Below are 55,992 nucleotides of genomic sequence, written 5' to 3' on the forward strand. Positions count from 1 at the left end.
CGATGATCAAGGCGTGGATCGTCTCCGACTACCTGCGACAGCTCGGCGACAAGGAGCCCCCCGCAGCGATGAAGGAGATGGCGCGACTCGCCATCGTCGACAGCAACGACGGAGCGGCCAACAAGATCCACGCCGCTGCGGGTGGCTCCTACAAGCCCTCGTCGAGCAGCGTCCCCGACGCGGTGATCCAGCGCGCGATCAAGATCTGCGGGCTGACCGACACCAAGCGCGGCAACGTCAAGCCGTACACCGGCTTTTGGAGCTTCACCCGGATGTCCCCCCGAGACGCGGCCCGGGTCGGCGACTGTATCGCCGACGGTAAGGCCGCCGGCCCGAAGTGGACCAAGTGGGTGCTGGACCAGATGAGCAAGGTCAAGGGCACCACCGCGGCCAAGGACCAGCGGGTCTCGTCCGGTGGTGGCCGTTGGGGGATCATCGACGGTCTGCCGAAATCGATCACCGCTCAGGGGCCGGTCAGCATCAAGAACGGCTGGACCCCCATCTACGGCGACGGCAACTGGCACGTCAACTGCCTCGCCGTCACCAGCAAGTGGAGCCTCGCAGTGATGCTGCGCTACCCGATCAGGAGCGGTCTGGACTACGGCGCGAAGGTCTGCGCCAGTGTGGCCACCCAACTGGTCACCCCGCAGCCGGGCGCCGCCCTCAAGGTGCCGCAGCAGCCGGTCGGAAAGCTCTGATGGCCGGCAACCGTCGAGTCGACCGCCGCAACGGCGGCGAGGCCTCCCCGATTCGCCTGATCGCCGTCGCGGTCATCCTGATCGGGCTGGTCCTGGTGTCACTGCGGCTGCTGCCCGGGTCGCCGTTCGAGTCGTCCGCCGCGGCCAAGTGGGGCGACGCGGGCTCCGGCACCAGCGACCGCCCCACCGGCGCCGGCACCGACCGCAGCGCCCGCCAGCCCTCCTCGCCGTCACCGAGCCCCAGCCCGTCGCTGGAGCCGCTGCCCTTCGTGGCGAAGAACCTCGATCTGGACATCGAGGGCTGGTACTCCTGGAGCGTCCTCGACCGCCGAACCGGAAAGATCATCGGTTCGAAGAACATGGGCGAGACCAGCACGACCGCCTCGATGATCAAGGCCTGGATCGTCGCCGACTACCTGCGTCGCGCGGCTGACGCCGGCCAGACCCCGAGCGACGCGAAGCTCGCCGACGCGACGAGGATCATCCGGGACAGCGACAACACCCGGGCCGAACAGTTCTACAACCAGGTCGACCGGGACGCCTCGATCAAGCGGCTCATCTCCATGTGCAAGCTGACCGACAGCAGCGTCGCCCCCGACCGCGGCTGGAGCCGGACGGCGCTCTCCCCCCGGGACACCGCCCGGATGGGCAACTGCATCGTCACCGGCACCGCCGCCGGACCGAAGTGGACCAAGTGGCTGCTCAACGAGATGAAGCTGGTTCGCGGTGCCGGCGACTTCGGTATCCGCAAGGCCTTCCCGGCGGCCGAGCAGAAGAAGATCGCCATCAAGAACGGGTGGATCGACCGGACCAAGGAGCAGGAGATGCACATCAACTGCCTGGCCATCGGTGACACCTGGACGATGGGCGTGATGGTGAAGTACCCGATCAACATGGGTTATGACTACGGCATGAAGAACTGCGAGAAGATCACCGAGGCACTGCTCCGCCCCGGCACCTGAGCCCCTCAGGCTGACGCCGGCCGCTCTGGCCCGAGGTTCTGGCGGGCCTGGATTGTGCCGGCCCGGCGGGCTGACGGGCCCGGCACGCTGACGGGCCCGGCGTCGGCGGTCAGCCGGCGAAGAACTCCGGGCCGTCGTCCGGCAGCGCCGGGGCCTCGCCGATGGCCGCGGCCCGTCGAGCCCACTCGCGCAGCCCGGCGACCTGCCGGTCGCCAAGGGAGAAGTCGAGAGTCCGGAAGTACGTGGCCAGCGTCTCCGCGTCGAAGGTCTCCCAGCGGGCAGCCGCCTCGGCGACCTGGTCCAACTCCGCCAGGCAGAGATCCCGCGAGCGCAGGAAGGCCTCGTGCACCTCCTTCACCAGGCCCGGGTGGGCGGCGGCGAAGTCACGGCGGACCGCCCAGACGGCGAAGACCATCGGCAGGCCGGTCCACTCGCGCCACGCCTGCCCGAGGTCGGTGACCGTCAGACCCTTCTGCGGTGCCTCGTAGTACGCCCGCAGCGCCACGTCCCCGATCAGCACGGCGGCGTCGGCCTCCAGCAGCATCTGGGTCAGGTCCGGCGGGCAGCGGAAGTACTCGGGCCGCACGTTGTACTGCTCGGCGAGCAGCAGCTGAGCCAGCATGACCCCGGTCCGCGAGGTCGAGCCGAGCGCCACCCGGGCGCCGTCCAACTCGCCGAGGGGTCGGGTGGAGACCATGTTGACCGAGAGCACCGGTCCGTCGCTGCCCACCGCCAGGTCCGGCAGGAGCAGCAGCTCGTCGGCGTGCTTCAGATACTCCAACAGCGTGATCGGGCCGATGTCGAGGTCGCCGGCGACCAGCGCCGCGCTCAACCGGTCCGGCGAGTCCTTGTGCAGGTCGACGTCGAGCAGGGCACCGGAGCGCATCAGACCCCAGTAGATCGGCAGGCAGTTCAGGAACTGGATGTGCCCGACCCGCGGGCGTGCGATGCGCTCAGCCATGGCCCGACCGTATCCCCGGCGGCTGGCTCCGGCTCGGCGGGCCGGCCCGGAGTGGTCAAGCCCGCACTTGACGACCGTCGTGCCGCCCCGGCCACGAACGGTACGAAGACCAGCACCACCAGCAGCCCGACCACACCGGCACCGGCGATCAGCGGCCGAGGCGGAACGACCGCGAGCAACGCCCCGCCGATCAGGAAGCCCGCCATCGAGCCACCCTGCACCGCCGCGCCGTAGCTGGCGTACGCCCGGGCGCGCACCGCCTCCGGTACCCGCCGAGCGGTGAGCAGGTTGGCGAAGACGTTCTCGCCACCGTTGGCCGCACCACCCACCAGCCAGAGCGGCACCAACACACCTGCCGCTGGCACCGTCGCCGCGAGCAACACCATCAGGCTGCACACGGCCAGAGTGGCCAGCACCCCGCGTACCAACCCGGCGTCGTCGTCGAGCCGCCTGGCAAGTCGTACGGCGAGCCAGGTCCCCGGCAGCATGCCGGCCATCCATGCGGCACTGACCAGGCCGTACGTGGTCGCCGAGCCCTCCAACGTCTCCCGAATGAAGAAAACCTCGATCACGTTGATGCCGCCGATCGCCGCGATCACCACGGCGGTGCTCACCACCATGACGAGCATCAACGGATCGCGGCGCAGCCGCCAGCCGATCTCCGTACCCCCGGGGGTTGCCACGCCGCCCGAGACGGCCCGGCCGGCGGTGGCCTCGCTGCTCACGGCGGCCGGGCTGGCGGTGGCCTCGCTGCTCACGGCGGCCGGGCTGGCGGTGGCCTCGCTGCTCACGGCGGCCTCGCTGCTCACGGCGGCCTCGCTGCTCGCGGTGGCCTTGCTGGCGGTGGCCTCGCTGCTCACGGCGACCTGGCTGACGGTGGTCCCGCTGGAGGTGGCCGGGCTGGCGGTGGCCTTGCTGGCGGTGGCCGGGCTGGCGGTGGCGGGCCGCCGGCCGCCGCGTCGGGTCCGCAGCAACAGGCCCGCGACCACGAGCGCCAGGTAGGTCACGGCATCGAGAAGCAGCGGTACGCGGGTGCCGAACTGCCCCACCAGCAGGCCGGCCAGCACCGGGCCGCCGAGCGCACCGAGCGAGACGGCCGTCTGACTGATCGCGCTGGCTCGTGGTAGGTCGGCCGGGCGGACCATGGCCGGCAGCAGCGCGGCCAGGCAGGGTTGGGTCACCGCGAGCCCGCACGCCAGCAGGGCGACGAGCCCCACCACCAGGACCGGTTGCTCGACGACGGCGAGGAGCGCGCAGATTGCGGCCTGCCCGAACCCGATGGTCACCAGCAGGGTACGGCTGTCCGTCCGGTCGGCGAGTCGGCCCGCGAGTGGGGCGAGTACCACCAGGGGCAGGGTGGCGGCCAGCAGCAACCCCGACACGGCCAGCCCGCCGGCACCGGCACCCTGCAGCGCCAGCGCCAGCGCGGTCGCGGCGAGGAAGTCGCCGCAGATCGTGGTGCCTCGAGCGGCGGCGGCGATCCAGACGTCCGACCAGCGCGACTCGTCAGTTGTGAAGGACATGCTTCGAAAATAATCCTTCACAACTGATTCATGCAAGCCTGGCTATGCCAGCGGCACCGTCCGGTACTGCACCGCGACCGTGCGCGCCCCCGGCGGTGGGTCACCCTGCCGCCGCCGCGGGTGATATGGCCGGAGCAGCGCCAGCACCGCCTCGTTCAACTCGGCCAACTCGTCGGCGGTGAGCAGCAACAGCGTGTCGGTGAACAGGGTCGTGTCGTACCACTCGGCCGGCTCGTCCCCGGCGCGCCGCAACCAGTCCCGGGTGCGCTCCATGGCCCGGACCGCATGCGCCTCCACCAGCGCCTGCTCGGCCGCACGCGCCTCGGGCCCGGCATCACGCCCCGCCTCGACCAGCACACTCACACTCGGCACACGCCACAGCCGCTCGCGCGCGTCCCCCCGGCTCGGCGCCTGCTCGACCAGGCCGAACTTCGCCAACGCCCGCAGGTGGTAACTAGTTGCGCTCGGCGACAGCCCAACGATCTCGGCACACTCGGTGGCAGTCCCACCACCCTCGCGACTGTTCAGGTACTCCATGATCGCGATCCGGGCAGGATGGGCCATCGCCCGCATCACCTGGGGGTCGCTGATCGTCATCCGGCGCGAATCGGAGCGGGCCTCGGTCATAAGCCCATGATCCCGGCAGGCCCCCCAACCTGCCATCACCCCCGCGTCCCGCTCAGACCACCGCGCGTCGGCCACTGTCTTACTTCGGCAGCGAACAAGCGGATTTGACGGCGGGCACGGCTTGGCGAGGGTGGACTAAATAGCGAGCGTGGCTTGGCGTCTCAGCGGCGGCTTCGTGGCGACGTGGCGGCTTCGTGGCGACGTGGCGACGTGGCGGCTTCGTGGCGACGCGGCGACATGGCGGCTTCGCGCCGACGCGGCGACATGGCGGCTTCGCGGCGACCTGGCGACCCGGCGGCTTCGCGGCGACCTGGCGACCCGGCGGCTTCGCGGCGACGTGGCGACGTGGCGACGTGGCGACGTGGCGCGGCTTCATAGGGCGGCGGCAGGGCTTGGCGGACGGCTTTTGACGGACGCGCGAGCCGGCGTGGCAAGCGAGGCGCGGCAAGCGGGCAGCTCACGATGATCCACGAAATGTAGTTCCACTCATTGATCAGGACGACTCCAAAGTGTCGTACACCAGTTCTATTCTGGTTTCATGTTGGAGGCGTTGGCGCAGGTGGATGGGGCAGTTGACGACTGCGCCGAGACCGCGCTCTGGGCGCTCTCAGATGACGAGTTGCTTGCTTCTCTCGACGCGACTCAGGTGTTGGCGCAACGGTTGGCCGCCGTTCAGCTCGGTCTGGTCCGCGAGTTGGACGGTCGCGGGGTAGCGATCGCCCAGGGCGCCTCGTCCACCGCCGTCTGGCTTCGGGAGCGGCTGCGGCTCTCGGGCCGCAGCGCCCGCCAACTGGTCCAGCTCGCCACCACCATCGACGATGCCCCGCCAGCGGTGCGTGACGCGCTGCTCAGCGGTGCCATCACCGTCGAGCAGGGGCGGGTGGTGGCCGACACGGTCGCCGCCCTCCCGGTCGAAGCCGGTCCCGAAGTGGCGGACAAGGCCGCTCAACTACTGATCGACTGGGCCGACCGTTTCGATCCGACAAGCCTGAGCCGGCTCGGCGAGCGCGTCCTCGCGCACGTCGCCCCGGAGTTGGCCGACCAGGCTGAGTTGAAGGCTCTGGAGCGGGCCACCGAGCGGGCCGAGGCCCGCCGGCACGTCACGCTCTCCGAGCAACAAAACGGCCAGGTACGCCTCAGCGGCAACCTCGACACCGAAACCGCGAGCCTGCTGCGCGAGGCGATCGATCCGCTCTGCGCCCCAGCCGGTGAGCACGATGACCGCAGTCCTGGTCAGCGCCGCGCCGATGCGTTGGGTGAGATCTGCCGACTGGCGCTACGCACCGGTCAGCTGCCCGACAACGGCGGCGACCGACCTCAGCTGGTGGTGACCGTTTCGCTGGAGGAACTAGTCAAGGGCGTACGCGCCGGAACACTGGAAACCGGCACGCGCCTCACCCCCGGTGCGGTCCGCCGCCTGGCCTGCGATGCGGGCGTGCTGCCGGTCGTGCTGGACGGCAACAGTCAGGTCCTGGACGTCGGCCGGCAGCGCCGGCTCTTCACCGGCCCGTTGCGGCGCGCGCTGGTGCTGCGGGACGTCGGTTGCGCCTTCCCCGGTTGTGACCGACCGCCGAGATGGTGCGACGGTCACCACATCCGACACTGGGCCGACGGTGGGGTGACGGCGCTGGACAATGCGGTGCTGCTCTGCGGCTACCACCACCGGTTCATCCATCGCGGCGACTGGACGGTCCGTCTCGCGGCGGACGGTCGACCTGAATTCCTCCCGCCCAGCTGGCTCGACCCGCTGCGCACCCCGCGTCGCAACCTCTACCACCTGCGCTGTTGATGCCGCCAACCATGCCCACGCCGCCCGCGACCGCGCCGTACGACCGGCACCGCCTTGCCACCGCGACCGCCACCGCGAGCGCCCCCGCCGCCGGCACCGCCACCGCCACGCGCCACCGGCACCGCCACCGCCGCCGCGAGCGCCCCCGCCCCGCCACCGCGACCGCCATCGGCACCGCGACCGCCACTGCCACCGTGACCGTGACCGTGACAAGCCTGCTGTCTCTGCAGGAGCAAGCCGCGACTCCCCGTGATCGACTCGGCTTCCTGGAAACCGGGGCGTCGCACCGGCCCAGACACCGCGACTCCCTGAAAGCCGAGTCGATCACCGGCGTCGCGGCGGTCACGGCATGAGAAGCACGGCGCGAGGCAGGGTGTGATCGCCCAGCGACGCCCGGGCAGGCAACCTGAAAGCCGAGTCGATCACCGCGGCCCGGCTGGTCACAGAATGAGAAAGCACGGCGAGGCGGGGTGTGATCGCCCAGCGACACCCGGGCGGGCAACACGCCGTCTCGGATGGGTGGTCACGTCGGTAATTCGCTGGATGCGTCGGGTTGGGGAGCGTAGGGTTGCAGGCCGCTTGACGGCCAAGGTGAGCTGCACCGGAACGGACGTCTTCGCGCCGGGCGGCCGGCCATCCGCCCCCGGACACGCGAGCGCGCAGCAGATGTGAACGATGGGACGTCAGCATGCCCGCACTTGACCTCGACACCCAGCTCGACACCGCCACCGATACCGCCACCGACCTCGACGCGGACCTGGCCGCCGAACGTGCACACCTCACCACCTCGCGGGCGGCGCTGGGTCGGATGCGCGAGCGGGCCGAGTCTCTCTTCGCCACCGGTGACCAGGTGGCCGGCGACGCGTACGCGGCCGAGACGCTCGGCCGCACCCTGGCCCGGCGGGTCGCCGAGCTGGCCGACGACCCGACCACCCCGCTCTTCTTCGGCCGCCTCGACTTCGCCGGCGCCCCGAACAACAGCACCGCCGACAGCAGCGCCACGGACAACAGGACCACGAACAACAGGACCGTCGAGGGCAACACCACCAACAGCGGCACCCCGAACAACAGCACCCCGAGCGACAGGCCCACAGCCAGCAGGCCCACCAACGACCCGACCGCACCCGACGCCAGCGGCGATCATCACGGTCGGCGGTATCACGTGGGGCGGCGGCATGTCACCGATGAGCGTGGCGAGCCGTTGGTGCTGGACTGGCGGGCACCGGTCTCCCGCTCGTTCTACCGGGCCAGCGTGCGGGATCCGCAGGGGGTGGCGGTTCGGCGGCGGTTCGGGTTCAGCAATGGTGTGCTGACCAGCTTCGAGGATGAGCGGCTGGATCGGGGCGAAGAGCTCGGTACGACCAGTCGGATCCTCACCGCCGAGATCGAGCGTCCGCGCGTCGGGCCGATGCGGGACATCGTGGCCACGATCCAGCCGGAGCAGGACGAGCTGGTCCGGGCTGACCTCGCGGACTCGATCTGTGTGCAGGGCACGCCGGGTACGGGGAAGACGGCGGTGGGTCTGCACCGGGCCGCGTACCTGCTCTACCTGCATCGGGAGCGGTTGCGGCGGGCGGGTGTGCTGATCGTCGGGCCGAACCGGGCGTTCCTGTCGTACATCGCGGCGGTGCTGCCGGCGCTCGGTGAGGTCGAGGTCGAGCAGGCCACGGTGGAGGAGTTGATCTCCCGCGTGGCGGTTCGGGCGGTCGAGGCGCCGGCGGTGGCCGCGCTCAAACACGACGTACGGATGGCGAGCGTGCTGCGGCGCGCGGTGCAGGGACAGATCGGCACCCCGACCGAGTCGATCACCGTGTCGGACGGCTCGTTCCGCTGGCGCATCGGGGTGGAGCCGTTGCACCGGATCGTCGAGGAGACCCGCCGGGAAGGGCTGCCGTACGGCACGGGTCGGGAACGTGTCCAGGCGCGGGTGGTGAGTCTGCTGCAACGGCAGGCCGAGGCGCGGCGTGCGGAGTCGCCCAGCGATTCCTGGCTGCGCCGGATGAGCCGCTGCCGGCCGGTGCTCGACTTCCTGGACGCGGTCTGGCCGGCGCTCACCCCGGAAGGGCTGGTGCACGGCCTGTTCTCCGACCCGGCCCGGCTCGCCGCCGCGTCGGACGGGCTGCTCAGCGACGCCGAGCAGGCGCAGTTGGTGTGGGCGAAGCCGGCCCGCACGCCGAAGGCGACCCGTTGGACCGCTGCCGACGCGGTGCTGATCGACGAGGCGACCGGGCTGCTGGAACGGCTCTCCGGGTTCGGGCACGTGGTGGTGGACGAGGCGCAGGACCTGTCCCCGATGCAGTGTCGGGCCATCGCCCGGCGCAGCGAGCACGGCTCGGTCACGCTCCTCGGTGACCTCGCTCAGGGCACCGCGCCGTGGGCGGCGACGGACTGGAGGGAATCCCTCGCCCACCTGGGCAAGCCGGACGCGGTCGTGGTGCCCTTGACCGTCGGTTTCCGGGTGCCCGCCGCAGTCGTCGCATTCGCGAACCTGCTGCTCCCGGCGCTCGCGGTGGACGTACCGCCGGCCGAGTCGCTGCGCCACGACGGCGGCCTGGACGTGCGTACGGTGACCGACCTGACCTCGGCGACGGTGGCCGAGGTTCGCGCGGCGCTCGCGCACGACGGCTCGGTCGGTGTGATCGCCGCGGACGACGCGGTCGACGGCCTGCGCGCGGCGCTGGCCGAGGCCGGTGTGGAGACCGCGACCGCCGACGACGTGGCGGCCGCGGAGCGGGTCACCGTGGTGCCGGCGACGCTGGTCAAGGGCCTTGAGTACGACCACGTGGTGGTGGTCGAGCCGGCCGCGATCGTCGCGGCCGAGCCGCGCGGGCTGCACCGGTTGTACGTGGTGCTCACCCGGGCGGTGTCCCGGCTGGCGGTGCTGCACGTTGCGCCGCTGCCCGCACCGCTCGTCGACGGGTCAGCCGGCTGACAGGGCGGCCGCGACCTCCCGCAGCGGGCGGCCGGAGTCGGCCAGCGGCACGTGGAACGACAGCCACGACCCGTCGGCGAAGTCGATCCGCAGCCGCTTCCAGTTCAACCGGTACATGCCGAACCCGGCGGTGACAGCCGTGCGCGGGACGGACCCGAGCAGTTCGATGTCGGCCTGGGCCCGTTCGTCCGCCGCCGAGTTGGAGAGCAGCCCGACGGGTGCTGTCGCGCCGAGCAGCAGTCGCTGGTCGGTGACCGCCAGCACGAGGGTTCGGAGGCCGGAGCCCTTCGTCGCCACGGTCACTGCATGGTGCAGCACGGACGCTTGGGAACCTGGCTCGCCTCGACCTCCGACACCGAAGAAGAGCCAGTCGACGGCGTTGTCCGCCCGACCGAAGGTGATGTTGGGTGACAGCACGTTGAGCAGGACACCCAGGAAGCCCGGCCCACCCGTGGCGGGTGGCGTCGACGGCTGCGGGGGCGGCGCCGGGGTCAGCCCGCCGCCCGCTCGAACCTGGGCCACCGCGCGAACCTGCTCCCCGGCCGGCAACAGCCGGGTGATCCCCTCGACGTACCGTGCCTGACTCTCGTCGGCCGTCATCAGCGCCCCTCGTGCTCGGCGGACCGGCGCGGACCGGCGCCTGGGTCGCCGATGACCTCGCCAACCAACTCCCGGACCAGGGCCGCTGCGGCCTCCTGCGCCCGGTTGGCGGCTGCGGTGAACTCCTCGGCCAGGCTGTAGGAGTCCAGTCGCATCGCGCGGGCGTTCAGCTCCGTAGAAACGATCTTGCCGTCGGCCGCGGCGGTGACCCGCACCAGGCCGGAGTCGCTCACGCCCTCGGCGCTGGTCTGCTCCAGCTCCGCCATCCGGTCGGCGAGTTGCCGCTGCCATCCGTCCAGGTTGCGAGCCAGCGCCTCGATGCGGTCCAGGGCGGGGAAGGTCATGGCTGCCTCTCAGTTCACGATGGAGTCGAAGACATTCTGCACACCCACTGTGTACGGGCCCAGGTCCTCGCTGTACGTGCCGTCCACCAGGTAGTTGCGGTCCTTCTGCCCGTCGGAGATGTCGTGCAGGCCCACGCCGGTGTCCAGCAGAGCGCCGCCGAAACCGGGGATGTTGACCGGCGAGACCTGGTTGATGACGAACTTGCCCGGAAAGAGAGTCTTGAACTTCTCGACCTGGAAGGCACGCCCCTCGGGCGTCCAGCCGCCCTTACTGAGCAGCTTGTACTGCTTCTTCCGCTGCTTGAGCTCCATGACGGTGTCCGCGTACTTGCGGAGCTGCCCGGCGACCTTGCCCAGCCGGGCGGCGAGGCGGGTGAGCACCTCGGCGAACCGGGCGACGATCTTCACCATCCGACCCACTGTGGTGGCCAACCGGGCCAGCACCCGGACCACAGTGGCGGCCAACGAGACGCCGGCGCTCAGCGCCGCGGCCACCGCCGCGATGATCACCTCGGTGAGGAACCAGAGCAGGAACTCGAGGATCAGCTCGACCAGCAGATTGAACGCGTCCACCGCCGCGTTCGCCGCCTCGACCAGCACGTCCTTGGTGCCGTCGAGCCCCTGGGCCAGCTCCTCGATCGCCGCCTCCACCGACTCCATCGAGGCATGGAAGCCCTCGGCGGCGTCGCCCGACCAGGCGCCGCGCAACCGGGCCCGGTCGGCGATCTGGTCACCGGCGATCTCCCGGACCGCCGCGCCGGTGTCCAGGCAGAGCTGCGCGGCCCGCATCAGGTCGTCCGGTTCGCCGGCGACCAGCTCCAGCAGCTGCTCGAACGGCCAGAGCACCGCGTTGGAGAGCGGCTTGAAGGGTTCGGGCGTGCCCGAGACGATCTGCTCGAAGTAGGTCTTGTTGCGCTGCAACGCCTCGGTGCTCACGCCGGCACCGAACCATTCGAAGCGCCGGTGCCACCCGACCAGGGGCCGGGCGCGATGACGTCGGGAGCGGGCGGACGGCCGGGCACGAAGAGATCGGTGTTGGCCACGTCGGTGCCGGTGTAGGCGGCGGCGGTGTCGGTGAGCCCTTCGGCGATGTCCGCCATCATCTCGGCGCCGTCGGCGAGCCCCTGAAGGCACGCCTCGAACTGCTCGGCGTACGTCGCTGCGAGGTTGAAGGACGCCGGCATCACCCCGAAGGCGTGCCGTGGCACGTGCCCGTCGCCGAAGGCGCGGTGCAGCTCGCGGAAGCGGGCCGCCCGATCCCTGGACCCGGCGGCGAACGCCGTCAGAGCCTCCGGCTGGACCTCCAACTCATTGCTCGGGCTTGACACGGACCCTCCCCTGTGGCCTGTGCGACGGATCAGTCGCCACGACTGACCACCATAGGCACTGCTGACCGCGATCGGGGGTCCCGCCGGTGATGACGGGGTCACCCCGCTCGACTTTGTGTCTTAAAGTAGTTTGCGTGGACCCAGACGATGATTCACCACCCACCGACGCCGCAGCGGCGCTCCGGCTGATCCAGGACCAGCGGTCGGCGACGGCACGCCGGCTCGATCCCGACGCCCGGCTGCTCTACTGGCCGTGGGGTGTCGCCTGGCTGGTTGGTTTCGGCCTGTTCTTCCTGCGGTTCCCCCCGGGTGACCGGGCGCTGGTCGCACTGCCGAGTTGGCTGCCGCTGACCGTCCTCTTCGTACTGCTCGTGGCCGCCGGAGCGACCCAGGCGGTGGTCAGCGTGCGGGCCTACGGCCAGGTGACCGGCGACTCCGCCCGGCGCGGGCAGTGGTACGGGTACGCCTGGGCCCTCGGTTCGGTGAGCGTCTACGCGGGGCTCGGCCGGATCTCCGAGCACCTGCCGCACGACCTGGCGGCGCTGCTCTGGTCGGCGACCGCCGTCGGGCTGACCGGTGCGCTGCACATGGCCGGCGGAGCGGTCTGGCTGGACCAGGACCTGTTCCGCCTCGGCGTTTGGATCAGCGTGATCAACCTGGTCGGGGCGTTCGCCGGGCCGGGCTGGCACCCGCTCGTCGTGGCGGTGGCCGGCGGTGGCGGAATGCTGGTGGCCGGCGCGCTCGCCCGGCGCCGACAGCGACAGCGACAGCAGCCGTGACCGAGCTGGATCCGGTCATCCACGCGCAGGCCAGGCTGCGGGTGGTCGCCAGCCTCTCCGCCCTCAACGTCGGCGACAAGATCGCGTTCCCCCGCCTACAGGAACTGCTCGCGATGACCGCCGGCAACCTCTCGGTGCACCTGCGCAAACTCGAGGACGCCGGCTACGTGGAGATCAGCAAGACCCATCGCGGACGCACCCCGGCCACCCTGGTCGGGCTCAGCCGGCGAGGTCGGCTGGCGTTCGAGGAGTACACCGAAGCTATCCGCGCCCTACTCGACCCCGCCCCGTCGAAGGAGCAGCCATGACCCTCGCCCGCGCCGAACAGGCCAGCCGCCGGTACGGCGACGTCCTCGCCCTCGACCGTGTCGACCTGGAGGTCCGGGCCGGTGAGCTGGTCGGCCTGCTCGGGCCGAACGGCGCCGGCAAGAGCACCCTGATGAACCTGCTGGTGGGCCTGCGCCGCCCCAGCTCCGGGCGGGTGGAACTGTTCGGTGGCGACCCCCGCGACCCGGCGAGCCGTCGGCAGATCGGGGTCACCCCGCAGGAGACCGGTCTGCCCGGCACGCTGCGCGTCGGCGAGGTGGTCGACTTCGTCTCCGCGCACTACCCCGACCCGGTGCCCCGGGCCGAGCTGCTCGACCGCTTCGGTCTCGCCGACCTGGCCCGACGGCAGACCGGTGGGCTCTCCGGCGGGCAGCGCCGCCGGTTGGCGGTGGCGTTGGCGTTCGTCGGCCGGCCCCGGCTGGTGCTGCTCGACGAACCCACCACGGGCCTGGACGTGGCCGCTCGGCACACCCTGTGGGAGGCGATCCGGGCATTCCACGACGACGGCGGCACCGTGCTGTTGAGCAGCCACTACCTGGAGGAGGTCGAGGCGCTCGCCCACCGGGTGGTGGTCATCGGGCAGGGCCGGGTGCTCGCCGACGACACAGTGGAGGCGGTGCGCGGCATCGTGGGCGTACGCCGGGTCAGCCTGATCGCCGATGATCTACCCGACCTGCCCGGGGTGGTTCGCACCGAACGGGTCGACGGTCGGCTGCACCTGCTCACCACCGACGCCGACGAGCTGGTCCGAGCGCTGGTCACGGCCCAGACCCCGTTCACCGATCTGGAGGTACGACCGACCTCGCTGGAGGAGGCGTTCCTCGCCATCACCAGCGGAGAAGCGACCAGCGGAGACGTGCCAGCCGGCACCGGCCGACCCACCACCGCCGCTGCCGGCGGCCGACCCACCACAGTCTGAGGAGGCGACAGTGCAGCTCGCCCTGGTCCACGCCCGCTACCAACTCCTGGAGATCATCCGGATTCCGGTGGCCGTCTTCGGCAGCGCCTTCTTTCCGGCCGCCGCCATGATCTTCTTCGTGGTGCCGTTCGCCGGTGACGACGCGGTCGGTGCCACCTACGCCACCGCGTCGATGGTCACCTTCTCGGTGATGAGCGCCAACATCTTCCAGTACGGCGTCGGTGTCGCCGAGGACCGCGACCAGCCCTGGAACCCGTACACCCGGACCCTGCCGGCCGGACCCGCGCCGCGGTTCGCCGGACGGGTGCTGGCCGGCCTGGCGCTGACCTACCTCTCGCTGATCCCGGTCGTGGTGATCGGCGCGACGCTGACCGCGGCCCAGCTCACCCCGGGGGCGTTCCTGCTGGCTCTCGGCACGGTGGCCGTCATCTCGGTGCCGTTCACGCTGATGGGGCTCGCCATCGGCTACTCGCTGCCGAGCAAGGCGGCGATCGTTGTGGCGCAGGTGCTCTTCCTGCCGCTCGCGTTCGGCGGCGGCCTGCTCTCCGCGCCGGGCGACGCGCCCGGGTTCATCGAGACGATCGCGCCGTACCTGCCCACCCGGGGCGCGGCCGAACTGATGTGGGCGTCGGCGGCCGACTACGACGTGGAGCCGCTGGCACTGATCATGCTCGGTGTCTGGGTGGTGCTGCTCGCCGCGCTCGCCGGCTGGGCGTACCGGCGGGACGAGGGTCGCCGGTTCAGCTGACGATTCGTCCGTTTCCGCCCCGGGCCGCGGCGGGACGGTGCCAGGATTCCGGCAGGGGGGCCGCCGTGGCCGCCCGGGCCGAGAGGGGTCTTGACGTGAGCACCGTCCCGCCGGGTACGCCCTGCTGGGCCGACCTGGCCACCCCGGACCTGACCGACGCGCGGCGCTTCTACCCGGAGCTGTTCGGGTGGACCGGCCAGGTCACCCCGGAGCCCGAGGCGGGCGGCTACACGGTCTTCCTGCTCGACGGTAAGCCGGTGGCCGGCGCCGGCCCGCCCGCGATCCCGGACCAGATTCCGATCTGGTCGACGTACCTCGCCACCGACGACGCCGAACTGGTCGCCGGCCGGGTCGAACGGGCCGGCGGGCAGGTCGTCGTACCCCCGTTCGAGGTCTTCGACCGGGGGTGGATGGCGGTCTTCGCCGACCCGGCCGGCGCCACGTTCAGCGTCTGGCAGCCGCTGGCCATGGCCGGTGCCGAGGTGTTCAACGTGCCGGGCGCGATGAGCTGGAACGAGCTGGTCACCCCCGACCCCGAGGGCGCGAAGGTCTTCTACGAGCTGGTGTTCGGCTGGCAGCCCGACGACCAGGCGGTGGGCGCCATGACGTACACCGGGTGGCGGCTCGGGACGCAGATCGTCGCCGGGATGATGCCGCCGCTGGCCGACGACTTCCCGGCCGACCTGCCCGCGTACTGGACGGTGTACTTCGCGGTGGCCGACGCGGACGCCGCCGCAGCCCGCGCCGCCGAGTTGGGCGGAACCATCCTGGTCCCGCCCCGCGACATCCCGGCGGGCCGCTTCGCCGCCCTACGGGACCCCCAGGGCGCCCTCTTCTCCGTCATCGACCTGGGCCCCTGACCCAGCGCCCTGCCTGCTCAGGGGCGGGTGGGGCGGACGGGGACCACCAACGGGCCGTGGGCGCCGGGGACCACCCGGACGCTGGCCCGGTAGTGGGTGGCGAGCAGCTCCTCGGTCAGCACCTCGGGCGGAGTCCCGGCGGCCACCACCCGACCGGCGGCGAGCATCACCATCCGGTCGGCGTACTCACCGGCCAGGGAGAGATCGTGCATCGTGGCCAGGACGGTCAGGCCGTGCTCGCGGCGTAGCTGGTCGACGAGTTCGAGCACGTCCTGCTGGTGGCCGATGTCGAGCGCGCTGGTCGGCTCGTCGAGCAGCAGCAGCGTCGCGCCCTGGGCGAGCGCGCGGGCGAGGAACACCCGCTGGCGTTCGCCGCCGGAGAGGGTGGCCAGTTCGCGACGGTGGAAGCCGGCGAGGTCCAACCGCCCCAGCACCTCGTGCACGGCGTCGACGTCGGCGGTCGACTCCCGGCCCAGGGTCGGGATGTACGGGGTGCGGCCGAGCAGCACGTAGTCCAGCACCGACATGCCGGGCGGCACCACCGGGGACTGTGCCACAGTGGCCACTATCCGGGCGCGGTCCCGACGGCGCAGCGCGGCACTCGGCGTACCGAAGAGAGTGATCGCCTTCGGCGCGGGCAGCAGGCCGCCGACGGCCCGCAACAGGGTGGATTTGCCGGCACCGTTCGGGCCGATCACGGTGACCCACTCGCCGACGGCGACGGTGAGGTCGACGCCGGTCAGGATCGGCGTGCCACCGAGGGCGACGTGCAGCCCGCGCACCTCGACGGCCGGTGTGCCGGCGGCGGGTTCGCGACTGGCGGGTTCGCGGCCGGCGGGTTCGCGGCTCACGTGAGCACTCGCCGGGCGGTCCGCAGCACGAGGACGAAGAACGGGCCGCCCAGCAGGGCGGTCACCACTCCGATCGGCAGCTCGGACGGAGCGGCGACAGTACGGGCCACCACGTCGGTCAGCGCCAGGAACGCGCCGCCGAAGAGCAGTGACATCGGCAGGATCACCCGGTAGCTGGACCCGGCGAGCAGCCGGACGGTGTGCGGCACGATGATGCCGACGAAACCGATCAGGCCGGTCGCGGAGACCGCCGCCGCCGTGCCCAGCGAGGCGGCGGCGATCAACAGGTATCGGGTGCGCTGCGGGTGCAGGCCCAGGCTTCTCGCCTCGTCGTCGCCGACCGCGAGGACGTCCAGCTCACGGCGGTGCAGCAGCACCACCACAGTGGTCAGCGCGGCGTACGGCAGCACCAGCAGCACGTCGTGCCAACCGGCGGTGGCCAGCCGGCCGAGCAACCAGGAGTAGACCGGCTGGATGCTGTCGGCGTGCCGTTGCAGGAGGTACGTCTGCCCGGCGGAGAGGAACGCGGAGACCGCCACCCCGGCCAGGATCAGCATGGCCGGTGACCCGCGTCGCCCGCCGGCCGCGCCGAGCACGTAGGTCATGGTGACGGCGAGCAGCGAACCGGCGAACGCGGCCAGCGGAATGGTCATCGGCAACCCGGAGAGCGTGCCCTGCCGGCCGGCGCCGCCGAGGGCGATCGCCGCGGTGACCGCGAGGCCGGCGCCGGCGGCCACACCGAGCAGGTACGGGTCGGCCAGCGGGTTGCGGAACACGCCCTGGTAGCAACCACCGGCGAGGGCGAGCAGACCGCCGACCAGCAGGCCCAGCACCACCCGGGGCAGGCGCAGCTCGGTGACGATAGCGATCTCACGCTCGGTCAGCCCGCTGTCGAGGTGCACCCCGGGAAACAGGTTGAGCAGCTCGGCGGCGACGCTGCCCGGGGGCAGGCTCACCGGGCCGAGCGACACCCCGACGACGAGCGCGACGAGCACCGCGACCAACCCCGCGACCAACCACCGCATGCGCAGCCCGGCGGGCCGGCCCCCGGACGCCAGCCCGGCGGGCCGGGCCGTGGACGACAATCCGGTAGACCGAGTCACGGCAGGTTGCCCGGCGGGCCGGGCCCCGGAGGACGGCAGCCCGGCGGGCCGGGCCTCGGCAGGAGGCTCGGCCCGCTCAGGCGGCGGCGGCTCGGCCGGCCGACCGGTTGGTGCCGGATCGGACACCTTTCGCGGCCCGGTCACCGACGGACGACGGTCACGCGGGCACCTTGGCGACCGCGTCGATGATGACCCGGAGCAGGTCCACGACCCGCGGGCCCCAGCGGGAGGCGACGTCGTCGTCCAGGGCGACGACCTGGTTGTTCTTCACAGCGGTGAGGCCGGCCCAACCACTGCGCGCCTTGACCGTGTCGGCGTTCTGCTGGCAGCACTTGGCATCGGCCAGGAAGACGAAGTCCGGGTCGGCCTTGACGATGAACTCCTGGGACAGCTGCGGGTAGCCGAAGTTCTTACCGTCCGCGTCGGCCGGGTCGGCGATGTTGGTCAGGCCGGCCTGGCTGTAGAGCGAGCCGATGAACGTCTTGCTGGTGGCGCTGTACAGCTCCGGGCCCAGCTCGTGGAAGTAGGTGAGCTTCTCGGTGCGCTGCGGCAGGTCCTTGACCAGCTTGGCGATGTCGTCCTTCATCCGGGTGGCGACGTCGGTGGCCTGGTCGGCGTGCCCGGTCAGCGTGCCCAGCTCGGTGATCTGCCGGTACGAGTCGTCGAGCGTGGTCGCCGCCGGGGTCTGGTACACCGGGATCTTCAGCTTGCCGAGCTGCTCGACGATCTTGTTGCGGTCGTCGGAGAGCACCACGAGGTCCGGGTTCTTACCGGCGATCGCCTCGGCGTTCGGCTGGAAGGCGGAGAGGTCGGTCTTGGGCACGTCGGCCGGGTAGTTGGACTGGTCGTCGACGGCGGTCACCTGCGGGCCGGCACCGATCGCGAAGAGCATCTCGGTGGCGGTGGGCGACAGCACGACGATCTTCTCGGGGCGCTTGTCGAGGGTGAGCGCGCCGACCGTGACCGGGTAGGCGGCGGCCGCGGTGCCGGCGCTCGGCTGGTCGTCGGCCTTCTCGGCGCAGGCGCCGAGGGCGAGCGCGGTGACCGCGAGGGTCGCCGCGAAGAGCCGGGGGGTACGTCTGAACATGGGGGCCTCCTGTCGGTCGAGGAGTGTGGTGCTTCGCCGACAGGGACTTTCGTACGCCCGCCCACGAGGCGCCCTTCCTCGAGAGCGCGTATCGCGACCGATCCGTAGGCGACCTGGCTCGTCCCCACCTACCGGTGGGGCATCACAGTTGCGGGACAGCGCCGGGTTTCGCACCGGCTTCGCTGCGGACTGGTCGCTAAGACGGTAGCGCACCGCCAGGACGTGCCGGATCGATCAAGGATTGATCGATCCGGCACGATCGGTGACCCGTCACGCACCGAGGGATATGTCCCGGATTCAGAGGCTCGGGAACGGGTGGTGGGGCCCCGCCGGGGCGGGACGGGGCCCCACCCGATCAGGAGGACGTGATGGTGACGTTGTCCACAGCCGCCTCGACCAGGCTGGCCCCGGACGCGTCCGCAGCCTCGACGAGCACGCGGACCGACTGGCCGGCGTACGGGGTGAGGTTGAGGTTGGCGACCGCCCAGCTCCCGTTGCGGTTGCTGGCCGCTCCGGCCTGGGTGAGCAGCGCTGTGGTGCCGCCGTTGTGCACCACGCTCACCCGCAGGTAGTCCGCCGACGAGGCGTTCGAGCCGTGGGCCAGGTACCAGGCGAGCGAGAGGGTCAGCGTGCCGGACGACGGCAGGGTCACCGCCGGGGACCGGGCACTGGTCACGCCGCCGTCGACGTCGTAGTCACCGGCCGCCGAGCCGGCGAGCCGGCCGGTGACCAGGTCGTTGGACCCGGCGTACGGGGTGAGCTGCTTGGCTCCGGAGGACGTGGTCGCCTGGGCGGCGCCCCGCTCGAACGCGCCGAGGGTGGCGGTGTCGGTGCCGCCCGGGTTGATCGTCCAGCCGGTGGCGGTCTCGAAGGTGTCCGACCAGACAGTGGTGCCGCCACCGCCGCCGCAGTACTGCGACTGCTTGCCGATGGCCCGGTACGGGCAGTCGGCGTACTCGCTGAGGATCAGCACCGCCTCCCGGTTGCGTGAGGTCTGCGCCGGGATCACCTCGTCGGGCGGGTAGAAGCCGCCGCCACCGGACGAGCCCGGGTACATCTCGAAGGTGTACGCCCAGATGTTGTGGGTGGCCCACATCCAGTCGAGGCTGTCTCCGTCGGTGATGTAGAGGTCGCTGGACTGTTCCGGGGTGTAGCCGTTGGTGGCCGCCATCTGCTGACCGATGGTGGCGAAGGTGTTGTACTGGTCGGCGTTCATCCCGGTCGCGGTGTTCGCTGTGGTGTAGCCGTACGGCCAGAGCACCAGCTGCGAGTACGTGTGGAAGTCGATGTTGGCCTTGATCTGCTGCACCCCGCCGACCACCCGGCCGTTGACGAAGTTGCGCAGCGCCTGCGTCTCGGGCGCGGAGAACGCCGACGGCCCCCGGTAGGTCTCCGACGAGGTGGTGCCGGACGAGCCGCCGCAGCATCCCCAGTTGTAGGACCAGTTGCGGTTCAGGTCGGTGCCGACGTTGGACGAGCCGCTGTTGGGCTGCCGGTTCTTGCGCCAGGACCGGTACGACCCGGTGGCGATGTCGTACTCGCTGCCGTCCGGGTTGACCGTCGGCACGATCCAGAGCTCCCGGCCGTTGACGATGTTGGTGATCCGGGAGTCGCTGCCGTAGCTGTCGGTGAAGAGGTTGAGCAGGTAGATCGCCATCTCGACGGTCAGGTGCTCACGGGCGTGCTGCTGGGAGTTGAACAGGATCTCCGGCTCGTTCTCGTCGGTGCCGACGTTGTCGGAGATCTTCACGGCCATCAGGTCGCGGCCCTCGTACGACGAACCGATGCTGATCTTGCGGGCGATCGCCGGGTGGTCGGCGACGACCTGGTTCACGACGGCGGTCAGTTCCGCGTAGTCGTGGTAGTTCGAGTCGGCCGGCGGGAAGGCCTGCGTGCCGAAGTCGCCGGCGCCGCGCTCGGCGTTGGGTGGCGGGGCGAGCGGTTCCAGCCGGAAGCCGAGCTTGCCGATCGCCGCGGCCTCGCTCGCGGTGGCCGAGATGTGCAGCACGCCGTGTTCGGAGTAGTCGATGGCGGCTCCGGTGCGGGCCACCGCGTTGCGGTCGGCGAGGGTCCGGGGCCCGAGCACCCGGTAGCCGGCGGCAGCCTGCTCAGCGGTGCGGTCCGGTGCCGGTCGGGCGGCGACCGGACCGGCGGCGACGGTGACGATGCCCAGCCCGGTGACGACAGCGAGCACCAGGACACGGCGGAGGGGGATGGGCGTGCGGAGGGCCATGGACTACCTCCTCGATGGCGGGAGATCCCGCTCGGTGAAGGACACTTCACCACCTGTCACATGGTCATATCAATATTGATCGCTGCGTTGGCCATCCCAGGCGGATCATCATGGCGGCAATGATTTTCCACCTATCAACATCTGGCGAAACTTCCCTCCAAGCGGAACACTGACCAGCGACGATGCCCCCTCGACACCGCGGAGCACCCATGGCCAGATCCCGCCTGCGCGCGGCCGCCCTCGCCGGCGTCACCGCGCTCACCCTGCTCACCAGCGCCGCACCCGCGCTGGCGGCCCACCCGCCCGCCCCCGTCCACGACGAGCAGATCACCTACCAGGACTGGTCCGGGCCCGCCGACTGGCACCGGGGCAGCTCGGCCGGAACCCGCGTCGTGCCCGGCGCCCGAGCGGGCGTCACCCTGGCCCGCCCGGCCGGCACCATCGAGTACGCGGACCCGCACACCGGTGCCACCCGCACCTGGGAGTACGGCACCTGGACCTCGCCGGTGACCCGGGTCGGGTTCGACGCCACCGAGCTGATCGCCTCCTGGAACGCGGAGACCCCCGCCGGCACCTGGATCCAGGTGGAGATGCAGGGCAGCTACACCAGCGGCGACCAGACCCCGTGGTACGTCCTGGGTCGCTGGGCATCCGGCGACACCGACATCTTGCGGACCAGCGTCAACCGGCAGGGCGACCCCTGGTCGACGATCTGGACCGACACCTTCAGCATCGACGACGCCACCGCCGGGGTGCTGCTGCGGTCGTACCAGCTCAAGCTGACCCTCTACCGCGCACCCGGGCAGAGCGCCGCCCCGGTGGTCCGGATGCTGGGCGCGATGAGCAGCACGGTGCCGGACCGGTTCACCGTGCCGCCGAGCGCCGGGCACATCGCCTGGGGCCGGGAACTGCCGGTGCCGCGCTACTCGCAGAACGTGCACTCCGGGCACTACCCCGAGTACGACGGCGGCGGCGAGGCGTGGTGCTCGCCCACCTCGACGGAGATGGTGGTCGAGTACTGGGGACGCAAACCGTCGGCGGCCGACACCTCCTGGGTGGACCCGACCTACCCCGACCCGACTGTCAACCACGCCGCGCGGATGACCTACGACTACGCGTACGACGGCGCGGGCAACTGGCCGTTCAACACCGCGTACGCGGCCAGCTTCCCCGGGCTGGAGGGCCGGGTGACCCGGCTGCACTCGCTGGACGAGCTGGAGCGTTTCATCGCCGCCGGCATCCCCGTCGTGACCAGCCAGTCCTTCCTCGCCAGTGAGCTGGACGGGGCGAACTACGGCACGTCCGGGCACCTGTTCGTGGTGGTCGGCTTCACCGCCGACGGCGACGTGATCGTCAACGACCCGGCCTCGTCCAGCAACGACGTGGTGCGCAACGTCTACAAGCGTGCGCAGTTCGAGCAGATCTGGCTGCGTACCAAGCGGACCAACGCCAGCGGCGGCGTCTCCGGTGGCTCCGGCGGCATCGCGTACCTGATCAAGCCCACCTCGAAGCCCTGGCCCAAGGTCCCCGGCTCCACCAACTGGTAGGCCCCTCGCGGTTGATCATGAAGTTATTGCCCGGCCGATCGGCGTGTCGTGGCAATAACTTCATGATCAACGCGGGGAGTCTGGGGTTTCGGGGTTGGGGGTTTGGGTTTGGGTTTGGTCTTCGCCGGCCAGGGCGGAGCGGAGGCGTTCCTTCTCGGTGCGGCGGCGCTCGGCTGCTTCGGCGATCTCCCCGGCCATCTCGTCCCGCCAACCGCGCAGCAGGAAGAAGGAGAGCGCGGCGGAGAACACCAACGCCAGCATCAGCTTCAGGAACACGTTCATGTCGACCAGCCAGAGGCCGGCCAGCACGGCGACGAACAGCCCGATCCGGCCCAGCGTGTACTTGAGCGCGGCGCTCACCTGCACCACTCCGTTCTCTCCGTCGCCCGCCACTGCCGGCGGAAGGGTCGAGCCGCCCGACGGGCGGTCGTGGTCAGCCGGTCCGGCGGGCCAGCCAGCGGACACCCGGGAACCAGAGGGCCGCGTACGCCACTGTGAACGCCCCCGCCGCCAACGCGCCGGAGAGCAGCGGCGGCAACCCCGCGCCCAGACCGGCGATCAGCAGCCCGGCGAACACCCCGACGGCGGCGGCGACCACCGCCGCCACCACCCGGGCCGCACCGAACTCCCAGGCCCGGAAGTCGTCCCAGAACAGCCAGGCCGGCAGGATCACCGCCAGCCAACCGTTTGTGTGCCCGAAGTCGCCGGCGCCGATCGAGGCGAACGCCCAGTCGAACAGCACCAACGCGAGCACGCCGATGACCAGGCCGGCCAGGCACACCCCGAGCAGGTCGCCCAGGGTACGGATGCGGCCCTCGGCGTCCCGGCGGGGAAAGCCGCTCTGCTGCTCAGGTCCTCGTTGCTCGGTCATCGACTGCGAGGGTACGTGGTGGCTCAGGCCCAGACCTGCTGCGGCTCGGCGCGCCGCTCGGCCAGCGACGGGGCCTTGTCGTACTCCCGGACCACGTTGTAGCGGGTGTCCCGCTCGACGGGCTGGAAGCCGGCGTCCCAGATCAGGTGCAGCAGGTCGTCGCGGTGCATGGTGTTCGGGGTGCCGTACGAGTCGGCGTCGTGGGTGATCTTGTATTCGACGACGGAGCCATCCAGGTCGTCCACGCCGAAGTTCAGCGAGAGCTGAGCGACCGACAGCCCGTGCATCACCCAGAAGTTCTTCAGGTGCGGCACGTTGTCGAAGAGCAGCCGGGAGACGGCGAACGTCTTCAGCGACTCGGCCGGCGAGGCCATCGTGGTGCGCGCCTGGATCCGGTTACGGATCTTGCCGTCCGCCGAGTCGACGAAGTCGTGCTGGTAGCGCAGCGGGATGAAGACCGCGAAGCCGCCGGTCTCGTCCTGCAACTCGCGCAGCCGCAGCACGTGGTCGACGCGGTGCCGGGGCTCCTCGATGTGGCCGTACAGCATCGTCGCCGGGGTCTTCATGCCCTTGCTGTGTGCCAGGGCGTGGATGCGCGACCAGTCTTCCCAGTGGCAGGCGTGGTCGACGATGTGCTGCCGGACCTCCCAGTCGAAGATCTCCGCGCCACCACCGGTCAGCGACTCCAGACCGGCGTCCATCAGTTCGTCGAGGATCTCGTCGGCGCTCAGGCCGCTGATCTTCTCGAACCACTGCACCTCGGTCGCCGTGAAGCACTTGAGCTTGACGTTCGGCAGCGCCGCCTTCAGCTCGCGCAGCACCTTCGGGTAGTAACGCCAGGGCAGCGTGGGGTGCAGGCCGTTGACGATGTGCAACTCGGTGAGCTGCTCGTCCTCCATCTCCTTGGCCTTGCGGACCGCCTCGTCGATGCGCATCGTGTACGCGTCCTTCTCGCCCGGCTTGCGCTGGAACGAGCAGTACGCGCAGGACGCCGAACAGACGTTGGTCAGGTTGAGGTGCCGGTTGACGTTGAACATCACCCGTTCGCCGTTCAACTCGGTGCGCTTGTGGTGCGCCAGCCGCCCCAGCCAGGTCAGGTCGTCGCTCTCGTAGAGGGCGACCCCGTCCTCCCGGGTCAGCCGCTCACCGGCGTACACCTTCGCTTCGAGCTCACGCTTGAGTCCGGCGTCCATGGCACGTCCCTTCCACCTGCGGTCCGGATCGAGCGTACGTCGCGGTGCCGACGGGCCCGGCGGCACGGTCGCCGGCAGCGACCCACTTCACCAGACTCTCAGCCTCCCGTAACCCGGCAACGCATCGACATGAGTGGCGAGGTGCGGTAGTAACAAGGTGGGGCGGAACACACACACTGGTACCGTCCCGGCGGTCGCGCCCACCGAGCGCGGCGACGAGCGGTTGGACGGGGAGCGGCATGGTCTACAGCGGGCGCGGGCGACGGCAGCGACGACGGAGCCCGGTGATCTCGCCGGTCCTGCGTCCGAAGCTCTGGGCCGCCCTGCTCGGCGCGATCGCCGCAGCCGTGCTGGCCACCCCCGCGTACGCGGAGCCCGGCGTGCCGACCACAGTGCCGGACACCGGTTCGCGCCCGGCGGTCACCGGCTCGCTTCAGCTGCCCGGCGGCGCGCCGGTCGCTGGTGTGCCCGCCCCGCCGGTGGTCAACATCGGCAACGGTCCACTGGCCACCGCGATCGCCGCCGGTGAGACCCAGGTCGGCGCGCTCGGCGAGGCGTTGCTGGTGAGCCGGCAGAAACGCGTCGACGCGCAGGCGCAGGTCGACGCGGCCGGCAAGGCGCTGGCGACCGCGCAGGATGCGCTGCTCCGGGCCCAGCAGACGGCCGACACCGCCGCCGCCGAGGCCGTCAAGGCAGCCGCCGCGCTGCCGCCTGGCGAGTTCGCCCAGGACATCCGTGGGCTCAGCCGCCTCCAGGCGATCACCCGTGGCGAGAAGGTCGACGGCGGCACCACCGGCGTGGCCGGAGAGCTGTCCCGGGCGCGCGCCGGCGAGCAGGCCGCGTACCAGAAGCACACCCAGGCCAAGGACATGCTCGCCGCCGCCGAGGCCGAGTTCACCGCCGGTGAGACGGCGCTCCGCACCGCCGAGGCGAGCCTGCTCAAGCTGCGCCGGGACAACGCCGCCGCGCTGATCGAGATCGAACGTCAGCAGGAAGCCGCCGAGCAGCAGATCGGCGCCGGCTACGTCTCCAACCAGAGCATCAGCGGCATGGCCGCGCACCCCCGGGCACTGGCCGCGGTCCGGTACGCGCTCGCCCAGCTCGGCGACCCGTACAAGTGGTCCGAGGAGGGGCCGAACCAGTTCGACTGCTCCGGCCTGATGTGGGCGGCGTACCGGTCCCCCGGCGCCGACTACTTCGACCTGCCCCGGGTCTCCCGCGACCAGTACGCCGCCACCCGGGGCCGCACGGTGCCGCAGAGCGCGCTGCTCCCCGGCGACCTGCTCTTCTTCGCTTCGGGCAGCAGCTGGACGACGATCCACCACGTCGGCATGTACATCGGCAACGGCAAGATGGTGCAGGCGCCCACCACGGGGGACGTCGTCAAGATCTCGGTCGTCCGCTGGTCCCGGCTGTACGCCGCCACCCGGGTGATCGGCGCGGTGCCGGCACCCCCGGTCGTGACCAATCCGACCCCGCCCGTCTCGCCCCCGAAGCCGACGCCCACCCCGTCGCCCACGAAGACCACCAAGCCGACGCCGACACCGTCGCCCACGAAGACCACCAAGCCGACGCCCACGCCGACGCCGACGCTGACGACCACCCCGACGCCCACCCCGACCGGCAGCTCCACGCCGAAGCCGTCGAACACCCCGAGCAACACTCCGAGCAACACTCCGACGACCCTGCCCTCGGCACCGACCAACGCGCCGACCAGCGCGTCTCCGACGACCACGCCGAAGGCCAGCACGAGCGCTTCGGGCAGTGGCAGCGCGACGAGCAGCCCCAGCGCCACGGGCTGATCCGCCACGACCGGCTCCGGCTGTCCGCTCGGGAAGATCTGTGGCACCGTGACAACCAGGCACATCCGACTCGACGTCACGGGTCCGGGTGCGAGCATGGCGCGGAGGGCGGAAATGGCCGAGCAGAGAGATCCGGCGGAGACTGTCGACCCCGTGGTCGACCAGGCCGGCGCACCAGGGCCGGACACCGCCGACCCGGTGGCCGCCAGCGACGCCAGCCCGGCCGCCACCAGCTCGACAGGCAGCGACACCAGCTCGGCGGACGCCGGCTCCCCTGACAGCGACGACGCCCCGGCTGTCAGCGGCCCGGTCGGCAGCAGCACGGTCGGCAGTGGCACGGCAGCGGTCGTCGCGGACGTCTCGACCGAGGCCGACGACGACGCATCCGCCGGCGGCGACGAGCGCCAGAGCCCGGCGGCAGCACCGGTACGCGCACGTGCCAGCGTCGTGACCGCCGGTGCTCTCCGCAGTGACCTGCCGGCCAGCGCTCCGGTCACCGCGACCACCTACCGTGCGACCGGCTCGGCCAGCCCAGCCGACGTGTCGTTGCCGGGCCAGCGAAGCGACTCCTCCGCGCCGGCCCGGGCCAGCGCCACGGTTCCGAGCAGCAGCCGGGGCACCGCCAGCGCCCTGGGCACCCCGGACCGTCGCGAGAGCGCGCCCGCCGTCTATCGAGCCGCGCCGGTGGGTGCCGAGCCGGCCCAGCCCCCGACGCCGTCGACTCCGGAGCCGGAGCCGGACCCGACGCCACCCGGCCCCGGGCCGACCCAGCCGCCGCCACCGGAACCGGAGCCCGCGCCGGCCCCGGGTCCGTACCCGCCCGGTCCGGTGCCGACGCCGGGTCCTCGACCCACGCCGCCGCCGGGTCCGGTTCCGCCCGTTCCCGGCCCGCCCATCCCACCGCCCTCGCCGGTGCCGCCCATCCCCGGTCCGCCGACGCCGCCCGTCCCGAGCCCGCCGCTGCCGCCACCCGGTCCGCCGGTGCCGGCGCCACCGGCCCCGCCCGGCCCGATGCCGGCACCGCCGTTTCCGCCGCCGCCGGCGATGACCGACACGCCCGGCGTACGGGCCAGCGCTCCGGTCTCCGCACCACCGGCCGGGTGGCCGTCCCCTGGTGGGGCGACCCGCCCGACGTCCGGTGCCGGATGGGCCGGGGCAGCCGCCTCCGCGCCGCCGGTGGTGCCCGCACCAGCGCTGCCGAGCTGGCCACCGTCCACCGCCGGGGCCCCTTCGTCGACCGGCAACAGCGGAAACTCCCGGGTGACCGCGTCACCGAGTGGCCCACCGGCTGGTTCCGCCGGACGGGACGCTGCCGGTGCCCCCGGGGGGCGGCAGGACAGTCGCACCGACCTGGCCGGCACCGTCTACGGCAACGGCGAGGGCGCCGGCTTCACCACCGTCGCGATACCCGCCAACGCGGTGGAGACCTCCGGCTCGCTGACCGGGCACATCCTGGCCCAGGGCTGGTCCGACACGCCGGCCGAGCGATCCAGTAACGCCCGGGTGATGATCGTCCTGGCCGCCGCTCTGGGGCTGCTGGTAGCGATCAGTGTCATGGTCGTTCTGCTGGCTGGCGACGCCCTGGACGGTCTGGTGGGCAGCGTGCTCAAGGGGTGAGCCAGCGAGTGCCAGCGATGGTGAGTCCGCCCACTACGGTCGGTCAACCGGCTGGCGGCTTCGCCAGACCGCCGTACACTGGCTGAGATCACTGACCCGGCGCGCGTGGTGTGCGCCCCTGGGCGATCTTGCGGGCGATCCGGCGGTACAGCCGCGGCAGGCCATCGCGAAGATGCGCCCCGCTCGAAAGGTTTTTGTTGACCACCTCTGCTGACCCCAGCACCGTTACGTCCGTTTTCAACTCAGTCCCGGCGACCGACACCGCCCGGGAGCAGCTCGACGTCCCAACGAGCGAGGCCGACACCGCGCCGGTGGCGACCGCGCAGGCCGAGCCGACCGAGACCGCCGAACCGATGAGCTTCGCCGCCCTCGGCCTGCCCGAGCCGCTGGTCCGCGCGCTGGCGCAGCAGGGCATCACCAGCCCGTTCGAGATCCAGCGGGCCACCGTTCCGGACGCGCTCGCCGGCCGCGACGTGCTGGGCCGCGGGCAGACCGGTTCGGGTAAGACGCTCGCCTTCGGGCTGCCGATGATCGCCCGGCTGGCCAACCGCAACCGGGCCCGGCCGATGCGTCCGCGCGCCCTGGTCCTGGTGCCCACCCGCGAGCTGGCCATGCAGGTCAACGACGCCCTGGTGCCGCTGGGCAAGTCCGTCGGCATCTTCCTCAAGACCGCCGTCGGCGGCGTTCCGTACGACCGTCAGATCGACGCGCTGCGCCGCGGCGTGGAGATCATCGTGGCCACCCCGGGCCGGCTCGGCGACCTCATCGAGCGGGGCATCTGCCAGCTCGACGACGTCGAGGTCACGGTGCTCGACGAGGCCGATCAGATGGCCGACATGGGCTTCCTGCCCGAGGTGACCGATCTGCTGGCGAAGACGCCCGCGAACGGTCAGCGGCTGCTCTTCTCGGCCACCCTGGACGGTGACGTCGACGCGTTGGTCAAGCGGTTCATGACCGACCCGGTCACCCACTCCACGGCGCCGTCCACCGCCTCGGTGTCCACCATGGACCACCACATGCTGTTGATCCCGCCGCACGAGAAGTTCCCGGTGGCGGCCTCGATCGCCGCCCGGGATGGCCGGACCATGGTCTTCGCCCGTACCCAGCTCGGGGTGGACCGGCTGGTCGAGCAGCTCGCGGCCGTCGGCGTACGCGCCGGTGGGCTGCACGGCGGCAAGACCCAGCGGATGCGCACCAAGACGCTCGCCGAGTTCCGTGAGGGCCGGATGAACGTGCTGGTCGCCACGGACGTGGCGGCGCGAGGCATCCACGTCGACGGTGTCACCCTGGTGCTGCACGTCGACCCGCCGAAGGACCCCAAGGACTACCTGCACCGCGCGGGGCGTACCGCCCGGGCCGGCGAGTCGGGTGCGGTCGCCACGCTGGTGCTGCCCAAGCAGCGCCGTACCACCCTGGCGATGATGGAGAAGGCCGGCGTCGCGCCGGCCGAGACCCGGGTCCGGGTCGGGGACGCGGCGTTGGCCGAGCTGGTCGGCGCCCGAGAGCCCAGCGGCGTCCCGGTCCGCCTCGAGGCGGAGCCCCGGGGCTACGGCGACCGCTCCGGCGGCCCGCGCCGGTTCGGTGACCGCACGGGAGGCGAGCGCCGCTACGGCGACCGTCCCCAGGGCGACCGGCGCTTCGGCGACCGGCCCACCGGCGACCGCCGCTTCGGCGACCGCCCGCAGGGCGACCGGCGCTTCGGCGACCGGCCCGCCGGCGAGCGCCGCTTCGGCGACCGCCCGCAGGGTGACCGGAGCTACGGTGACCGTCCGCAGGGCGACCGGAGCTACAGCGACCGCCCGCAGGGTGAGCGCCGCCACGGCGACCGGCCCACCGGCGAGCGCCGCTTCGGTGACCGCCCGCAGGGCGACCGGAGCTACAGCGACCGCCCGCAGGGTGAGCGCCGCTTCGGCGACCGGCAGCACAGCGACCGCCCGCAGGGCGACCGGAGCTACGGCGACCGGCCGCAGGGCGAGCGGCGTTACGCCGATCGGGACACCCGCGGGTACGGCGACCGGCCGCAGGGCGAGCGTCGGTTCGGCGACCGGCCGCAGTTCGGTGACCGCGACGGTCGGGGCGACCGACCGACCGGCGAGCGGCGCTTCGGCGACCGGGACGCTCGGGGTGGGTTCCGCCCGGAGAGCCGGGTCCGGGACGACCGGCCCCGCGACGACCGGCCCCGCGAGGACCGCCCGCGTGACGACCGGCGCGGTTTCGGCGGGCGACCGGCAGCGCGTACCCACTGATTGATCCACCGAACGCCGTCGTGAAGCCCAGGCTTCACGGCGGCGTTCGCGCATGCCCTGCCGATACCGAGCAGGTCGCGTAACGTCCGGCTCATGCCGACCATGCCGAAGTCGATCTTCTGGTCCCGGACTGACACCGCCGGCAGCGAGCAGGTCCTGCTCGACGACGGCCACGGGTTGGCGGCCCGGGGCACTCTGCTCGCCGTGGACCCGATCCCGTGGACCGCCCGCTACCAGCTGACCACCACCCCGGACTGGGCCACCACCCGGGTCGAGGTCGAGGCCGAGGGTCCCGGCTGGCTGCGCCGGGTGACCCTGGAGCGGGCCGCCGGCCGCTGGCGGGTGACCACCGCCGAGCAGGGCAACCTGGACGCGGCCCTGGTCGCGGCCGGTCATCGCCGGGCCGGTCTGCCGGGTACGGACGACCCGGACCGGCTGGCCGACGCGCTCGACGTCGACCTGAGCGGTTCGCCGCTGTTCAACACCCTGCCGGTCCACCGGCTTCGGATGGCGGCCGAGCCGGCCGACGTGGCACACCGGATCACCGTTGCCTGGGTGCTGCTGCCCGGTCTGGAGGTGGTGCCGGCCGAGCAGATCTACACCGGGCTCGGGCCGGGTCGGGTGCGCTTCGCCAGCGGCACCTTCACGGCCGACATCGATCTGGACGACAGCGGCTACGTGGTGCGTTACCCCGGGCTGGCCGAACGGATCGACCCGCGCTGATCATCACCCCGGCGGGGCCAGGGCCGGCCGGGGTGTCAGGCGGACCAGGCCCCGCTGACGACCTCAAGCGGGGCAGGCTGCGGTGACCGCTTCGAGCGGACCAGTCCCGCTGACCGGTTCAGGCGGGCCAGGCTCCGCTGGCCAGGAAGCGGTCGATGGTGGCCAGGTGCGGGGTCAGGTCGAGGCCCTGGGCGGCCACCCAGTCGTCGGCGTAGTACGTGTCGGCGTACCGGTCGCCCGGGTCGCAGATCAGGGTGACCACCGAGCCGGTCCGACCCTCGGCGAGCATCGCGGCGATCAGGCTGAACGCGCCCCACAGGTTGGTGCCGGTGGACCCGCCCACCCGGCGGCCGAGCAGCGCCGATCCGGCGCGCATGGCGGCCAGGGAGGCCGCGTCCGGCACCTGGACCATCCGGTCCACCACCGAGGGCAGGAACGACGCCTCCACTGTGGGCCGGCCGATCCCCTCGATGCGGGAGCCCTTCCCGGTGCGTACCGACCAGTCGGCGGCCAGCCAGGCCGGGTAGAACGCCGAGTTCTCCGGGTCGACGACGCAGAGCTTGGTGGCGAGCCGGCGGTACCGGGCGTAGCGGCCGATGGTCGCGCTGGTGCCCCCGGTGCCGGCGCCCACCACGACCCAGGCGGGAATCGGGTGCCGCTCCAGCTCCAGCTGCGCGTAGATCGACTCGGCGATGTTGTTGTTGCCCCGCCAGTCGGTCGCCCGCTCGGCGTAGGTGAACTGGTCCATGAAGTGCCCGCCGGAGTCCTCGGCGAGCCAGCGGGCCTCGACCACCACGCTCGCCGGGTCGTCCACCAGGTGGCACCGGCCGCCCTGGAACTCGATCTGCGTGATCTTCTCGGGCGAGGTGGAGGCGGGCATCACCGCGATGAACGGCAGGCCCAGCATCCGGGCGAAGTACGCCTCGGAGACCGCCGTGGAACCCGACGACGCCTCGACGATCGTGGTGCGCGGCCCGATCCAGCCGTTGCAGAGCCCGTAGAGGAACAGTGAGCGGGCCAGCCGGTGCTTCAGCGAGCCGGTGGGGTGTGACGACTCGTCCTTGAGGTAGAGGTCGATCCCCCATTCCCGGGGCAGCGGGAACGGCAGCAGGTGGGTGTCGGCGGACCGGTTCGCGTCTGCCTCGACGGCGGCGATCGCCTCGGTCACCCAGGTTCGGCTGGATTCGTCGCACCGGTCGAGATGAGTCACGTTCGGAAACCTAGCAAGCGGGCCAGCGGTGGTCAGCGCGGGTCCGGCGGCGCTGACCTGCGGCGTTGGCGGCGCTGACCGGCGCGGCCTGCGGCTCGGACGAGCGGGGTGAGTGCGACGGCCAACCTGGGCAGGGCGTCCAACAGGCGCACCTGCGCCCCCCGCCAGCGGGGCAGGCTGACCACCGGACGTGGCCGGCGGGCCAGCCGGACCGCCCGGGCCGCCACCTGCTGCGCGGTCAGCATCGATCCGGTGAACGAGGCCACCGCCCCCGGGTCGTCCAGCCGGTCGTGCAGCATCGGGGTCCAGATGCCGTCCGGGCAGAGGCAGGAGACGTGCACCCGCCGGTACCCGGCCATCCGCAGGTCGGACAGGGTGCCGAGGCTGAACGCCAGCAGGGCGTGCTTGCTGGCCGCGTACACCGTCTCGCCGGGCGCGGCGACCAGCCCGGCCAACGAGACGACGTTGAGCACGTGGCCGTGGCCCTGCCCGCGCATCACGGTCAGCGCGGCGAGGGTGCCGTTCATGGCGCCGTGGGTGTTCACGTCGAGCATCCGACGGCGGGTCGCCTCGTCGTGCTCCCACGACGCACCGGTGACCAGGATGCCGGCGTTGTTGACCCAGAGGGCGAGGTCACCCCGGCCTGCCGCGTTCGCGGCGATGGCGGCGCAGGCGTCCTCGTCCCGGACGTCCAGGGCGGCCGACCAGCCGCCGAGCGGCGCTGCGGCACTCTGCACCGCCACCGGGTCAAGGTCGGTGAGCAGCACCGACCAACCGTCGGTGTGCAGCGCGGTGGCGATGGCGCGGCCCAGGCCGCCGGCCGCGCCGGTCACCACTGCCACGGGACGCGCCGGCTGGGTCATCGGCGCACGCTACCGCCGGCCGCCGGTGCGACACCAGGGGTACGCGGCGGTCAGGCCGCGGGCGGGCCGACCGGCTGGGGGCGGTTCTCCCACTTGGTGGAGAGCGCGATGGCGGTACGGGTGGAGGCCACCCCCGGCGTCCGGTTCAACCGCACGATCAACTGCTCCAGCTCGGCGATCGTGCCGACCCGCGCCTTGAGCAGGAACGACTCCACGCCTGCCATGAAGTAGCAGGACTCGATCTCGGGCAGCACCCGCAGCGACTCGAGCATGTCGTCGCTGTCGGCACCGGAGTCCTCGACGATGCCGATCAACGCGGTGACACCCAGCCCGATCGACTCCGGGGCCACGTCCGCGCGGTAGCCCCGGACCACGCCGCTGCTCTCCAGCTTGCCGACCCGCTCGTGCACGGCCGGGGCCGAGAGGCCCACCTGTCGGGCCAGCTCGGCGTACGAGAGGCGGGCGTTGCCGCGCAGCAGGTCGACGAGGCTCAGGTCGATGGCATCCACAGAGAGTGACCTTAACCGTTGACACGTAACGTGCGGCCTTCGGCACCCGTTGGACTGAGCGGTGAGTCACTGTTCATAAACCGCCGGTCAGGGCAGAGGTAGCACCAGTAACATTACTAACTCCCCACTCAGTGCATTTTTCGCGTTTGGGCGGACAGGCCATGTCCCTGGTGCTGTAATTGCCATACGTCCCTCATGACGGCTCTGGGCTACGCACCAGCCGGGGGCAGTGTGTTCAGCCGGGGGCTTCGTCGACGCGAGGAGGGGGCTGTGGACACTGGAGATCGCCTGCTGACACCGGGTGAGGTCGCCGCGCTGTTTCGGGTAGACCCGAAAACTGTGACGAGATGGGCGGCGGCCGGCCGGATAGGAAGCATCCGGACTCCAGGCGGGCATCGCCGGTTTCGGGAATCCGAGGTGCGAGCCCTGCTTGAGGGGGAGGGCATGCTGGACGAGGTGGATGAGGTCGGTAAACCACGCAATGTGGGGCCGGCGGCATCCACGGGGCCGGGTCCGGCCAACGCCGGCATGTACTGAACTGGTGCGGACAACGCCACGCGGACCGGACACCAGTCCGGTCCGCGTCCCGCTTCGGCCAACCGCCGGGCGGCAGCACCGCTCGTTCTGAGCAGCACAACGGTGCCCAACGCGAGCGGACGACCCAGCACGAGCCGGACGGCTCAGCTTCGGGCCGCGCCGAGCTGGCCGGACCACCGCCGGAACAGGGTGTGCGGGACACCGAGCGCGTCCAGCACCTTGCCGGCCACGAAGTCGACCAGCTGCTGCGCGCTGGCCGCCGCGCCGGCGCCGTAGAAGCCAGGGCTGGCGGGAAGCACCACCGCGCCCGCGTCGTGCAGGGCGATGAGGTGCTCCAGGTGGCTGCGGGTCACCGGTGTCTCCCGGGGCACCAGCACCACGGGACGGCGTTCCTTGAGGTTGACCTCGGCGGCGCGCTGCAACAGGTCCTTGGAGAGCCCGATCGCGATGCCCGCGCAGGCGGCCGTGCTGGCCGGGACCACCGCCATCCCGCGTACCCGGTAGGAGCCGCTGCTCGGACCGGCAGCCAGGTCGCCGGCCGGCCAGTGCCGCACATCCGCAGTGGTCAGGTCCCGGTCCAGCCAGGCGGCGAGGTCCTCGGCCCAGTGCCCGTCACGGAAGGGTCGGCCGGTCTCGTCCAGCACTGTGAGTCGTGCCGCCCGGGACACGATCAGGTCCACCGGCTCGCCCGCGTCGAGCAGTCCGCCGATGACGGCCGCCGCGTACGGCGTACCGGAGGCACCGGAGACCCCGACCACCCATGGTTCCCGCATGCCCCCAGCCTGCCTGGTCCGGCTGGTCCGCTGGTGGGCACCCCCGGGGTTGGGTCCGGTCCGACATGTCGGACGGGGCACCTGCGGATCCCACCGACCTGACATGCTGCCGCTGGCGATTCGCACCGGAACCATCTCGAGGAGGAGGCATCGGTGACGACCGGCGAGATCCTCCGGGCGCTGCGTGCCGAGTGTCCGATCCCGCCCCGGCTTCCACCACCACACGCCGATCGTGTGCAGGGCTGGCTGCTCGGTGTGCTGCCCGGGCTCGGCCTTCCACTGGACGACACCGCGCTGCACCGGCTGTCCCGGGGCGCCTTCGCCCGGTACGCCGCGCGGCTCTACCCGGCGGCGACCGAAGCCGACCTGCGGGTGCTGGCCGCGCTGTTCACCTGGTTCTTCCTGGTCGACGACGCCTGCGACGGGCCGAGTCGGTTGACGCCGGAGCAGATCCGGGCACTGCGCAACGGCACCGTGGCGCTGCTGCACGACGGCACCCGGCTGCGGCAGGCCGGGCTGACCGGCCCGCTGCGGCGACTGCTGGTGCTGGCCTGGCGGGAGCCGCGCCGCCGGATGCCGGCCCGGTGGCGGCAGCGCTTCGCCGACGCGGTGGCCCGACACCTCGACGGCACCTGGCAGGAGGCCGTCAACAAGGAGGCCGGTCGTCGTCCCAGCGTGGACGAGTACGTCGAGCTACGTCGGTCGACCTCGGCGGCGGAGGTGTCGTACCCGCTTGTGGAGTTCGTCAGCGGCCGGCCATTGCCCGACCCGGTCTACCACCACCCGCTGCTGCGTCAGATCGCCCGCACCGGCAACGACCTGCTCTCCTGGTACAACGACCTGGCCTCGCTGGAACGGGACCGGGTGACCGCCGGCGGGCACAACCTGGTCCTCGCCATCGAGGCCGAACTGGGCGTGCCGGAGGCGGAGGCGGTCGAACGGGCGGCCGAGCACTGGCGGGAGGCGATGCGGCGCTTCACCGCGTTGCGAGCGGCGGTGCCGTCGTTCGGCCCGGCGTTGGACGAGGCGGTCGCCGACCATCTCGACGGGATCGCGAACGCCGTACGCGGGACCATCGACTGGACCTTCGAGAGCGCCCGCTACCCGGTCAGCACCACCCCGCCAGCCTCAGGGCCGTAGGCCGAGCCGGACCACCCAGCCTCAGGGCCGTAGGCCGAGCCGGACCACCAGGTCGAGCAGGGCGAAGAGGAACAGCGCGATGCCGACGAACCCGTTTGCGGTGAAGAAGGCTCGGTTGACCTTGCTGAGGTCGGTCGGGGTGACCACCAGGTGCTGGTAGGCGAACGCCACAGCGGTCAGCGCCAGCCCGATCCACCAGAGCCAGCCGAGACCGATCAGCGCACCGAACCAGATGAACAGGCCGAAGGTCACCACGTGCGCGACGGTGGAGGCGTGCAGCGCGAAGCGCCGACCGTACCGGGCGGGCACGCTGTGCACGCCGATCTCCCGGTCGATCTCGGAGTCCTGGCAGGCGTAGATCAGGTCGAAGCCGCCGATCCACAGCCCCACTGCCGCGCCGAGCAGCCAGGCCGGCCCGGAGCCGTCCAGGGTGCCGGTGACCGCCAGCCAGGCGCCGACCGGGCCGACCGCCTGGGCGATCCCGAGGATGGCGTGCGGCCAGTTGGTGAACCGCTTGGCGTAGGGGTAGACGACCAGCGGCACCACGGCGAGTGGCGCGAGCACCAGGCAGAGCGGGTTGAGCAGGGCGGCGGCGACGAGGAAGACCACAAGTGCGACGGCCGCGCCGGTCCAGGCCGTCCGCACGCTCACCGCTCCGGTGACCAGTTCCCGGCCGGCGGTACGCGGGTTCCGCGCGTCGATCTTGCGGTCGAGGATCCGGTTGGCGGCCATCGCGAACGTCCGCGCCCCGACCATCGCCACGGTGATCAGCAGCAGGTCGAGCCACCGTACCCGCCCGCCGGAACCCTGCATCGCGGCCAGCGCGGAGAGGAACGCGAACGGTAGCGCGAAGACGGAGTGCTCGACGGCGACGAGCTTCAGGAAGGACTTTGTCCGGCCCGGCTTCGCCGTCGGTGCGTCGATGACGGCCATCAGATTCCGTACTCCTTCCAGCGCTTGTCGACCAGGGCGCTGACTTCCGGGCTCATGCTCATTTCCTCCGGCCAACCGCGGGTGTAGCCCTCGGTGGGCAGCTTGCGGGTCGCGTCGACGCCAGCCTTACCGCCCCAGAACTGCTGGTACGACGAGTGGTCGAGGTGGTCCACCGGCCCCTCGGTGAGCAGCAGGTCGCGGGCGTAGTCGACGTTGCCGAAGGCCCGAAAGGCGACCTCGTTGTAGTCGTGCACGTCGCAGTCCTCGTCGACGATCACGATCAGCTTGGTCAGTGACATCAGGTGCGCGCCCCAGATCGCGTTCATCACCTTCTGCGCGTGCTTCGGGTAGCGCTTGCGGATCGAGACGATCGCGCAGTTGTGGAAGACGCCGGCGGCCGGCAGGTCGTAGTCGACGATGTCCGGGATCATCAGCTTGAGCAGCGGCTGGAAGATCCGCTCGGTGGCCTTGCCGAGGCCGTGGTCCTCCTGCGGCGGCTTCGAGGTGACGATCGAGTGGTAGACCGGCTTGCGCTGCATGGTCATCGCCTCGATGTGCAGCACGGGGAACGGCTCGACCGGCGTGTAGAAGCCGGTGTGGTCGCCGAACGGACCCTCGGGCAGCCGCTCACCCGGCTCCAGGTAGCCCTCCAGCACGATCTGCGCGTTCGCCGGCACCTGCAACGGCACGGTGAGGCAGTCGACCATCTCCACCCGCTCGCCGCGCAGGAACCCGGCGAACAGGTACTCGTCGATGTCGCTGGGGAGCGGCGCGCTGGCCGCGTACGAGACGACCGGGTCGCAGCCGATCGCGACAGCGACCGGCAGGCGCTGCCCGAGCCGCTCGGCGACCGCGTGGTGCGCCGTCGAATCCTTGTGGATCTGCCAGTGCATGCCCAGGGTGTTGCGGCCGTGCTGCTGGAGTCGGTACAGGCCGAGGTTGCGCTTGCCGGTCTCCGGGTGCTTGGTGTGGGTCAGCCCGTAGTTGTGGAAGATCCCGCCGTCGTCGGGCCAGACCTGCAACCCCGGCAGCCGGTTGAGGTCGACGTCCTCACCCCGGTAGACGACCTCCTGGCAGGGCGCGGTCTTCACCTTGCGCGGCGGCAGCGACTTGAGCTGCATGACCTTGCCGAGGCCCTCTCGGATGCCCGACCAGCCGACCGGCAGCTCCGGCTTGATCATCGCGCCGATCCGGGCACCGACCTCGTCCAGCGAGTCGACGCCGAGGGCCATCGCCATCCGCTTCTCGGTGCCGAACAGGTTGATCGCCACCGGCATCTCGCCCCGGGTCGGACGCTCGAAGAGCAGCGCCGGGCCGCCGGCCCGCACCGTGCGGGTGACCACCTCGCTGATCTCCAGGGTCGGATCGACCGGGACGTCGATCCGGCGCAACTCCCCCGCGCGCTCCAGCGCCGCGATGAAGTCCTTGAGATCGGTGTACGGGAAGCCACGAGCCGCCATGTCGCCCAGTCTCCCGCACCGGCTCCCCCACGACCCAAGCCGGGTGCTGTGACGCTCGCGATCGCCTCGTGTCAGCGGTGGGCGGCGGGCCGTGGGCGGCGGGTCTGGATCGACTCGGCTGTCAGGAAACCGCGGTGTCCCAGGCCGCCGGACACCGCGACTTCAAGGAAGGCGAGTGGATCAACCGGCAGGACCCGAACCTCGCGGGCATGGCGGGCGGTTGAGCGGGTAGCCGGGCAGGCGGGACGGCGGACGGAGGCGGCGATGGGCGCGGAACGAGTTCCGGCGGGGTTCACCGAGCAACGGGCTCGGGTCGGCCAGATCACCATGAACTACGTCCGTGGGGGTGCCGGCCCGCCACTGGTGCTGCTGCACGGGTATCCGCAGTGCTGGTACATGTGGCGGCACCTGCTGCCCGAGTTGGGGCGCTCCTTCGACGTGGTCGCGCCCGACCTGCGCGGCTTCGGGGGCAGCGACGCCCCGGACGGCGGGTACGACAAGAAGACGGTCGCCGCCGACCTGCACGGACTACTCGATCAGCTCGGCCTGGCCGGTGACCTTCGGCTGGTCGGGCACGACCTGGGGACCATGGTGGCGTACGCGTACGCCGCCGCCCATCCGCAACGGGTGAGTCGGCTGGTGCTCAGCGAGGCGCCGATCCCCGACGAGAGCATCTACACGTTCCCCGCGCTGACCTCGGCCGGGCCCGGGGTGTGGAACTTCGGCTACTTCTCCCTCGGCAACGGGCTTCCCGAGGCGCTGGTCAACGGGCGGGAGTCGCTCTGGGTGGACAAGTTCACCGACGCGCTGATGGTGCGCAAGGGCAGCATCGCCGCGCCCGACATCGAGGAGTTCGCCAGCCACCTGCGCGACCCGGCGCACCTGCGGGCCAGCTTCGCCTACTTCCGGGCGTTCGAGCAGGACATCGCTGACAACGCGGCGTACCGGGGCACGAAGCTGACCATGCCGGTGCTGGCCGTCGGGGCGGCGGCCAGCCTCGGTGGGCAGGTCGCCGAGCAGGTCCGCCGGTACGCCGACACGGTCCGCGGCGAGGTGATCGAGGACTGCGGGCACTGGCTGTACGAGGAGCGCCCCGACGAGATGCTCGCCCTGCTGCGGGACTTCCTTCAGGCGGCCTGAGCAGGGGCCCGCAGGTGTCCTCAGTCAGGCGGCGGGAGTCCAGGCGTGGGCGGCCAGTGGCGGGTCGAGCGGTGCCCGGGTGAGCCGGTTGGCGAAGGTGGACATGGTGTACGCGCCGACGCCGAGCACCACATCCAGCGCGTGCCGGGGCTGGTAGCCGGCGGCCAGGAAGTCGTCCAGCTCGTCGTCCGGCACTGCACCCCGGTGGTCGAGCACGGCCAGCGTGAAGCGGCGCAGCGCCTCCAGGCGCGAGTCGGGCAGCACCGAGCCGGCACGCAGGGCGGTGATCAGCTCGGGGGTCGCGCCGAGTCCGGTGAGCTTGCCGGTGTGCAGGGCAACGCAGAAATGGCACTCGTGACTGGTGGAGACCGTCAGGATGACCACCTCCCGGTCCAGCGGGGCGAGGTCGGTCTGCTCGAAGCCCGTGCTGGCGGTGAGGAAGCCGGTGAGCAACTGCGGCGAATCGGCCATCAGCGCCACCGGAGTGGGCAGCCAGCCGAACCGGCCGCGTACTCCCTCGATGGACCGACGGGCGGCGGCCGGTGCGGTCTCAGCGGTGTGGGCGGTGAAGACGGACATGGTTACCTGCTTTCCAGAACTCGGATCGGGGAACGTAAGATAGTCAACGTGGTTGACGAAATAGTAAACGTGGTTGTCGAACATGGCAACCGCTGATCCCGCGCGCCCCGGCTTCGCGCTACCGCTGCTGCTCCTGGCCGGCTTCCGGACGCTGATCGACGACCTGCACACCGAGCTGGCCCGGGAGGGGCATCCGGAGCTGCGACCGCTGCACGGGTTCGTGCTCCAGGCGGTTGGGGCGGACGGCACCACCGCCACCGAGCTGGGCCAGCGGCTGGGCATCTCCAAGCAGGCCGCGGGCAAGACCGTCGACCGGCTGGTGGCCGTCGGCTACCTGGAGCGGGTCGACGACCCCTCCGACGCCCGACGGCGGCTGATCCGGGTGACCCCGCGCGGCGCCGACGGGCTACGCCGCTCGGCCGAGATCTTCGACCGGCTGCGGGCACAGTGGGCCGACACCCTCGGCCCGGAACGGGTCACCGCCCTGGAGGACGACCTGCGCGCGATGGCCTCGGCCAACTGGTTCCGGCTCGACGTGCCCGGCTGGTTCGGCGGCTGATCGCGGGAGCGGGCGGCGAGCGAGACCTCCGGGCCGTCCTGCTGGGTGGCCCGGGTCGGGTGCGGGGACGCCTGCGGCTGCGCGGCTGAGCGGACGGTCAGTGGGTGCGCGCCTAGCCGAATGGCGGGACGTCGGCGCAGAGTGGATCCATGTCGGACGCCTACGTCGTCGGTGACCCGGACGGGCTGTCTCCCCTGCTGGTCGCGCTCCGCGACGCCGTCGCCCGGGAGTTGCACGCCCAACTGGCGCTGCGCGGCGAGCGGATCGAGCTGGCCGATCTGCCCGAGGTGTCTTACCAGGTCACTCTGCGCGTGGACGAGACCCTGCGCAGCATCCTCAGCCGCCGACATCCCCCCGTGCGGCCCGGACGCCCTCAGTCGCCCGAATAGAGCCGCGACGGATCGACGAGGACGACATCGGGACGCTGACGGGCCTCGTGCCGAAGTTCGTCGGTGAACCCCGCCGCGCTCGCAAGCAGCAATCGGGCGTTCCGCACGTCCAGGCCGGGACGTGCGGCGAGTAGGCCACGTGCCCGGCCCAGTCGATCCAACTCGGGCCGACCCAGCGTGCGACCCCACTTGACCTCTCCGATGGCGAGCAGCGGCCGAGGGCCGTCGCCGAACGGCGGCTCGCCGAACGCCACCAGGTCGAGTTCCAGGCTGGTACGGGTGGAGGGATCGCTGAGGACGGCCGCGCTGGCCTCCGCGACGACACCGCCGAACGTCTCCGGCGTGGCGAAGCGCAGGGCCCACTGCCGGACGATCTCCTCGAACGCTGGTCCCAGGACCGCGCTTGAGTAACGGCGATTGGAACGCCTCCAGACGTCCGCGCCACGCCGCTGCTCCAAGGCCGTCCAGGAGGGTCGCATGACCGCCTGATAGAACGTGATCAGGGGTTCGGCGATGCGGTAACGGCTACGCCCGCTACGGAGGGGGTCGGGCTCGCGAATGAGGAGACCCGCGTCCTCAAGGACGGTGAGCGGGTGCTGGAGGTCGGTGGCCTTCCGTCCGATGTACCCGGCGATCCCCCCTCGGGTGCCGTTGCCTTCCGCGACCGCGGACAGCACGGAATGGTAGAGCGCGGTGTCCCTCAGGTCGGGATCCTCGGCGAGCAGATAGCGAGCCTCACGGAACAACGGGCGCGCCGGATTCAGCACGGCGCGCACGACCCAGTCGTCGAAATCATCCGGCCCGTCGGGCACATCGTCCTGGACGTATTCCCGTCGATAGGCTGGCGTGCCCCCGACGATGGCGAACACGCGAGCAGCGAGCGCCGGATCTTCGATCCCCCAGAACGTCGCGGCGGCCCGATAGTCCAACGGTGGCACGGGCAGTTCGAGCCCTGCCCGCCCGCGTAGCGGGGCCGAACCGGCAAGCAGACCACCCATGAACGACAGTGCCGAGCCGCACAGCAGCAGGCGCGTACGAGACTCGGTGCGCTCGACCCGGCCCGGCGTGAGGGCGTGCTGAATGATCGACGGGAGATCCCGACTGGATCGGGCAAGGTAGGGGAACTCGTCGATCACCACGGTGACCGGGCGACGCTGGCCCAGCGCGAGCAGCGCGTCCACCGCACCCGACCAGTCTTCCAGGCGAAGCGGCCCAGGCGCGTCGGTGTGCCGGCCGAGAGCCTCCCCGAGTCGACGCAGCGACTCTGCCGGGGTCGCCTCGGTCGCCCCGAAGTAGAAACCGTCGGTGGCGCGGGCCAACTCGTACAACAACAGAGTCTTGCCCTGCCGGCGTCGGCCGCTGACCACGCCCAGCGTCGCACCGGGCCGCTCGTCCGTGGCGAACCGGACCAGCTCCGCCCATTCGACGTCACGGTCGAAGATTTCCGCTGGTTTGGAGAGCTTCACTGCCACATCCCCACAAGATGTAGAACTACGCTTCTAAGAAGTGTAGTTCTACATTCTGCCAACAGTGGTTCAGTCCAGCCCACCGTACGAGTGCAGGCCGGTGAAGAAGATGTTCACGCCGAACAGGTTCATCAGCATGGTGAGGAAGCCGAGCACCGCGATCCAGGTGGCCACGTTGCGCTTCACGCTGGGCGTCGCCCGGGCGTGCAGGTAGCCGGCGTACACCACCCAGGAGATGAACGCCCAGGTCTCCTTCGGGTCCCAGCCCCAGGGCCGACCCCAGGCCGCCTCGGCCCAGATGGCTCCGGCGATCACCGCGAAGGTGAAGATCGGGAACGCGAAGGCGTGCAGAGCGAAGGTCAGCCGCTCCAGGCCGACCGCGCCGGGCAGCCGCTTGGCCAGGGTGTACGGGAAGCTCCGCTTGCCCTGCTCGTACCCGCTGCGCATCAGGAAGCCGACCGCCGGCACCACGCCGAGCAGGAAGATGCCGGACGCGAAGACGATCGTCGAGACGTGGATGATGAACCAGTACGAGTTCAGCGCCGGGACCAGCGGCACGATCGGCACGTACAGCACCAGCTCGGCGGTGGCGACCAGCAGCACCATCACCAGGGTGAGGAACAGCCCGAGCTTGCGCAGCGACGGGCGCTTCCAGAGCACCACCAGCCAGGCGGCCACCCCGATGAACGTCACCGTGAGCACGAACTCGTACATGTTGCCCCAGGGCATCCGGTCCGCGGCGAGCCCACGGGTGACCAGCGCCGCCAGGTGCAGCACGGCGGCGACCGCGGTCGCCCCCACCCCGAAGAGGCCCGCCAGCCGGGCCCGCCCTGCGGAACGGTCGACAGTTGGCGGCGACGGGACCTTCGCGGGCGGCATCGGGACGACACCGCCGCCGGCACCGACCAACTCGCGCACCGGAGCCGCCGTGGCGACCCGGGTACGCACGTTGCCCAGCGCGTACTCGACTGCGTGGCCGATCATCGCGACCAGGTACGCCAGGATCGCGAAGGTCACCAGATTGTCGGAGAGTGCGGACATCACTCGGCTCCTTCTCGCACGCCGGCCCGCTCAGCGGAGTCAGCGCCATCACCAGTCCGTTCGGCACCGCTGACGGCGGCGACCAGCTGGGTGAACTCGTCGGCGAACCCTGGATAGTCGGTACGCGGCAACCCACCGACCTCCATCAAGCTACTACCGCTCGTCGGAGATCCTTCCCCGGGGTCGGCCGGCACCACCCGGAAGAACACCCGGCGGCGCTTCCCGAACAGCGAACCCATCAGCCCGACCAGCAGGACGCCGCAGCTGACCAGCAGCATCGTCGAGCCGGGATCGTGCCGGATGGAGAGGGTGACGTACCGCTCGGTGCCCAGGAACTCGACGGTCGTGCCGTCGTCCAGCTTCCAGGTCTCGCCCTTGCGGAGCAGTTTGGTGCCGACCTCCTTGACCTTGCCGGCCCGCACCTGCCGCTGGTCGAGTTGGTAGACCGAGCCGGGGATACCGGCGTCCAGGCCGAGGTTGCCCCGGTAGGCGACCAGGTTCAGCGCCGGGTTGCGCTCGGTCGGGTACTGCGAGCGGACGAACGGCGCCTGCTCGGGCGCCGTGGGCAGGTAGATGCCGGTGAACGCCATCTGCTGATCCGGTGCGCGCTGGCCGGTCGCCGGGTCGACGTTCGCGTCCGGGAAGGCCGCCAGCCCCTCGCTGGTCAGGCCCATGTCGCCGGTGGTCAGGAACGGCTCGTCACTGATCTGGCTGTTGCCGAACCGGTCGGTGTAGCGGATCACCGGGGCGTACCCGTGGCCGAGCAGGTAGACGCTCGCGTCGTTCAGGCGCAGCGGCGAGTTCACCGAGAAGTCGGCGCTGCGGGTCGGCTCGTCCGGGCCGTCGACGGTGACCGTGGCGTTGAAGAACTCCGGCTGGCCGGACGCCAGGAACCGGGCCTCGAAGTCGTCCAGCCGCAGGCAGAAGCGGGGCAGGTCGGCACTGCTCACCTGGGGGCCGAGCTTCGCCTCGGCGTACTGCTGGCGGGTGTTGCAGAACGCGTTGTCCGCGCCGGCCACCAGCAGCCGGTTGCCGCTCCAGCCGTACCAGGAGCCGAGCGCCACCCCGATCAGCACCGCGATCAGCGAGGTGTGGAACAGCAGGTTGCCGGTCTCCTTGAGGTAGCCCTTCTCGGCGGAGACCTCGTCGCCGCGCACCTCGACGCGCCAACGGCGCTTGCGCAGCGCCTCCGCGATCGCCGCCGCCCCACCGGGCGGGGCGGGCAGCACTGTGTGCTGCGGCAGCCGGGCCATCCGCTTCGGCGCGGCCGGGGGCCGGGACCGCAGCGTGCGGACGTGGTCGCGCAGCCGGGGCGTGATGCAGCCGATCAGGGAGGTGAACAGCAGCAGGTAGATCGCGGAGAACCAGACCGACCCGAAGACCTCGAACGCGCCGATCCGGTCCAGTCGGGGGGCCCAGTCCGGGTGGTCGACGAAGTACTCGTTGACCTTCTCCGGGCTGATCCCGCGCTGCGGCAGCACCGAGCCGGGGATGGCGGCGATCGCGAGCAGGAAGAGCAGGATCAGCGCCGTACGCATGCTGGTGAGCTGCCGCCACGAGTTGCGCAGCAGGGCCAGCAGCCGGTTCGGCCGGCGGCGTGGCGCGGGCGCCGCGGTCTCCGGTCGGTCGTCGACGACCGTCATCAGATGCTCACCTCGCCCACCCCGACGGTGGTCTGCAGCCAGATCACGAAGCTCTGCCATCCGCCGGTGACCAGGGCCAGACCGATCAGGATGAGCAGGGCGCCGCCGACCCGGGTGACCCAGCGGCTGTTGCGCCGGACGGCGCGGAAGACCCCGAGCAGGCGTTCGAAGCCCAGCCCGAAGACGATGAACGGTATCCCCAACCCGAGGCAGTACGCCACGGCGAGCACCACGGCTCGGTCGCTCTGGCCGCTGGCGGTGGCCATGCCCATCACCGCGCCGAGCGTGGGGCCGGTGCAGGGCACCCAACTGAGCGCGAAGACCGCACCGAAGACCGGTGCGCCGAGCAGCCCGGCCGACGGCAACCGGGAGATCCGGAACTCCCGTTGCAGGGCCGGGATCATCCCCAGGTAGCTCAACCCCGCCACGATGATCAGCACGCCGACGCCGATCTGCAACTCGCGCTTGTAGTCGAAGAACACCCGGCCGATGCTGGCGAAGAGGATCGCCGTGGCCACGAAGACGACTGTGAAACCGCCGATGAAGAGCAGCGTCCCGGCGAGCACCCGACCCTTGACCGCGCCGGCCCGCGCGACCCGCTCCTTGACCGCGACGCCCCCGCTGGCCGGTGCGGGGTCGGCCTCCGGCCGCCGGCCCTCCAGGTCGGCGCCGGCCAGACCGGTCACGTACGACAGGTAACCCGGGACGAGGGGAAGCACACACGGGGAGAGGAAGCTGACCAGGCCGGCGAGCGCCGCCGCGCCGATGGCGAGCAGCAGCGGCCCGCTGAGGGCCAGTTGCTCGAAGGTCTCGCCCATCAGTTCGGGGCCGACTTCTCGGCGGCGATCCGTTCGACGATCGGTTGCAGGCCCTCCTGCTTGACGGCGGCCCGGATCACCGCGGCGATCCGGCCGTCCCGGTCGAGCACCACAGTCGCCGGCACGCTGTTCGGCGGGATGTCCAGCGCGAGTGCCGTCTTGCTGGACGGGTCGAACAGGCTCGGATAGGTGACCCGGCCCTTTTCGAACGCCTTGGCCTTGTCCCGCGAATCCTGGACGTTGATGCCGAGGAAGTTCACCCCGGAACCCTTGGTGGCCTGGTAGACGGCTTCCAGATCGTCCGCCTCGGCGCGGCACGGCGCGCACCAGGAACCCCAGAAGTTGACCACCACGACCTGACCGCGCGCCTCGCTGACGTCGTAGCTGCCGCCGAGCAGCAGCTCACCGGCGACCTTCGGGGGTGCGGAGCGCTGGTCCGGTGCGCACTCGAAGATCCCGTCGGTGGTGGTCGTGCAGGTCTTCTCCTGCGCCTTCGACGACGTGCAGCCGACCAGCGCCACCGCGGCGACGGCGGCGAGCAGACCGGCGGTCCACCTCCGGGCGTTCATCAGGCCCCCTTGGCCGTCCGGGCTGTCGCGGAGAGAGCGATCAGGTGCGCGGCCGGCTCGCTGTAGCCGATGCCCGCCACCTTCGCGCCGTCGAAGTGGAACGAGGTGAGACTCGCCAGCCCGCACTGCCGCTTGCGCGGGTCGTGCCAGAGCCGCTTGCGCTCGACGTAACGGCGCAACGTCCAGATCGGGAGCTGGTGCGACACCAGCACCGCCTCGCGGCCCTCGGCCGCGACCCGGGCGGCGTGCACGGCGGCGAACATCCGCTCGGCGATCACCCGGTACGCCTCACCCCAGGACGGGGTCACCGGGTCGCGCAGCACCCACCAGTTGCGCGGGTCGCGGAACGACCCGTCACCCGGGGAGACCTTCTTGCCCTCGAACCAGTTGGCGCTCTCGATCAGCCGCTCGTCCACCCCGACCGGCAGCCCGAACTGGGCGGCGATCGGCTCGGCGGTCTGCTGGGCGCGCTCCAGCGGGCTGGCCACCACGTGCACGATCTCTCGCTCGGCCAGGCCCTGCGCGGCGGCCTTGGCCATCTGCACACCCAGCTCGGAGAGGCGGAAACCGGGCAGCCGGCCGTAGAGGATCTGGTCGGGGTTGTACACCTCGCCGTGCCGAAGCACGTGGACCACCGTCTTGCTCAAGGTCTTCTACCCCCCGTGACCGGCCGCTGCCGCCGCGTTCGCCGCCGTGGGCAGCGCGTCGGCGATGTGTTCCAGAGCGGCGTCGTCCAGCGCCGCCGACACGAACCACGACTCGAACGCGCTCGGCGGCAGGTAGACGCCGGCGGCGAGCATCGCGTGGAAGAACGCCTTGAACGCCGGCACCTGCTGGGTGCGTGCGCTGTCGTAGTCGACCACGTCGGCGTCGGTGAAGAAGACCGAGAACATGCTGCCCGCGTACGAAAGCCGGTGCGGGACCCCGGCGGCGGCCAACGCGTCGGACGCCAGCTTGCCCACGACGGCGGCCGTCTCGTCGAGGCGCTGGTACAGCGCGTCGTCGGCGAGCCGCAGGGTCGCCAGGCCGGCGGCGCAGGCGAGCGGGTTACCGGAGAGGGTGCCGGCCTGGTAGACCGGGCCGGCCGGCGCGAGCCGCGCCATGATGTCCGCGCGCCCGCCGAACGCCGCGGCGGGCAGGCCGCCACCCATGACCTTGCCGTACGTCCACAGGTCGGCGTCGGAGGCGTCGAGGCCGTGCCACCCGGCGCGGGAGACCCGGAACCCGGTCATCACCTCGTCCACCACCAGCAGGGCGCCGTGTGCGTGCGCGATCCGGGCGAGCTGCTGGTTGAAGCCGTCGCGGGGGGCCACCACGCCCATGTTGCCGGCGGCGGCCTCGGTGATCACCGCGGCGATGTGCTGGCCCTCGGCGGCGAACGCCTCCTCGACGGCCCGGATGTCGTTGTACGGAAGCACTATCGTCTCGCTGGCCGCCGCGCCGGTCACACCGGGCGAGTCGGGCAGGCCCAGGGTGGCCACGCCGGAGCCAGCGGCGGCGAGCAGTGCATCGACGTGGCCGTGGTAGCAGCCGGCGAACTTGACGATCTTCGAGCGGCCGGTGAAGCCGCGGGCCAACCGGATCGCCGACATGGTCGCCTCGGTGCCGGAGTTGACCAGCCGGACCTGCTCCATGGGGGTCCGATCGACCAGCTCGGCGGCCAGCTCCACCTCACCCGGCGTGGGCGTGCCGAAGCTGGTGCCCTTGGCGGCGGCTGCCTGGACGGCCTCCACCACCTCCGGGTGGGCGTGCCCGAGGATCAGCGGACCCCAGGAGCAGACCAGGTCGACGTAGCGGCGACCGTCGGCGTCGTACAGCCACGGGCCCTCACCACGGACCATGAAACGCGGGGTGCCGCCGACCGCCTGGAAGGCGCGCACAGGGGAGTTCACCCCGCCCGGCACGATGGCGCGGGCGCGGTCGAACAGGGCCTCGGAGGCCGGCGCGTCGGCTGGGTAGCGGCCGGATCCGGCGGGAAAGATGTCGGTCACGATGCCGCCATTGTGACAGCGCCGGACGGTCAACCAGCAGCCACCCCGTGGTGGGGTTACCCGGCTCACCTGTGACCCGCGCCGGTCAGCAGCGCCGACACGGGGGCCTCGTGGCCTGGACGGCGACGGCTCGCGGCCTCGACAGGCCAGGTCGGTCGGATCGCGCTAGGCTGACCGGGTGGATCGTGCCGAACTGTCCATCACGCTACACCGGACGGGCGACGAAGCAGTCTTGCGCCTGGCCGGTGAGATCGACATGCTCACGGCGGCCCAGCTCTCCACCGTCGTCAACGAGGTGCTGGCCGACCCACCCCCGCGGATCGTCCTCGACCTCGGCGGCGTCACCTTCTGCGACTCGCAGGGCCTGGGCACCCTGGTCGTGCTCAGCCGCAAGGCCAGCCACGCGCAGAGCCTGCTGATGCTGACGCACGTGGGCGACTTCCTGATCCGCGTGCTGGACATCACCGGCCTGCGCAGCGCCCTGATGATCCGCAACGACCAGCCCACCGGCTGAGCCCGCCCCGCCGCGTCAGGCGGTGTTGCCCCAACGGGCCTGTTCGAGCAGCCGTACCGCCCGGTCGCGGACCTCCGGGTCGTCCGAGCGGAGCTGGGCGGTCGCCTCGTCGACCGCGTCGGTGAGCCGCCGCCACTGCGTGTCGCGCTCGCGGACCAGATCCGACTGGGTGGCGAGCTGCCGGGTCTTCACCCACAGCTCGACGAAGACCGACACCTTGGCCCGGAGCACCCACGGGTCGAACGGCTTGGTGAGGTAGTCCACCGCGCCCACCTGGTAACCCCGAAGGGCGAGCTGGGCGTCCCGGTCGGCGGCGGTGAGGAAGATGATCGGCACGTGCCGGGTCCGCTCGCGGCGCTTGATGTGGCTCGCCGTCTCGAAGCCGTCCATGTCCGGCATCTGCGCGTCCAACAGGATCACCGCGAAGTCGTCCACCAGCAGCTGCTTGAGCGCCGCCTCACCGCTCTCCACCGCCACGGACTGGACCGGCAGGCCCTGAAGGATCGCCTCCAGGGCCGTCAGGTTCTGCCGCCGGTCGTCCACGAGCAGCGCTTTGGCCATCTGGGTCACGAAGTCTCCTCGGTCCGACTGCCGTTGATCCAGGACGACATCAGTTCGATCAGGTCGTCCAGGTCGACCGGCTTGGTGATGTAGTCGCTGCCCCCGGCAGCGAGCGCCGACTCACGGTCACCCGGCATCGCCTTCGCGGTCAGGAAGACCACCGGAAGGTCGGCGAACCGGTGGTTGCGGCGAATCTGGCGGGTGGTCTCGTAACCGTCCTGGTCAGGCATCATGGCGTCCATCAGCACGATGTCCACCTCCGGATGCTCGGCCAGCAGGCGGACACCGTCCGCCCCGTTGTCCGAGTACAGCACGGTCATCCCGTGCAGCTCCAACGCACTGGTCAAGGCGAAGACGTTGCGGACGTCGTCGTCCACGATCAGCACCGTGGCACCGTCCAGTTGACGGGTGGCCGGTGCCTCCGGCCGTTCCGGCAGCAGTTCCAGCGGCGGCATCAGCAGCGACGACGGCAGCCCGGCGCGCTGCGGCGACGGAGTCTGCGGCGCGACCACCGCGTCCGGGGCCAGCACCTGCGGCACGAACAGGGTGAAGGTCGAGCCCTGACCGGGCGCGGACGAGACGGTGATGGTGCCGCCGATCAGTCGGGCCAGATCGCGGCTGATCGACAGGCCCAGGCCGGTGCCGCCGTACCGGCGACTGGTAGTGCCGTCGGCCTGCTGGAACGCCTCGAAGATGATCGACAGCTTGTCGTCGGAGATGCCGATCCCGGTGTCGATCACGGTGAACGCGATCACCTGCTGGGCGTTCGTCAGCGCCGGCACGTCGAAGACCGCGTTCTCCGCGGCCGGGGCGATCCGCAGCGTCACGGCACCGTTGTCGGTGAACTTCACCGCGTTGGAGAGCAGGTTGCGCAGGATCTGCTGCAACCGCTGTGCGTCGGTCACCAACGCCGGCGGCAGATCCTTACTCACCCGTACCTGGAAGTCCAGGTTCTTCTCCTCGGCCTGCGGCGCGAACGCCTGCTCGACGTAGCCGCGCAGCTCGGTGAAACGGATCTCGGTCGGCTCGACGTCCATCCGACCCGCCTCGATCTTGGACAGGTCGAGGATGTCGTCGATCAGACGCAGCAGGTCGGAGCCGGACCCGTGGATGGTCCGGGCGAACTCGATCTGCTTCGGGCTGAGGTTCTGCTCCGAGTTCTCGGCCAGCAGACGGGCCAGCAGCAGCAATGAGTTCAGCGGGGTCCGCAGCTCGTGGCTCATGTTGGCCAGGAACTCCGACTTGTACGCCGACGCCCGGGTCAGCTGCTGAGCCTTCTCCTCCAAGCCCAGCCGGGCCAGCTCGATCTCCCGGTTCTTCGTCTCGATGTTGCCCTTCTGCTCGGACAGCAGAGTGGCCTTCTCCTCCAGTTCGGCGTTGGTGCGCTGCAACTCCGCCGACTGCTCCTGCATCTCGTGCGCCAGCCGCTGCGACTGGGCCAGCAGCTCCTCCGTACGCCGGTTGGCCTGGATGGTGTTGACAGCGATGCCGATGGTGAGCACCAGCCGCTCCAGGAACGACAGGTGCAGCTCGGAGAAGGCCGACACGCTGGCGAACTCGATCACCCCGAGCAGCTCGCCCTCGAACAGGACGGGAAGCACCACCAGGTCGGACGGGGGTGTCTCGGCCAGGCCGGAGCGCAGGGTGAGCCGGCTGTTCGGTGAGGCGCTGACCCGGATCGTGCGACGGGAGAGCGCGGTCTGCCCGACCAGCCCCTCACCCGGCCCGAAGGTGACGTCGTGCCCCCGCGCCACGTACCCGTACGAGGAGGTCAGCCGCAGCCGCATGCTGCCGTCGGCGTCGTCGGCCAGGAAGAAGGCGCCGAGCTGGGCGTCGACCAGCGGAGTCACCTCCGTCATGATCATGCGGCAAACCTCGCCGAGGTCGCGCTGGCCCTGCAACAGGCCGCCGATCCGGGCGAGGTTGGAGTCCAGCCAGCCCTGCTCGGCGTTCTTCTTGGTCGTCTCCCGAAGGGTGACGATCATCTGATTGATGTTGTCCTTCAGCTCGGCGACCTCACCCTGCGCCTTGACCGCGATCCGCTGGGTCAGGTCGCCCCGGGTCACCGACGTGGACACCTGGGCGATGGCCCGCAACTGCGTGGTCAGCGTCGAGGCGAGCTGGTTGACGTTCTCAGTGAGGTCGCGCCAGGTGCCGGAGACGCCCTTCACCTGCGCCTGACCGCCGAGCTTGCCCTCGATACCGACTTCGCGGGCCACCCGGGTCACCTCGTCGGCGAACGACGACAGCTGGTCGACCATCGTGTTGACTGTCGACTTCAACTCCAGGATCTCGCCCTGGGCGTCCACGGTGATCTTCTGCGAGAGGTCACCCTTGGCCACGGCGGTGGTCACCGAGGCGATGTTGCGGACCTGGCTGGTCAGGTTCGACGCCATCGAGTTCACGTTGTCGGTGAGGTCCCGCCAGGTGCCGGAGACGCCCTTCACCTGCGCCTGACCGCCGAGCTTGCCCTCGGTGCCCACCTCGCGGGCCACCCGGGTCACCTCGTCGGCGAACGACGACAACTGGTCGACCATCGTGTTGACAGTCGACTTCAACTCCAGGATCTCGCCCCGGGCGTCCACCGTGATCTTCTGCGACAGGTCACCCTTGGCCACCGCCGTGGAGACCTGGGCGATGTTGCGGACCTGGGCGGTCAGGTTGGACGCCATCGAGTTCACGTTGTCGGTCAGGTCCCGCCAGGTGCCGGCGACCCCACGCACCTGCGCCTGACCGCCCAACTTGCCCTCGGTACCCACCTCACGCGCGACCCGGGTCACCTCGTCGGCGAACGACGACAACTGGTCCACCATCGTGTTGACAGTCGACTTCAACTCCAGGATCTCGCCCCGCGCGTCCACCGTGATCTTCTGCGACAGGTCACCCTTCGCCACCGCCGTGGTCACCGAGGCGATGTTGCGGACCTGGCTGGTCAGGTTCGACGCCATCGAGTTCACGTTGTCGGTCAGGTCCCGCCAGGTGCCGGAAACGCCCTTCACCTGCGCCTGACCGCCCAGGTTGCCCTCGGTGCCCACCTCGCGGGCCACCCGGGTCACCTCGTCGGCGAACGACGACAACTGGTCGACCATGGTGTTGACGGTGTTCTTCAGCTCCAGGATCTCGCCCTGGGCGTCCACCGTGATCTTCTGCGACAGGTCGCCCTTCGCCACGGCGGTGGAGACCTGGGAGATGTTGCGGACCTGGCTGGTCAGGTTGCCGGCCAACTGGTTGACGTTCTCGGTGAGGTCCCGCCAGGTGCCGGAGACGCCGCGCACCTGGGCCTGACCGCCCAACTTGCCCTCGATGCCGACCTCACGCGCCACCCGGGTCACCTCGTCGGCGAACGACGACAACTGGTCCACCATCGTGTTGACGGTGTCCTTCAGTTCAAGGATCTCGCCCTGCGCCGCCACCGTGATCTTCTGCGACAGGTCGCCGCGCGCCACCGCCGTGGAGACCTGCGCGATGTTGCGGACCTGGGCGGTCAGGTTCGACGCCATCGAGTTGACGCTGTCGGTCAGGTCCTTCCAGGTGCCGGCCACGTTCGGCACCTCGGCCTGGCCGCCCAACTTGCCCTCGGTGCCCACCTCGCGGGCCACCCGGGTCACCTGCTCGGCGAAGAGCCGCAGCGTGTCGGTGAGGTAGTTCATCGTGGCGGCCAGCTCGGCCACCTCACCACGCGCGCCGACCGTGATCTTCTGCGACAGGTCGCCCTTGGCCACCGCCGTCGCCACCTGCGAGATCGACCGCACCTGGCCGGTCAGGTTCGACGCCATGGTGTTCACCGAGTCGGTGAGGTCCTTCCAGGTGCCGGCAACGCCCCGCACGTCGGCCTGGCCACCCAACTTGCCCTCGGTGCCCACCTCACGGGCCACCCGGGTCACCTCGTTGGAGAACGACGACAGCTGGTCCACCATCGTGTTCACGGTGCGCCCGATGCGCAGGTACTCACCGCGCAGCGGCCGACCGTCGATCTCCAACGCCATGTGCTGGGACAGGTCACCGTCGGCGACCGCCACGATCACCCGGGCGATCTCGGTGGTCGGTCGACCCAGGTCGTCGATCAGCGAGTTGATCGCCCGCTGCCCCTCCGCCCAGGAGCCGTCCAGCCCCTCGTCGTCGAGCCGCTCGGTGAGCCGGCCGTCGCGACCGACGATCCGGCTGATCCGCCGCAGGTCCAGGTACTGCCGCTCCTGGAGCGAGACCACCTCGTTGAAGGCGTCCGCCACCTCACCGGCCGCGCCGGCCCGGCGGGGAAGCCGGACCTTCAGGTCGCCGCGCCCGATCCGTCGCAGTGCCTCGGCCAACTCACCGAGGAGCGCCTCGTGGTCGGACGCGGACGGATCCGCCACCGACTGCTTCGACGTGGTCATCATTCCTCGCTCAACTCGGGGGCGCCGGTCCGTGCGGACACACCGGCACCCCATATTGTGCCCGCGCGCGCCGTGGTGCCAGGGTGCGCGACCCGCCAGGCGGCATCGATCGGCCGTCGACCCGCCCGAAGGGCGTCGAGTCGGCACGGCGCGCCGCAAACCTCGCCCGGCTCCCGCACCGGTCGTTTCGACGCGTCGATCCGCCCGCTGCCACCGGTGCCGCCGACCGACGCGACAGCCCGCCATCGGTGATCGGCTTGGCACCCGGCAGGGGGACGGTGGAGGATACGGGGGTGTCAGCCGAGGCGGGGCCCGCGACGGCCGGGGCCCGGGACGGGGCCGTCCGGCGTGTGCGGCTGCCCGCCGACCGCCGTACGCCGGCTGCCGCCCGCGCCGTGGTCCGCTCGGTGTTGACCGAGTCACACCTGGACGAGCTGGCCAACGAGGCGCTGCTGCTCACCACCGAGCTGACCACCAACGCCGTCGAGCACGCCCGCACCGAACTGGACATCGAGGTCGTCGCGGACGAAATCGGGCTGACCGTCACCGTCTCCGACTTCGCCCCCGGTTCCGGCGACGAGCTGACCGTCGGCGACCGCAACGACTCCACCGAGATCAACGAGGTCTCCGTGCGGGGCCGCGGCCTGTTGCTGGTCGACCACTTCGCCAGCCGCTGGGGCACCACGTACCTGCCCACCGGGAAGGGCGTCTGGTTCCGGCTGGACCGCCCCGGCGCCGACCAGCCCTCCAGCGGGACCATCGGTGAATCGACACCGGCCAACGCCGGCCCTCGGCCGAGCACCGACGGGTCCGCGCCGAGCGCCAGCGCGATGAGCGAACTCATGCAGACCGCCCCCGACCTGTACGGGGACGACCCGTTGCCCGACTTCGCCACCAGCCTGCTCAGCCGGGTAGCCGAGATGGTGGGCGCAGCCGGCGGCACGATCCGGCTGGACCGGGGCGACGGGCAGGGCAGTCAGGTGCTGGCCCGCTTCGGTCGGCCGCCCCGCCCCGGCAGCGACCTGCTCCGGGTGCCACTGACGGTGCACCGCCCGTACGCCGGGGAGCTGGAGTTGGACGCCGCGCCGTCGGCGTACGCCCAACCGTTGGCGGTGCTCACCGCCGAGCGGCTGTCGCTGCACCTGGAGAACGACCGGCTGCGCCGGGCCGACGTCCGCCGGCAGGTGTGGCTGACGTTCCTGGCCGAGGCGAGCGAACTGCTGGCCCAGTCGTTGGACGTCGACCTGACCATGGCGTTGGTGCCGCAGTTGGTGGTGCCGCGACTCGGCCAGTGGTGCGCTGTGCACACCACCGACGAGTGGGGTCGGCTCCGACTGGCGGCGGCCAGCCACGCCGACGAGTCGATGCTTCCGCAGTTGCACAAGGTGCTGGCGGAGACCGGGCCGGACTCGATCCAGGCCCGCCTCCGCGAGGCGTCCCGCAGCGCGGCGCAGATCCCGCTGGGCGGGCCGATGGAGGGTTTCGCCGTCCCGCTGATCGCCCGCGGGCAGCGGCTCGGGACCCTCGCGGTGGGGCGGCACCAGCGGCACCGGCACGACCCGGACGAGGTGGCCGTGTTGGAGGACGTGGCCCGGCGGGCCGCGCTGGCCATCGAGAACGCCCGGATCCACGCCGAACGCCGTCGGGTGGCGCAGACGCTCCAGCAGTCTCTGCTGCCGCCGGTGCTGCCGCTGGTGGACGGGATCGGTTTCGCCGCGGAGTACGTCCCGACCGGCGACGACGCCGAGGTGGGCGGCGACTTCTACGACGTGGTGCCGCTGCCCGACGGGCGCTGGCTGGTGGTGATCGGTGACGTCTCGGGCAAGGGTGTCCAGGCCGCCGCGGTGACCGGGCTGGTCCGGGACGTCATCCGGGTGCTGGTCGGCGACGGCAAACCGTTACCGGAGGCGCTGGCGCGGCTCAACGAGACGCTTGTCGAGCGCGGTGGCGGTCGCTACTGCACGCTGGCGCTGGCAGCGGTCGGGCAGGGCGAGGGTGGCCAGTTGGACGTCTCGCTGCACCTCGCTGGGCACGACCGGCCGGTGCTGCTGGCCGCGGCGGGCGGCGCCGGGTTCGTCGGCACCGGCGGCACCGCGCTCGGCCTGCTCGACACGATCACCTCACCGACGGCGGAGATCACGCTCGCACCGGGCGATTCGCTGATCTTCTACACCGATGGCGTCACCGAGCGGCGGCGTGGCCGGGAGCTGTTCGGCACCGACCGACTGCGGGACGCCGCCGCGCCCCTGGCCGG

Annotated in this window: 52 protein-coding genes and 1 riboswitch (2 of these 53 cut by a window edge); of the genes, 22 read left to right on the top strand and 30 right to left on the bottom strand. The window is 71.3% G+C overall.

Annotated features, from left to right (window positions below; translation table 11 throughout):
* Both GA0070561_RS05095 and GA0070561_RS05100 read left to right on the top strand, forming a co-directional pair.
* A protein-coding gene (locus GA0070561_RS05095; RefSeq protein ID WP_091395622.1) for a serine hydrolase crosses the window boundary here: on the top strand, positions 1 to 698 show its 3' portion. 292 nt of this gene lie to the left of the window's left edge; 698 of the gene's 990 nt are visible here — the last part of the coding sequence; the start codon falls outside the window, past its left edge; it ends in the stop codon at positions 696 to 698.
* A complete protein-coding gene (locus tag GA0070561_RS05100) occupies positions 698 to 1,660 on the top strand; it encodes a serine hydrolase (protein WP_091395625.1) in 963 nt (320 codons plus the stop codon). The genes GA0070561_RS05095 and GA0070561_RS05100 overlap by 1 nt, the downstream gene beginning before the upstream one ends.
* 109 nt (positions 1,661 to 1,769) lie before the next feature.
* On the opposite strand, the gene GA0070561_RS05105 is transcribed toward GA0070561_RS05100, so the two are convergent.
* From GA0070561_RS05105 to GA0070561_RS05115, 3 genes are read right to left on the bottom strand one after another with little or no spacing between them, the layout of a single operon-like run.
* The gene (locus GA0070561_RS05105; protein WP_091395629.1) at positions 1,770 to 2,621 is read right to left on the bottom strand and encodes a menaquinone biosynthetic enzyme MqnA/MqnD family protein; all 852 of its coding nucleotides are present in this window, start codon (positions 2,619 to 2,621) and stop codon (positions 1,770 to 1,772) included.
* Entirely contained in the window at positions 2,573 to 4,144 is a 1,572-nt protein-coding gene (locus GA0070561_RS05110; RefSeq protein WP_091395632.1) for an MFS transporter, read from the bottom strand. The genes GA0070561_RS05105 and GA0070561_RS05110 overlap by 49 nt, the downstream gene beginning before the upstream one ends.
* 42 nt (positions 4,145 to 4,186) lie before the next feature.
* Positions 4,187 to 4,771, bottom strand: a complete 585-nt coding sequence (locus GA0070561_RS05115; RefSeq protein ID WP_091395634.1) for a winged helix-turn-helix domain-containing protein — start codon at positions 4,769 to 4,771, stop codon at positions 4,187 to 4,189.
* Between the two features lie 538 nt (positions 4,772 to 5,309).
* On the opposite strand from GA0070561_RS05115, the gene GA0070561_RS05125 reads away from it, so the two are divergent.
* The 3 genes from GA0070561_RS05125 to GA0070561_RS05130 all read left to right on the top strand — a co-directional run bounded on the left by GA0070561_RS05125 (position 5,310) and on the right by GA0070561_RS05130 (position 9,492).
* Complete coding sequence (locus GA0070561_RS05125) at positions 5,310 to 6,560, top strand: HNH endonuclease signature motif containing protein (RefSeq protein WP_091395637.1); 1,251 nt, start codon at positions 5,310 to 5,312, stop codon at positions 6,558 to 6,560.
* Between the two features lie 11 nt (positions 6,561 to 6,571).
* Entirely contained in the window at positions 6,572 to 6,913 is a 342-nt protein-coding gene (locus tag GA0070561_RS33475) for a hypothetical protein (protein WP_167362311.1), read from the top strand.
* A gap of 335 nt (positions 6,914 to 7,248) precedes the next feature.
* The gene (locus GA0070561_RS05130; protein ID WP_244166063.1) at positions 7,249 to 9,492 is read left to right on the top strand and encodes a HelD family protein; all 2,244 of its coding nucleotides are present in this window, start codon (positions 7,249 to 7,251) and stop codon (positions 9,490 to 9,492) included.
* Here GA0070561_RS05130 and GA0070561_RS05135 read toward each other — a convergent pair.
* From GA0070561_RS05135 to GA0070561_RS05150, 4 genes are read right to left on the bottom strand one after another with little or no spacing between them, the layout of a single operon-like run.
* Positions 9,481 to 10,092 carry a hypothetical protein gene (locus GA0070561_RS05135; protein WP_091395640.1) on the bottom strand — a complete coding sequence of 204 codons (612 nt, stop codon included), beginning with the start codon at positions 10,090 to 10,092 and terminating at the stop codon, positions 9,481 to 9,483. The genes GA0070561_RS05130 and GA0070561_RS05135 overlap by 12 nt on opposite strands.
* Entirely contained in the window at positions 10,092 to 10,436 is a 345-nt protein-coding gene (locus tag GA0070561_RS05140; protein ID WP_091395643.1) for a YbaB/EbfC family nucleoid-associated protein, read from the bottom strand. The genes GA0070561_RS05135 and GA0070561_RS05140 overlap by 1 nt, the downstream gene beginning before the upstream one ends.
* A gap of 9 nt (positions 10,437 to 10,445) precedes the next feature.
* Positions 10,446 to 11,372, bottom strand: coding sequence for a WXG100 family type VII secretion target (locus GA0070561_RS05145; protein WP_091395646.1), 927 nt, complete (start codon positions 11,370 to 11,372; stop codon positions 10,446 to 10,448).
* Positions 11,369 to 11,764, bottom strand: a complete 396-nt coding sequence (locus tag GA0070561_RS05150) for a type VII secretion target (protein WP_091395648.1) — start codon at positions 11,762 to 11,764, stop codon at positions 11,369 to 11,371. Before GA0070561_RS05150 ends, GA0070561_RS05145 begins: the two co-directional genes overlap by 4 nt.
* A gap of 134 nt (positions 11,765 to 11,898) precedes the next feature.
* Here GA0070561_RS05150 and GA0070561_RS05155 point away from each other — a divergent pair, with 134 nt between their 5' ends.
* From GA0070561_RS05155 to GA0070561_RS05175, 5 genes are all read left to right on the top strand, one after another.
* Positions 11,899 to 12,543 (top strand): transporter, encoded by a 645-nt coding sequence (locus tag GA0070561_RS05155; RefSeq protein WP_091395651.1) that lies wholly within the window; start codon positions 11,899 to 11,901, stop codon positions 12,541 to 12,543.
* Positions 12,540 to 12,851 (top strand): transcriptional regulator, encoded by a 312-nt coding sequence (locus GA0070561_RS05160; protein ID WP_091395655.1) that lies wholly within the window; start codon positions 12,540 to 12,542, stop codon positions 12,849 to 12,851. Before GA0070561_RS05155 ends, GA0070561_RS05160 begins: the two co-directional genes overlap by 4 nt.
* Positions 12,848 to 13,789 carry an ABC transporter ATP-binding protein gene (locus GA0070561_RS05165; RefSeq protein ID WP_091395658.1) on the top strand — a complete coding sequence of 314 codons (942 nt, stop codon included), beginning with the start codon at positions 12,848 to 12,850 and terminating at the stop codon, positions 13,787 to 13,789. The genes GA0070561_RS05160 and GA0070561_RS05165 overlap by 4 nt, the downstream gene beginning before the upstream one ends.
* A 10-nt stretch (positions 13,790 to 13,799) precedes the next feature.
* On the top strand, positions 13,800 to 14,537 hold the full coding sequence (locus tag GA0070561_RS05170; protein WP_091395661.1) for an ABC transporter permease: 738 nt from the start codon (positions 13,800 to 13,802) through the stop codon (positions 14,535 to 14,537).
* A gap of 95 nt (positions 14,538 to 14,632) precedes the next feature.
* Complete coding sequence (locus GA0070561_RS05175; protein WP_091395664.1) at positions 14,633 to 15,397, top strand: VOC family protein; 765 nt, start codon at positions 14,633 to 14,635, stop codon at positions 15,395 to 15,397.
* 17 nt (positions 15,398 to 15,414) lie between these two features.
* On the opposite strand, the gene GA0070561_RS05180 is transcribed toward GA0070561_RS05175, so the two are convergent.
* From GA0070561_RS05180 to GA0070561_RS05195, 4 genes are all read right to left on the bottom strand, one after another.
* Positions 15,415 to 16,179, bottom strand: a complete 765-nt coding sequence (locus tag GA0070561_RS05180; RefSeq protein ID WP_244166104.1) for an ABC transporter ATP-binding protein — start codon at positions 16,177 to 16,179, stop codon at positions 15,415 to 15,417.
* 65 nt (positions 16,180 to 16,244) lie between these two features.
* Positions 16,245 to 17,273 carry a FecCD family ABC transporter permease gene (locus GA0070561_RS05185; RefSeq protein ID WP_238687154.1) on the bottom strand — a complete coding sequence of 343 codons (1,029 nt, stop codon included), beginning with the start codon at positions 17,271 to 17,273 and terminating at the stop codon, positions 16,245 to 16,247.
* A 235-nt stretch (positions 17,274 to 17,508) separates the two neighbouring features.
* Positions 17,509 to 18,438 (bottom strand): ABC transporter substrate-binding protein, encoded by a 930-nt coding sequence (locus GA0070561_RS05190; RefSeq protein ID WP_091395673.1) that lies wholly within the window; start codon positions 18,436 to 18,438, stop codon positions 17,509 to 17,511.
* An 86-nt stretch (positions 18,439 to 18,524) separates the two neighbouring features.
* Positions 18,525 to 18,683: riboswitch (cobalamin riboswitch) on the bottom strand.
* A 110-nt stretch (positions 18,684 to 18,793) separates the two neighbouring features.
* A complete protein-coding gene (locus GA0070561_RS05195) occupies positions 18,794 to 20,671 on the bottom strand; it encodes a M14 family metallopeptidase (protein WP_091395676.1) in 1,878 nt (625 codons plus the stop codon).
* A 209-nt stretch (positions 20,672 to 20,880) separates the two neighbouring features.
* Between GA0070561_RS05195 and GA0070561_RS05200 the strand changes: the two genes are divergently transcribed.
* Positions 20,881 to 22,218 carry a C39 family peptidase gene (locus GA0070561_RS05200; RefSeq protein ID WP_091395679.1) on the top strand — a complete coding sequence of 446 codons (1,338 nt, stop codon included), beginning with the start codon at positions 20,881 to 20,883 and terminating at the stop codon, positions 22,216 to 22,218.
* A gap of 66 nt (positions 22,219 to 22,284) precedes the next feature.
* Here GA0070561_RS05200 and GA0070561_RS05205 read toward each other — a convergent pair whose 3' ends face one another.
* The 3 genes from GA0070561_RS05205 to mqnE all read right to left on the bottom strand — a co-directional run bounded on the left by GA0070561_RS05205 (position 22,285) and on the right by mqnE (position 24,282).
* Positions 22,285 to 22,578 carry a DUF4229 domain-containing protein gene (locus tag GA0070561_RS05205; RefSeq protein ID WP_091397413.1) on the bottom strand — a complete coding sequence of 98 codons (294 nt, stop codon included), beginning with the start codon at positions 22,576 to 22,578 and terminating at the stop codon, positions 22,285 to 22,287.
* A gap of 73 nt (positions 22,579 to 22,651) precedes the next feature.
* The gene (locus GA0070561_RS05210; protein ID WP_091395682.1) at positions 22,652 to 23,089 is read right to left on the bottom strand and encodes a hypothetical protein; all 438 of its coding nucleotides are present in this window, start codon (positions 23,087 to 23,089) and stop codon (positions 22,652 to 22,654) included.
* Positions 23,090 to 23,112: 23 nt separating this feature from the next.
* The gene (gene mqnE, locus GA0070561_RS05215) at positions 23,113 to 24,282 is read right to left on the bottom strand and encodes an aminofutalosine synthase MqnE (RefSeq protein WP_091395685.1); all 1,170 of its coding nucleotides are present in this window, start codon (positions 24,280 to 24,282) and stop codon (positions 23,113 to 23,115) included.
* A gap of 239 nt (positions 24,283 to 24,521) precedes the next feature.
* Between mqnE and GA0070561_RS05220 the strand changes: the two genes are divergently transcribed.
* The 4 genes from GA0070561_RS05220 to GA0070561_RS05235 all read left to right on the top strand — a co-directional run bounded on the left by GA0070561_RS05220 (position 24,522) and on the right by GA0070561_RS05235 (position 30,670).
* A complete protein-coding gene (locus tag GA0070561_RS05220) occupies positions 24,522 to 26,084 on the top strand; it encodes a C40 family peptidase (protein ID WP_091395687.1) in 1,563 nt (520 codons plus the stop codon).
* A 114-nt stretch (positions 26,085 to 26,198) separates the two neighbouring features.
* On the top strand, positions 26,199 to 27,701 hold the full coding sequence (locus GA0070561_RS34065; RefSeq protein ID WP_244166064.1) for a hypothetical protein: 1,503 nt from the start codon (positions 26,199 to 26,201) through the stop codon (positions 27,699 to 27,701).
* A gap of 353 nt (positions 27,702 to 28,054) precedes the next feature.
* A complete protein-coding gene (locus GA0070561_RS05230; RefSeq protein ID WP_091397422.1) occupies positions 28,055 to 29,947 on the top strand; it encodes a DEAD/DEAH box helicase in 1,893 nt (630 codons plus the stop codon).
* A gap of 93 nt (positions 29,948 to 30,040) precedes the next feature.
* A complete protein-coding gene (locus tag GA0070561_RS05235) occupies positions 30,041 to 30,670 on the top strand; it encodes a putative glycolipid-binding domain-containing protein (RefSeq protein ID WP_244166065.1) in 630 nt (209 codons plus the stop codon).
* Between the two features lie 118 nt (positions 30,671 to 30,788).
* Here GA0070561_RS05235 and cds1 read toward each other — a convergent pair whose 3' ends face one another.
* From cds1 to GA0070561_RS05250, 3 genes are read right to left on the bottom strand one after another with little or no spacing between them, the layout of a single operon-like run.
* Positions 30,789 to 31,880, bottom strand: a complete 1,092-nt coding sequence (gene cds1, locus GA0070561_RS05240; RefSeq protein ID WP_091395690.1) for an L-cysteine desulfhydrase Cds1 — start codon at positions 31,878 to 31,880, stop codon at positions 30,789 to 30,791.
* Positions 31,881 to 31,912: 32 nt separating this feature from the next.
* Entirely contained in the window at positions 31,913 to 32,743 is an 831-nt protein-coding gene (locus GA0070561_RS05245; RefSeq protein WP_091395693.1) for an SDR family NAD(P)-dependent oxidoreductase, read from the bottom strand.
* A 50-nt stretch (positions 32,744 to 32,793) separates the two neighbouring features.
* Positions 32,794 to 33,252 (bottom strand): Lrp/AsnC family transcriptional regulator, encoded by a 459-nt coding sequence (locus tag GA0070561_RS05250; protein WP_091395696.1) that lies wholly within the window; start codon positions 33,250 to 33,252, stop codon positions 32,794 to 32,796.
* Positions 33,253 to 33,522: 270 nt separating this feature from the next.
* Here GA0070561_RS05250 and GA0070561_RS05255 point away from each other — a divergent pair, with 270 nt between their 5' ends.
* Entirely contained in the window at positions 33,523 to 33,789 is a 267-nt protein-coding gene (locus GA0070561_RS05255) for a BldC family transcriptional regulator (protein ID WP_007454516.1), read from the top strand.
* Between the two features lie 143 nt (positions 33,790 to 33,932).
* On the opposite strand, the gene GA0070561_RS05260 is transcribed toward GA0070561_RS05255, so the two are convergent.
* The gene (locus GA0070561_RS05260) at positions 33,933 to 34,562 is read right to left on the bottom strand and encodes a UbiX family flavin prenyltransferase (protein ID WP_091395700.1); all 630 of its coding nucleotides are present in this window, start codon (positions 34,560 to 34,562) and stop codon (positions 33,933 to 33,935) included.
* 153 nt (positions 34,563 to 34,715) lie between these two features.
* Here GA0070561_RS05260 and GA0070561_RS05265 point away from each other — a divergent pair, with 153 nt between their 5' ends.
* A complete protein-coding gene (locus tag GA0070561_RS05265) occupies positions 34,716 to 35,702 on the top strand; it encodes a terpene synthase family protein (protein ID WP_091395703.1) in 987 nt (328 codons plus the stop codon).
* A gap of 21 nt (positions 35,703 to 35,723) precedes the next feature.
* Here GA0070561_RS05265 and mqnP read toward each other — a convergent pair whose 3' ends face one another.
* Together mqnP and GA0070561_RS05275 are read right to left on the bottom strand one after the other, a co-directional pair.
* Complete coding sequence (gene mqnP / locus GA0070561_RS05270; RefSeq protein ID WP_091395706.1) at positions 35,724 to 36,635, bottom strand: menaquinone biosynthesis prenyltransferase MqnP; 912 nt, start codon at positions 36,633 to 36,635, stop codon at positions 35,724 to 35,726.
* Positions 36,635 to 38,095, bottom strand: coding sequence for a menaquinone biosynthesis decarboxylase (locus GA0070561_RS05275; protein ID WP_091395709.1), 1,461 nt, complete (start codon positions 38,093 to 38,095; stop codon positions 36,635 to 36,637). Before GA0070561_RS05275 ends, mqnP begins: the two co-directional genes overlap by 1 nt.
* A 264-nt stretch (positions 38,096 to 38,359) precedes the next feature.
* Between GA0070561_RS05275 and GA0070561_RS05280 the strand changes: the two genes are divergently transcribed.
* On the top strand, positions 38,360 to 39,235 hold the full coding sequence (locus GA0070561_RS05280; RefSeq protein WP_091395712.1) for an alpha/beta fold hydrolase: 876 nt from the start codon (positions 38,360 to 38,362) through the stop codon (positions 39,233 to 39,235).
* A gap of 24 nt (positions 39,236 to 39,259) precedes the next feature.
* Here the strand turns inward: GA0070561_RS05280 and GA0070561_RS05285 are convergent, their stop codons facing one another.
* Positions 39,260 to 39,814 (bottom strand): carboxymuconolactone decarboxylase family protein, encoded by a 555-nt coding sequence (locus GA0070561_RS05285; RefSeq protein WP_091395715.1) that lies wholly within the window; start codon positions 39,812 to 39,814, stop codon positions 39,260 to 39,262.
* Between the two features lie 82 nt (positions 39,815 to 39,896).
* Between GA0070561_RS05285 and GA0070561_RS05290 the strand changes: the two genes are divergently transcribed.
* Both GA0070561_RS05290 and GA0070561_RS05295 read left to right on the top strand, forming a co-directional pair.
* On the top strand, positions 39,897 to 40,373 hold the full coding sequence (locus GA0070561_RS05290; protein WP_091395717.1) for a MarR family winged helix-turn-helix transcriptional regulator: 477 nt from the start codon (positions 39,897 to 39,899) through the stop codon (positions 40,371 to 40,373).
* A gap of 149 nt (positions 40,374 to 40,522) precedes the next feature.
* A complete protein-coding gene (locus GA0070561_RS05295) occupies positions 40,523 to 40,762 on the top strand; it encodes a hypothetical protein (RefSeq protein ID WP_091395720.1) in 240 nt (79 codons plus the stop codon).
* On the opposite strand, the gene GA0070561_RS05300 is transcribed toward GA0070561_RS05295, so the two are convergent.
* The 7 genes from GA0070561_RS05300 to hemL all read right to left on the bottom strand — a co-directional run bounded on the left by GA0070561_RS05300 (position 40,747) and on the right by hemL (position 48,290).
* A complete protein-coding gene (locus GA0070561_RS05300; protein WP_091395723.1) occupies positions 40,747 to 42,228 on the bottom strand; it encodes an AAA family ATPase in 1,482 nt (493 codons plus the stop codon). The genes GA0070561_RS05295 and GA0070561_RS05300 overlap by 16 nt on opposite strands.
* A 69-nt stretch (positions 42,229 to 42,297) precedes the next feature.
* Entirely contained in the window at positions 42,298 to 43,269 is a 972-nt protein-coding gene (ccsB, locus tag GA0070561_RS05305) for a c-type cytochrome biogenesis protein CcsB (RefSeq protein WP_091395726.1), read from the bottom strand.
* Entirely contained in the window at positions 43,269 to 44,912 is a 1,644-nt protein-coding gene (gene resB / locus GA0070561_RS05310) for a cytochrome c biogenesis protein ResB (protein WP_091395730.1), read from the bottom strand. Before resB ends, ccsB begins: the two co-directional genes overlap by 1 nt.
* Entirely contained in the window at positions 44,912 to 45,730 is an 819-nt protein-coding gene (locus GA0070561_RS05315) for a cytochrome c biogenesis CcdA family protein (protein WP_091395733.1), read from the bottom strand. The genes resB and GA0070561_RS05315 overlap by 1 nt, the downstream gene beginning before the upstream one ends.
* Complete coding sequence (locus tag GA0070561_RS05320; RefSeq protein WP_091395736.1) at positions 45,730 to 46,299, bottom strand: TlpA family protein disulfide reductase; 570 nt, start codon at positions 46,297 to 46,299, stop codon at positions 45,730 to 45,732. Before GA0070561_RS05320 ends, GA0070561_RS05315 begins: the two co-directional genes overlap by 1 nt.
* Positions 46,299 to 46,946 (bottom strand): histidine phosphatase family protein, encoded by a 648-nt coding sequence (locus GA0070561_RS05325; RefSeq protein WP_091395739.1) that lies wholly within the window; start codon positions 46,944 to 46,946, stop codon positions 46,299 to 46,301. The genes GA0070561_RS05320 and GA0070561_RS05325 overlap by 1 nt, the downstream gene beginning before the upstream one ends.
* A gap of 6 nt (positions 46,947 to 46,952) precedes the next feature.
* Positions 46,953 to 48,290 carry a glutamate-1-semialdehyde 2,1-aminomutase gene (gene hemL / locus GA0070561_RS05330; RefSeq protein WP_091395742.1) on the bottom strand — a complete coding sequence of 446 codons (1,338 nt, stop codon included), beginning with the start codon at positions 48,288 to 48,290 and terminating at the stop codon, positions 46,953 to 46,955.
* Between the two features lie 178 nt (positions 48,291 to 48,468).
* On the opposite strand from hemL, the gene GA0070561_RS05335 reads away from it, so the two are divergent.
* On the top strand, positions 48,469 to 48,804 hold the full coding sequence (locus GA0070561_RS05335) for an STAS domain-containing protein (protein ID WP_007454492.1): 336 nt from the start codon (positions 48,469 to 48,471) through the stop codon (positions 48,802 to 48,804).
* A 15-nt stretch (positions 48,805 to 48,819) separates the two neighbouring features.
* Here GA0070561_RS05335 and GA0070561_RS05340 read toward each other — a convergent pair whose 3' ends face one another.
* Complete coding sequence (locus GA0070561_RS05340) at positions 48,820 to 49,374, bottom strand: response regulator (protein WP_091395745.1); 555 nt, start codon at positions 49,372 to 49,374, stop codon at positions 48,820 to 48,822.
* Complete coding sequence (locus GA0070561_RS05345) at positions 49,371 to 53,741, bottom strand: HAMP domain-containing protein (protein ID WP_373861493.1); 4,371 nt, start codon at positions 53,739 to 53,741, stop codon at positions 49,371 to 49,373. Before GA0070561_RS05345 ends, GA0070561_RS05340 begins: the two co-directional genes overlap by 4 nt.
* A 290-nt stretch (positions 53,742 to 54,031) precedes the next feature.
* Here GA0070561_RS05345 and GA0070561_RS05350 point away from each other — a divergent pair, with 290 nt between their 5' ends.
* Positions 54,032 to 55,992, top strand: partial view of a SpoIIE family protein phosphatase gene (locus GA0070561_RS05350; protein WP_091395749.1) — the 5' portion only. It continues 112 nt past the right edge of the window; the window shows 1,961 of its 2,073 coding nt (coding positions 1-1,961); its start codon is at positions 54,032 to 54,034; its stop codon lies off the right edge, out of view.

Origin of the sequence: Micromonospora saelicesensis, from assembly GCF_900091575.1 — a bacterium.
GTDB lineage: Bacteria > Actinomycetota > Actinomycetes > Mycobacteriales > Micromonosporaceae > Micromonospora > Micromonospora saelicesensis.

What these genes read in the sequence shown, in the direction of transcription:
- GA0070561_RS05210 (WP_091395682.1), bottom strand. Translation starts at nt 23,089, where the DNA reads ATGACCGAGCAACGAGGACCTGAGCAGCAGAGCGGCTTTCCCCGCCGG.
- GA0070561_RS05135 (WP_091395640.1), bottom strand. Translation starts at nt 10,092, where the DNA reads ATGACGGCCGACGAGAGTCAGGCACGGTACGTCGAGGGGATCACCCGG.
- GA0070561_RS05220 (WP_091395687.1), top strand. Translation starts at nt 24,522, where the DNA reads ATGGTCTACAGCGGGCGCGGGCGACGGCAGCGACGACGGAGCCCGGTG.
- GA0070561_RS05285 (WP_091395715.1), bottom strand. Translation starts at nt 39,814, where the DNA reads ATGTCCGTCTTCACCGCCCACACCGCTGAGACCGCACCGGCCGCCGCC.
- GA0070561_RS05195 (WP_091395676.1), bottom strand. Translation starts at nt 20,671, where the DNA reads ATGGCCCTCCGCACGCCCATCCCCCTCCGCCGTGTCCTGGTGCTCGCT.
- GA0070561_RS05115 (WP_091395634.1), bottom strand. Translation starts at nt 4,771, where the DNA reads ATGACCGAGGCCCGCTCCGATTCGCGCCGGATGACGATCAGCGACCCC.
- GA0070561_RS05260 (WP_091395700.1), bottom strand. Translation starts at nt 34,562, where the DNA reads ATGCGGGAACCATGGGTGGTCGGGGTCTCCGGTGCCTCCGGTACGCCG.
- GA0070561_RS34065 (WP_244166064.1), top strand. Translation starts at nt 26,199, where the DNA reads ATGGCCGAGCAGAGAGATCCGGCGGAGACTGTCGACCCCGTGGTCGAC.
- GA0070561_RS05295 (WP_091395720.1), top strand. Translation starts at nt 40,523, where the DNA reads ATGTCGGACGCCTACGTCGTCGGTGACCCGGACGGGCTGTCTCCCCTG.
- GA0070561_RS05125 (WP_091395637.1), top strand. Translation starts at nt 5,310, where the DNA reads ATGTTGGAGGCGTTGGCGCAGGTGGATGGGGCAGTTGACGACTGCGCC.
- GA0070561_RS05130 (WP_244166063.1), top strand. Translation starts at nt 7,249, where the DNA reads ATGCCCGCACTTGACCTCGACACCCAGCTCGACACCGCCACCGATACC.
- mqnE (WP_091395685.1), bottom strand. Translation starts at nt 24,282, where the DNA reads ATGGACGCCGGACTCAAGCGTGAGCTCGAAGCGAAGGTGTACGCCGGT.
- GA0070561_RS05185 (WP_238687154.1), bottom strand. Translation starts at nt 17,273, where the DNA reads ATGCGGTGGTTGGTCGCGGGGTTGGTCGCGGTGCTCGTCGCGCTCGTC.
- GA0070561_RS05165 (WP_091395658.1), top strand. Translation starts at nt 12,848, where the DNA reads ATGACCCTCGCCCGCGCCGAACAGGCCAGCCGCCGGTACGGCGACGTC.
- GA0070561_RS05110 (WP_091395632.1), bottom strand. Translation starts at nt 4,144, where the DNA reads ATGTCCTTCACAACTGACGAGTCGCGCTGGTCGGACGTCTGGATCGCC.
- GA0070561_RS05200 (WP_091395679.1), top strand. Translation starts at nt 20,881, where the DNA reads ATGGCCAGATCCCGCCTGCGCGCGGCCGCCCTCGCCGGCGTCACCGCG.
- GA0070561_RS05315 (WP_091395733.1), bottom strand. Translation starts at nt 45,730, where the DNA reads ATGGGCGAGACCTTCGAGCAACTGGCCCTCAGCGGGCCGCTGCTGCTC.
- GA0070561_RS05275 (WP_091395709.1), bottom strand. Translation starts at nt 38,095, where the DNA reads ATGGCGGCTCGTGGCTTCCCGTACACCGATCTCAAGGACTTCATCGCG.
- resB (WP_091395730.1), bottom strand. Translation starts at nt 44,912, where the DNA reads ATGACGGTCGTCGACGACCGACCGGAGACCGCGGCGCCCGCGCCACGC.
- mqnP (WP_091395706.1), bottom strand. Translation starts at nt 36,635, where the DNA reads ATGGCCGTCATCGACGCACCGACGGCGAAGCCGGGCCGGACAAAGTCC.
- GA0070561_RS05345 (WP_373861493.1), bottom strand. Translation starts at nt 53,741, where the DNA reads ATGATGACCACGTCGAAGCAGTCGGTGGCGGATCCGTCCGCGTCCGAC.
- GA0070561_RS05280 (WP_091395712.1), top strand. Translation starts at nt 38,360, where the DNA reads ATGGGCGCGGAACGAGTTCCGGCGGGGTTCACCGAGCAACGGGCTCGG.
- GA0070561_RS05245 (WP_091395693.1), bottom strand. Translation starts at nt 32,743, where the DNA reads ATGACCCAGCCGGCGCGTCCCGTGGCAGTGGTGACCGGCGCGGCCGGC.
- GA0070561_RS05290 (WP_091395717.1), top strand. Translation starts at nt 39,897, where the DNA reads ATGGCAACCGCTGATCCCGCGCGCCCCGGCTTCGCGCTACCGCTGCTG.
- GA0070561_RS05105 (WP_091395629.1), bottom strand. Translation starts at nt 2,621, where the DNA reads ATGGCTGAGCGCATCGCACGCCCGCGGGTCGGGCACATCCAGTTCCTG.
- ccsB (WP_091395726.1), bottom strand. Translation starts at nt 43,269, where the DNA reads ATGTCCGCACTCTCCGACAATCTGGTGACCTTCGCGATCCTGGCGTAC.
- GA0070561_RS05100 (WP_091395625.1), top strand. Translation starts at nt 698, where the DNA reads ATGGCCGGCAACCGTCGAGTCGACCGCCGCAACGGCGGCGAGGCCTCC.
- GA0070561_RS05190 (WP_091395673.1), bottom strand. Translation starts at nt 18,438, where the DNA reads ATGTTCAGACGTACCCCCCGGCTCTTCGCGGCGACCCTCGCGGTCACC.
- GA0070561_RS05230 (WP_091397422.1), top strand. Translation starts at nt 28,055, where the DNA reads ATGAGCTTCGCCGCCCTCGGCCTGCCCGAGCCGCTGGTCCGCGCGCTG.
- GA0070561_RS05235 (WP_244166065.1), top strand. Translation starts at nt 30,041, where the DNA reads ATGCCGACCATGCCGAAGTCGATCTTCTGGTCCCGGACTGACACCGCC.
- GA0070561_RS33475 (WP_167362311.1), top strand. Translation starts at nt 6,572, where the DNA reads ATGCCCACGCCGCCCGCGACCGCGCCGTACGACCGGCACCGCCTTGCC.
- GA0070561_RS05140 (WP_091395643.1), bottom strand. Translation starts at nt 10,436, where the DNA reads ATGACCTTCCCCGCCCTGGACCGCATCGAGGCGCTGGCTCGCAACCTG.
- GA0070561_RS05320 (WP_091395736.1), bottom strand. Translation starts at nt 46,299, where the DNA reads ATGAACGCCCGGAGGTGGACCGCCGGTCTGCTCGCCGCCGTCGCCGCG.